Source organism: Campylobacter concisus, from assembly GCF_902460665.1.
Lineage (GTDB): Bacteria > Campylobacterota > Campylobacteria > Campylobacterales > Campylobacteraceae > Campylobacter_A > Campylobacter_A concisus_AL.
Genome location: NZ_CABPUR010000002.1, coordinates 569,923 through 627,593, shown reverse-complemented (window position 1 = coordinate 627,593; position 57,671 = coordinate 569,923). Strand labels below are relative to the sequence as shown.

Annotated in this window: 53 protein-coding genes (1 of these 53 running past the window's edge); 2 read left to right on the top strand and 51 right to left on the bottom strand. The window is 38.6% G+C overall.

The window, feature by feature from the left end:
- From F3G66_RS06440 to lpxB, 20 genes are all read right to left on the bottom strand, one after another.
- Positions 1 to 1,309, bottom strand: partial view of a CYTH and CHAD domain-containing protein gene (locus tag F3G66_RS06440; RefSeq protein WP_223154225.1) — the 5' portion only. The gene continues 98 nt to the left of window position 1, outside the view; only the first 1,309 of its 1,407 coding nucleotides appear in the window; it begins with the start codon at positions 1,307 to 1,309; its stop codon lies beyond the left edge, outside the window.
- Positions 1,310 to 1,448: 139 nt separating this feature from the next.
- A complete protein-coding gene (locus tag F3G66_RS06435) occupies positions 1,449 to 1,859 on the bottom strand; it encodes a Fur family transcriptional regulator (RefSeq protein WP_149707524.1) in 411 nt (136 codons plus the stop codon).
- Between the two features lie 72 nt (positions 1,860 to 1,931).
- On the bottom strand, positions 1,932 to 3,758 hold the full coding sequence (gene dxs / locus F3G66_RS06430) for a 1-deoxy-D-xylulose-5-phosphate synthase (RefSeq protein WP_149707523.1): 1,827 nt from the start codon (positions 3,756 to 3,758) through the stop codon (positions 1,932 to 1,934).
- Positions 3,751 to 4,614, bottom strand: coding sequence for a flagellar assembly protein FliH (gene fliH / locus F3G66_RS06425; RefSeq protein WP_149707522.1), 864 nt, complete (start codon positions 4,612 to 4,614; stop codon positions 3,751 to 3,753). The genes dxs and fliH overlap by 8 nt, the downstream gene beginning before the upstream one ends.
- The gene (gene fliG / locus F3G66_RS06420; RefSeq protein WP_149707521.1) at positions 4,611 to 5,642 is read right to left on the bottom strand and encodes a flagellar motor switch protein FliG; all 1,032 of its coding nucleotides are present in this window, start codon (positions 5,640 to 5,642) and stop codon (positions 4,611 to 4,613) included. Before fliG ends, fliH begins: the two co-directional genes overlap by 4 nt.
- Positions 5,642 to 7,339: a flagellar basal-body MS-ring/collar protein FliF gene (gene fliF / locus F3G66_RS06415; RefSeq protein ID WP_107776351.1), complete on the bottom strand. Its 1,698-nt coding sequence runs from the start codon at positions 7,337 to 7,339 to the stop codon at positions 5,642 to 5,644. Before fliF ends, fliG begins: the two co-directional genes overlap by 1 nt.
- A 4-nt stretch (positions 7,340 to 7,343) precedes the next feature.
- The gene (gene hisC, locus F3G66_RS06410; RefSeq protein ID WP_149707520.1) at positions 7,344 to 8,441 is read right to left on the bottom strand and encodes a histidinol-phosphate transaminase; all 1,098 of its coding nucleotides are present in this window, start codon (positions 8,439 to 8,441) and stop codon (positions 7,344 to 7,346) included.
- Positions 8,441 to 9,520: a prephenate dehydratase gene (gene pheA / locus F3G66_RS06405; RefSeq protein ID WP_149707519.1), complete on the bottom strand. Its 1,080-nt coding sequence runs from the start codon at positions 9,518 to 9,520 to the stop codon at positions 8,441 to 8,443. The genes hisC and pheA overlap by 1 nt, the downstream gene beginning before the upstream one ends.
- The gene (lysA, locus tag F3G66_RS06400; RefSeq protein WP_149707518.1) at positions 9,504 to 10,727 is read right to left on the bottom strand and encodes a diaminopimelate decarboxylase; all 1,224 of its coding nucleotides are present in this window, start codon (positions 10,725 to 10,727) and stop codon (positions 9,504 to 9,506) included. The genes pheA and lysA overlap by 17 nt, the downstream gene beginning before the upstream one ends.
- 55 nt (positions 10,728 to 10,782) lie before the next feature.
- The gene (locus F3G66_RS06395) at positions 10,783 to 11,847 is read right to left on the bottom strand and encodes an LptF/LptG family permease (protein ID WP_149707517.1); all 1,065 of its coding nucleotides are present in this window, start codon (positions 11,845 to 11,847) and stop codon (positions 10,783 to 10,785) included.
- Positions 11,844 to 12,392, bottom strand: a complete 549-nt coding sequence (gene pth / locus F3G66_RS06390) for an aminoacyl-tRNA hydrolase (protein ID WP_149707516.1) — start codon at positions 12,390 to 12,392, stop codon at positions 11,844 to 11,846. Before pth ends, F3G66_RS06395 begins: the two co-directional genes overlap by 4 nt.
- Positions 12,393 to 12,403: 11 nt before the next feature.
- The gene (locus tag F3G66_RS06385) at positions 12,404 to 12,940 is read right to left on the bottom strand and encodes a 50S ribosomal protein L25/general stress protein Ctc (protein ID WP_021091684.1); all 537 of its coding nucleotides are present in this window, start codon (positions 12,938 to 12,940) and stop codon (positions 12,404 to 12,406) included.
- A gap of 118 nt (positions 12,941 to 13,058) precedes the next feature.
- Positions 13,059 to 14,051, bottom strand: a complete 993-nt coding sequence (locus F3G66_RS06380; protein ID WP_149707515.1) for a transaldolase — start codon at positions 14,049 to 14,051, stop codon at positions 13,059 to 13,061.
- Between the two features lie 6 nt (positions 14,052 to 14,057).
- The gene (gene serB / locus F3G66_RS06375) at positions 14,058 to 14,684 is read right to left on the bottom strand and encodes a phosphoserine phosphatase SerB (RefSeq protein ID WP_084109470.1); all 627 of its coding nucleotides are present in this window, start codon (positions 14,682 to 14,684) and stop codon (positions 14,058 to 14,060) included.
- Between the two features lie 8 nt (positions 14,685 to 14,692).
- Positions 14,693 to 15,190 (bottom strand): chemotaxis protein CheW, encoded by a 498-nt coding sequence (locus F3G66_RS06370; RefSeq protein WP_085658145.1) that lies wholly within the window; start codon positions 15,188 to 15,190, stop codon positions 14,693 to 14,695.
- A 9-nt stretch (positions 15,191 to 15,199) separates the two neighbouring features.
- Positions 15,200 to 17,554 carry a chemotaxis protein CheW gene (locus F3G66_RS06365; RefSeq protein ID WP_149707514.1) on the bottom strand — a complete coding sequence of 785 codons (2,355 nt, stop codon included), beginning with the start codon at positions 17,552 to 17,554 and terminating at the stop codon, positions 15,200 to 15,202.
- 8 nt (positions 17,555 to 17,562) lie between these two features.
- Positions 17,563 to 18,516 carry a chemotaxis protein gene (locus F3G66_RS06360; RefSeq protein WP_149707513.1) on the bottom strand — a complete coding sequence of 318 codons (954 nt, stop codon included), beginning with the start codon at positions 18,514 to 18,516 and terminating at the stop codon, positions 17,563 to 17,565.
- Positions 18,516 to 19,307: a UDP-2,3-diacylglucosamine diphosphatase gene (locus F3G66_RS06355; protein ID WP_149707512.1), complete on the bottom strand. Its 792-nt coding sequence runs from the start codon at positions 19,305 to 19,307 to the stop codon at positions 18,516 to 18,518. Before F3G66_RS06355 ends, F3G66_RS06360 begins: the two co-directional genes overlap by 1 nt.
- A gap of 63 nt (positions 19,308 to 19,370) precedes the next feature.
- Positions 19,371 to 19,856, bottom strand: coding sequence for a transcription elongation factor GreA (gene greA / locus F3G66_RS06350; RefSeq protein WP_072594430.1), 486 nt, complete (start codon positions 19,854 to 19,856; stop codon positions 19,371 to 19,373).
- Positions 19,857 to 19,859: 3 nt separating this feature from the next.
- On the bottom strand, positions 19,860 to 20,894 hold the full coding sequence (gene lpxB / locus F3G66_RS06345; protein WP_149707511.1) for a lipid-A-disaccharide synthase: 1,035 nt from the start codon (positions 20,892 to 20,894) through the stop codon (positions 19,860 to 19,862).
- A gap of 102 nt (positions 20,895 to 20,996) precedes the next feature.
- Here lpxB and surE point away from each other — a divergent pair, with 102 nt between their 5' ends.
- Positions 20,997 to 21,773: a 5'/3'-nucleotidase SurE gene (gene surE, locus F3G66_RS06340; RefSeq protein WP_149707510.1), complete on the top strand. Its 777-nt coding sequence runs from the start codon at positions 20,997 to 20,999 to the stop codon at positions 21,771 to 21,773.
- On the top strand, positions 21,763 to 22,410 hold the full coding sequence (locus tag F3G66_RS06335) for a tRNA threonylcarbamoyladenosine dehydratase (RefSeq protein WP_149707509.1): 648 nt from the start codon (positions 21,763 to 21,765) through the stop codon (positions 22,408 to 22,410). The genes surE and F3G66_RS06335 overlap by 11 nt, the downstream gene beginning before the upstream one ends.
- Before the next feature lie 824 nt (positions 22,411 to 23,234).
- Here the strand turns inward: F3G66_RS06335 and F3G66_RS06330 are convergent.
- The 31 genes from F3G66_RS06330 to F3G66_RS06180 form a co-directional block, all read right to left on the bottom strand.
- Positions 23,235 to 24,749, bottom strand: coding sequence for a 2-isopropylmalate synthase (locus tag F3G66_RS06330; RefSeq protein ID WP_149707508.1), 1,515 nt, complete (start codon positions 24,747 to 24,749; stop codon positions 23,235 to 23,237).
- A gap of 146 nt (positions 24,750 to 24,895) precedes the next feature.
- Entirely contained in the window at positions 24,896 to 25,627 is a 732-nt protein-coding gene (pssA, locus tag F3G66_RS06325) for a CDP-diacylglycerol--serine O-phosphatidyltransferase (RefSeq protein ID WP_072594435.1), read from the bottom strand.
- Positions 25,620 to 26,246, bottom strand: a complete 627-nt coding sequence (locus tag F3G66_RS06320) for a phosphatidylserine decarboxylase (protein WP_103624653.1) — start codon at positions 26,244 to 26,246, stop codon at positions 25,620 to 25,622. Before F3G66_RS06320 ends, pssA begins: the two co-directional genes overlap by 8 nt.
- A 2-nt stretch (positions 26,247 to 26,248) precedes the next feature.
- Positions 26,249 to 28,174, bottom strand: coding sequence for an ATP-dependent zinc metalloprotease FtsH (gene ftsH / locus F3G66_RS06315; RefSeq protein WP_103618801.1), 1,926 nt, complete (start codon positions 28,172 to 28,174; stop codon positions 26,249 to 26,251).
- Positions 28,167 to 29,000, bottom strand: a complete 834-nt coding sequence (locus F3G66_RS06310) for a 50S ribosomal protein L11 methyltransferase (RefSeq protein WP_149707507.1) — start codon at positions 28,998 to 29,000, stop codon at positions 28,167 to 28,169. Before F3G66_RS06310 ends, ftsH begins: the two co-directional genes overlap by 8 nt.
- Positions 29,000 to 29,365 carry a chemotaxis response regulator CheY gene (locus F3G66_RS06305; protein ID WP_002939933.1) on the bottom strand — a complete coding sequence of 122 codons (366 nt, stop codon included), beginning with the start codon at positions 29,363 to 29,365 and terminating at the stop codon, positions 29,000 to 29,002. Before F3G66_RS06305 ends, F3G66_RS06310 begins: the two co-directional genes overlap by 1 nt.
- A 63-nt stretch (positions 29,366 to 29,428) precedes the next feature.
- Positions 29,429 to 30,139, bottom strand: coding sequence for a 1-(5-phosphoribosyl)-5-[(5-phosphoribosylamino)methylideneamino]imidazole-4-carboxamide isomerase (gene hisA / locus F3G66_RS06300; RefSeq protein ID WP_149707592.1), 711 nt, complete (start codon positions 30,137 to 30,139; stop codon positions 29,429 to 29,431).
- Positions 30,139 to 30,750: an imidazole glycerol phosphate synthase subunit HisH gene (gene hisH / locus F3G66_RS06295; RefSeq protein ID WP_149707506.1), complete on the bottom strand. Its 612-nt coding sequence runs from the start codon at positions 30,748 to 30,750 to the stop codon at positions 30,139 to 30,141. The genes hisA and hisH overlap by 1 nt, the downstream gene beginning before the upstream one ends.
- Before the next feature lie 18 nt (positions 30,751 to 30,768).
- Complete coding sequence (gene pglF, locus F3G66_RS06290) at positions 30,769 to 32,550, bottom strand: UDP-N-acetylglucosamine 4,6-dehydratase (configuration-retaining) (RefSeq protein ID WP_149707505.1); 1,782 nt, start codon at positions 32,548 to 32,550, stop codon at positions 30,769 to 30,771.
- Entirely contained in the window at positions 32,551 to 33,642 is a 1,092-nt protein-coding gene (gene pglE, locus F3G66_RS06285; RefSeq protein ID WP_149707504.1) for a UDP-N-acetylbacillosamine transaminase, read from the bottom strand.
- Between the two features lie 48 nt (positions 33,643 to 33,690).
- Positions 33,691 to 34,281: a UDP-N-acetylbacillosamine N-acetyltransferase gene (pglD, locus tag F3G66_RS06280; RefSeq protein WP_149707503.1), complete on the bottom strand. Its 591-nt coding sequence runs from the start codon at positions 34,279 to 34,281 to the stop codon at positions 33,691 to 33,693.
- Positions 34,268 to 34,873 carry an undecaprenyl phosphate N,N'-diacetylbacillosamine 1-phosphate transferase gene (pglC, locus tag F3G66_RS06275; protein ID WP_149707502.1) on the bottom strand — a complete coding sequence of 202 codons (606 nt, stop codon included), beginning with the start codon at positions 34,871 to 34,873 and terminating at the stop codon, positions 34,268 to 34,270. Before pglC ends, pglD begins: the two co-directional genes overlap by 14 nt.
- Entirely contained in the window at positions 34,866 to 35,981 is a 1,116-nt protein-coding gene (gene pglA, locus F3G66_RS06270; protein ID WP_149707501.1) for a N,N'-diacetylbacillosaminyl-diphospho-undecaprenol alpha-1,3-N-acetylgalactosaminyltransferase, read from the bottom strand. Before pglA ends, pglC begins: the two co-directional genes overlap by 8 nt.
- 2 nt (positions 35,982 to 35,983) lie before the next feature.
- Positions 35,984 to 38,083: an STT3 domain-containing protein gene (locus F3G66_RS06265; protein ID WP_149707500.1), complete on the bottom strand. Its 2,100-nt coding sequence runs from the start codon at positions 38,081 to 38,083 to the stop codon at positions 35,984 to 35,986.
- A complete protein-coding gene (gene pglJ / locus F3G66_RS06260; protein WP_149707499.1) occupies positions 38,076 to 39,200 on the bottom strand; it encodes an N-acetylgalactosamine-N,N'-diacetylbacillosaminyl-diphospho-undecaprenol 4-alpha-N-acetylgalactosaminyltransferase in 1,125 nt (374 codons plus the stop codon). The genes F3G66_RS06265 and pglJ overlap by 8 nt, the downstream gene beginning before the upstream one ends.
- Positions 39,197 to 40,240, bottom strand: coding sequence for a glycosyltransferase (locus F3G66_RS06255; protein WP_149707498.1), 1,044 nt, complete (start codon positions 40,238 to 40,240; stop codon positions 39,197 to 39,199). Before F3G66_RS06255 ends, pglJ begins: the two co-directional genes overlap by 4 nt.
- A complete protein-coding gene (locus tag F3G66_RS06250; protein ID WP_149707497.1) occupies positions 40,237 to 41,295 on the bottom strand; it encodes a glycosyltransferase in 1,059 nt (352 codons plus the stop codon). The genes F3G66_RS06255 and F3G66_RS06250 overlap by 4 nt, the downstream gene beginning before the upstream one ends.
- Positions 41,292 to 42,224, bottom strand: a complete 933-nt coding sequence (locus tag F3G66_RS06245) for a glycosyltransferase family 2 protein (protein ID WP_149707496.1) — start codon at positions 42,222 to 42,224, stop codon at positions 41,292 to 41,294. The genes F3G66_RS06250 and F3G66_RS06245 overlap by 4 nt, the downstream gene beginning before the upstream one ends.
- Positions 42,225 to 42,986, bottom strand: a complete 762-nt coding sequence (locus F3G66_RS06240) for a glycosyltransferase family 25 protein (protein ID WP_149707495.1) — start codon at positions 42,984 to 42,986, stop codon at positions 42,225 to 42,227. It lies immediately after the preceding gene.
- Positions 42,987 to 44,504: an MATE family efflux transporter gene (locus tag F3G66_RS06235; protein ID WP_149707494.1), complete on the bottom strand. Its 1,518-nt coding sequence runs from the start codon at positions 44,502 to 44,504 to the stop codon at positions 42,987 to 42,989.
- On the bottom strand, positions 44,504 to 46,630 hold the full coding sequence (locus F3G66_RS06230) for an STT3 domain-containing protein (RefSeq protein WP_149707493.1): 2,127 nt from the start codon (positions 46,628 to 46,630) through the stop codon (positions 44,504 to 44,506). The genes F3G66_RS06235 and F3G66_RS06230 overlap by 1 nt, the downstream gene beginning before the upstream one ends.
- A gap of 8 nt (positions 46,631 to 46,638) precedes the next feature.
- A complete protein-coding gene (locus F3G66_RS06225) occupies positions 46,639 to 47,871 on the bottom strand; it encodes a nucleotide sugar dehydrogenase (RefSeq protein ID WP_149707492.1) in 1,233 nt (410 codons plus the stop codon).
- Positions 47,868 to 48,308 carry an ecotin family protein gene (locus tag F3G66_RS06220; RefSeq protein WP_149707491.1) on the bottom strand — a complete coding sequence of 147 codons (441 nt, stop codon included), beginning with the start codon at positions 48,306 to 48,308 and terminating at the stop codon, positions 47,868 to 47,870. The genes F3G66_RS06225 and F3G66_RS06220 overlap by 4 nt, the downstream gene beginning before the upstream one ends.
- Positions 48,305 to 49,627 (bottom strand): UDP-glucose dehydrogenase family protein, encoded by a 1,323-nt coding sequence (locus F3G66_RS06215; RefSeq protein WP_149707490.1) that lies wholly within the window; start codon positions 49,625 to 49,627, stop codon positions 48,305 to 48,307. The genes F3G66_RS06220 and F3G66_RS06215 overlap by 4 nt, the downstream gene beginning before the upstream one ends.
- Before the next feature lie 8 nt (positions 49,628 to 49,635).
- Positions 49,636 to 50,619 (bottom strand): UDP-glucose 4-epimerase GalE, encoded by a 984-nt coding sequence (gene galE / locus F3G66_RS06210; RefSeq protein ID WP_149707489.1) that lies wholly within the window; start codon positions 50,617 to 50,619, stop codon positions 49,636 to 49,638.
- Between the two features lie 69 nt (positions 50,620 to 50,688).
- Positions 50,689 to 51,537, bottom strand: coding sequence for a DNA ligase (locus tag F3G66_RS06205; RefSeq protein ID WP_149707591.1), 849 nt, complete (start codon positions 51,535 to 51,537; stop codon positions 50,689 to 50,691).
- Positions 51,537 to 52,115, bottom strand: coding sequence for a DNA-3-methyladenine glycosylase I (locus tag F3G66_RS06200; RefSeq protein WP_149707488.1), 579 nt, complete (start codon positions 52,113 to 52,115; stop codon positions 51,537 to 51,539). Before F3G66_RS06200 ends, F3G66_RS06205 begins: the two co-directional genes overlap by 1 nt.
- Before the next feature lie 9 nt (positions 52,116 to 52,124).
- Positions 52,125 to 53,183, bottom strand: coding sequence for an NAD-dependent epimerase (locus F3G66_RS06195; RefSeq protein ID WP_149707487.1), 1,059 nt, complete (start codon positions 53,181 to 53,183; stop codon positions 52,125 to 52,127).
- A 45-nt stretch (positions 53,184 to 53,228) separates the two neighbouring features.
- Complete coding sequence (locus F3G66_RS06190) at positions 53,229 to 53,906, bottom strand: DUF4272 domain-containing protein (protein WP_223154224.1); 678 nt, start codon at positions 53,904 to 53,906, stop codon at positions 53,229 to 53,231.
- Between the two features lie 38 nt (positions 53,907 to 53,944).
- Entirely contained in the window at positions 53,945 to 55,291 is a 1,347-nt protein-coding gene (locus F3G66_RS06185) for an FAD-dependent oxidoreductase (RefSeq protein WP_149707485.1), read from the bottom strand.
- A gap of 127 nt (positions 55,292 to 55,418) precedes the next feature.
- Positions 55,419 to 57,431 (bottom strand): TonB-dependent receptor domain-containing protein, encoded by a 2,013-nt coding sequence (locus F3G66_RS06180; protein ID WP_149707484.1) that lies wholly within the window; start codon positions 57,429 to 57,431, stop codon positions 55,419 to 55,421.
- Between the last annotated feature and the right edge of the window lie 240 nt (positions 57,432 to 57,671).

Genomic DNA, 57,671 nt, shown 5'->3' with positions numbered 1-57,671 from the left:
GCTTGTAAATTTTACTCTTGAGCCTCTCTTTATCTGGCATTTCTGGAAGCCTTTTAAGGATACCGAGCCAGACGTCATAGTCTTGAAGATTGCCAAAAATTTCTTGCATCTGCTTTAGCTTATCTTCATACTTTTTAAGCCCTTCAAAATAGAAAATTTCACATAAAAACTCATATGTGTATCTCATCTTTTTAAGCTCTATCCTAAGATCATGAAAGCTCTCATTTGGGCAGTCTTGATTAAGGCTTTTTATTCTTTTTTGAGCTAAAACCAAAAGCGTTCTAAGCTTAAACGAACCAAGGCGCGAAAGGCTTACATCAAAGAGTTTTGATTTATAAAATTCACCCTCATTTAAAAATATCTCCCACTCTTTTAAAAATGCGTAGTTTTCTTCGTCACCAAGGTAGCTTTTTACATTTTCATACTCTAAATCTAGAGCCTTTTTCACAAAATATATAGGCTCATTTGCGTTCTTTTGCTCGTTTAAAAAGCTCAAAAATACATCCAAATCTCGCTTTTTGTTTGTCGAGTTTGCAAGCATTTTAAAATTCTCACCAAAAAAAAGTGTCACTTTCTCATCAAAAACGCCACTAAAAATTTTAAGGATCGATCTAACCTTTCTTAAATTTATGCGAAGTTCATGCAAAACTTCTTCATCTTTGTCTATCAAATACTGGCTTTTTAGCCTTTTTATTACTTTAAAAATACTAACAAAAAGGACTCTTAGCGCCTCTCCGCTTTTTAGATTTGCAGCAAAATTTGGCAGAATTTCTTTTTCTTTTATAATCTTATAGGCTCTTTTGTAGTCAATTTTTTCATTTTCATTAGCATGAATGGCAAGAAATTTGTTCTTATATCTTTTATCGCAAGTTACATCCCTTAGGCAAAAATTTTCTAAAAACGGTGGCAGCTTGAAAAATACGGCTTCATTTTCATCGCTAAATTCGATCTCAAATGTACAAAGTCCGTTTAGTTTATTTTTAAAAATATCGATGTTGCAAGGATTGTTATTTAGTTTAAAAATATATCTATCTTTTAAGATGACACTACCGATGCGGTTTTTAAGAGCCTTTTTAAACTCCGCTTTTTCGCAAAATTCTTCATTTTCTTCTCTGATTAGACCTTTGCCAATCTTTACAGTTTTTATAAATTTATCCTCTTCACTTCGAAAGCGGATCTCTTCATTTTGCGTTATCTTGGTATAAAATTGAGAAATTTCAAGATGTTTAAAGACTACTCCAGCTTCTTTTAAAAAATCTAGAATTTGAGAATTTTTGAGTAAAAATTTACGCTCTATCTCCAAACTCACATTTTTCTCCAAAATTTTTTGTTCATTTTAGCAAGTTAGTGCTTAAAACAATGAGAAAGATGCTAAATTTAGGCTTATTTTAAAAGTATTTTTATAAGAAAAAATATGGAATTTATGTTGCTAAATAGCAACATAAATTTTATTTACAGTGTTTACAGCTTTTTACGCTAGCTACGATATTTAGACGTTCTATTATATTTCCGATCTTCTTTTCTAGTGCCTCTTGATATTTGCCAAGCTCAGCATCATCGTAGTTCACGTCCTCAACGCTTCCACAGCTCTCGCAAACTACATGGATATGTGGATATTCATAGATGTCGTATCTAGCTTTTTGATTGACGATATTTACTTCGACTACGAGACCTTCGTCTTTTAAAGTATTTAAATTTTTATAAACTGTCGCAAGAGAAACTGATGGACTCTCTTTTAAAATTTCATCATAAAGCTCATCAATCGTTGGATGCGTGTGGCGATCAAGAATTCTTAAAACGCTAAGGCGTTGTGGCGTAACTTTTAGCCCAGATTGCTTTAATAATGATACGTATTGCATAATGCTTTTCCTTGTTTTTATTTTGGCTTATGCTAGCAAAAATAATATTAAACGTTACTTTATTAAATGATATTAATTATTTTCTAGTAAATTTTTGGTAATCTGCTCGGCACTTATACCAAGGTACTTTTCAACTTCAGCAGTTGAACCATGGGGAATAAATTTATCTTCATACTCGAAGCTAATGACGCTTATATTTGAAATTTTATTTTCTTGTAAAAATGCACTTACTATATCGCCAATACCACCTTTTTTAGCACTATCGCTAAAGATGTACCACTTTTTAGTGCGTTTTGCAAGATCTAATAAAAGCTCACTATCAAGCGGTTTTGCAAAGACAAGATCAACCAATATCACATCAAGCTTGCCAGTTAGTAAATTTCTAACCAAATTTGCTCTGCCAACGCCGTTGCCATAGCCTAAAAATACAATATCACTATTTGCATCAGCTAAAATTTCACCCTTGCCAAACTCAAGTGGCTGAGCTTCAAACTCATCTCTTAAGATAAACGCTCCACGCGGATATCTAAATGCGCTAACACCCTTGTAAGAGTAGGCAAATTCCATAACATTTTTCATGCTCTCTTCGCATCTTGGGGCAAAAAGAACCATGTTTGGCACAGCGTTTAAAAAACTGATATCAAAAGCGCCTTGATGCGTTTCGCCATCTTCGCCCACGATGCCAGCTCTATCCATCGCAAAGGTGATGTTTAAATTTAAAATAGAAGCATCGTGAATGACCTGATCATAGGCTCTTTGCATAAATGTCGAGTATATCGCAACAAATGGCTTAAAGCCCTCTTTTGCCATGGCTGACATAGACGTGACTGCGTGTTGCTCGGCTATCGCTACGTCCCAAAAACGATCTGGAAATTCTTGTATCAAAGCGTCCATGCCAGTGCCTGTTGGCATCGCGGCCGTCACACCAACGATATCGCTGTGCTCTCTTGCCATTTTTAATAGCTGCTCGCTAAAGATCGCCGTGGCTGACTTGTTTGACTGTCTTTTGATAAATTCACCACTTTTTAGATCAAATGGCCCAACTCCGTGCCAATTTTCATAGCACCCCTCAGCAAATTCATATCCTTTGCCCTTTAGTGTCTGTACGTGAACGATGACTGGTTTTTTCATGTTTTTGGCAGTTTCAAATGTACTAAGAAGCGCTGAAAGGTCATGTCCGTCGACTGGGCCTATATACTCAAGTCCAAGCTCTTCAAAAAACATGCCAGGGGTGATGAGTCTAATGCCCTCCTCCATGCGTCTAGCCATGTAGGCTGCGGAGTCTGGCATGTAGCTTAAAAAGCGCTCAACCCTGCCCTTAAATTTTTGATAAAACTGTCCTGCCATCATCTGGCTTAGGTACTTGCTAAGCGCGCCTATAGGCTTGCTTATACTCATCTCGTTGTCGTTTAGGATGATGACGCAAGGATATTTTCTATCCCCTAGCTCATTTAGCGCCTCGTACGCCATTCCGCCACTTAGTGAGCCATCCCCTATGACAGCCACTGGGATACGATCTTCGTTTTTAAGTTTTATCGCCTTAGCAGCACCGACTGCTAGAGATATAGATGTTGAGCTATGCCCTGCTACAAAGTAGTCAAATTTACTTTCGCTTGGCTTTGTATAGCCACTGATGCCGTTAAATTTTCTAAGCGTATCAAAGTTGTCCCAGCGTCCAGTTAGTAGCTTGTGTGCGTAGCTTTGGTGGCTCACATCAAAAATAAATGGATCTTTTGTGACGTCAAAAATTTTATGCATCGCCACAATGATCTCAACTGCGCCGATATTTGAGCTAAGGTGACCACCATTTTTGCTAACAGTGGCTAAAATTTTATCCCTGATGTCATGACAAAGTGCGTTTAGTTCATCAACATCTAAACTTTTAACGTCTTTATTCATTATTTACCAGCATTTTTAGTTTTTCTAGCCTTGTTTGCATAGTTGCATCGATATTGCCACCATCACTTATAATAACCACACCGCCTTTGCTTATAGCATCATCAGCGCTTATTTTGACGTGCTCATTCTTGCTAAATTGCTCTTTTATATATTCGCTATCCTCAGGATTTACGCGAATTTCTATATTTTTAACATTACTTAGCTCTTTTATAAGCGAGCTTGCTAGATGATGAGCGATCTGATTTGAAGAGGTTGAAATTTCTTTATCGATTACTTCTTTTGCGATTTTTATAGCAGTTTGTCCAAGCTCTTCTTCGATCTTCTTTAAAAACTCATCAAATTTAACGTACTGCTCTTCAAGTTTTGCAGCTGAAGCGCTAAATCTAGCCTCAAGCTCATTTATCTTCGCTTCATTTGCCGCATTTGCTTGGGCGATACCCTCATTTTTGCCATCTTCTTTAGCACGAGAAATTTCAGTATCAAGGCGCTTAGCAAATTCGCTCTCTTGATTTTCTATTTGCATTTGAAGTTTGATGATATTGCTACTTAGCTCATCTGTTTTTTTAAGCAGTTCTTCAACAAAGCTCGACTCGCCTGCTTGCTGTATTTGTGGACTTTGAGCCTGAGGAGCAAAGTGATTTTGTGAGTTTGCCTGCGCTTGGTGACTAGCTTGAGGAATGAAATTTTCACCCTTTTGCCCAAAATTCTGCTCACTTAGCTCTTCACTAAGATTATTTTCTTCTATCAATACAGGAGCACTATCTATGGCTCGCTCTCCAACCCCAAGCACCTTAAATCTGTAATTTTCTATAAAGTGAGCTGGAGAAGTCTCACTGGTTATTACGCTGCTTTTCATTCTATCATCTCATCTGCTTCGCCGACTTGGAATACACCTTGATCAGCTAGAGTTTGCACTGTCTCTACTATACGCCTTTGAGCCTCTTCAACGTCTTTTACACGCACTGCGCCAAGATATTGCATCTCCTCTTTAAAGGCTTCTGCTGCACGCTGAGACATATTTGATAAAAATTTATCCTTTATGCCATCGCTTGAGCCTTTAAATGCGACCATAAGGTCTTTTTTATCGACATTTTTAAGAATTTCTCTAATCGCAGTTGCATTAAGGTTAATGATATCTTCAAAGGTAAACATAAGCTCTTTAATCGTTGTTGCAAGCTTATCATCGCTTTGTTCAATGCGTTCGATCGTACTTTTGCTAGCTTTTTGCCCAAGTCTATTAAGTACTTCTGCCACAGCTCTTGGACCGCCAACTTCCACTTTGTATGACGTAAGACTTTCAAGCTTACCCTCAAGTACAGTTGAAACACGCTTAATTACCGATGGGCTAATATCACCAAGATTTGCCATTCTAATAACGACTTCGCTTCTTAACTCATCTGAGAAAAAACTAAGCGTTTCAGCGGCACTTGTTGAGTCCATGTGAGCTAGTATTAGCGCTATGGTTTGAGGGTGCTCTTTTATGATAAAGTCTGCAAGCTGTTGTGGTTTTATCTTATCAAGATAGCCAAAGCTTTTTGAGTTTTCCATGCTTTTTGCAAGCTTGTCTAAAATTTTCTGAGCTGCCTCTGGACCAAATGTGCGGTATAAAATTTCTTTTGCGTACTCTAAACCACCACTTCTCATATATTGATTTGACTGCATTAACGCGTAAAATTCTTCTAGTACAGCACTTGCGACTTGTTTGTCTATGTTTTTTGCGGTTGCGATATAGCCTGAAATTTCAGTGATGACATCAACATCCATGTGAGAAAATATAAGAGCAGTTGCCTCTTCGCCAAGCTGGATCAGCAAAATAGCAATCTTTTCAGGCATCGATAGATCATCATAAACCATTTTTTGCTTGTCATTTAGCTTTATTGACATCAAATTTCCTTACGCATATTAAAGTCGCTGTCATTTTTTACCATATCTTGAAGTAGCATTGCTATCTCTTCATTTCTCTCTGTGATGACCGCTCTCATTTTCTCAAGTAAAACATCGTATTTTAGTTCATCTTCATTAAACTCGCCACTAAGTCCTAGTTGTTCTTCAACCTTTTTGCGAGCAGCTTTAAATTTCTCAAGTGTATCTTCGGCATCTACCTCAATATCTTCAAGTCCATCTTGAACTTGTTCCTCTTCTTCTTTTGTCTCTTCAAGCATCTTTTGCATAAATGGCACAATGACTTTTTTGTAGAAAATATAAAGCAACAATGCTGCAAAAATATATTTTAATAGCGGCATAAATGGCACTACATAGTTATTCACAAAGCCATCCATCTTCTCGCTAGTGCTTATATCTTTGCCAGTCTTAAACTCAAAGTTATCTAAGCTTACTTCATCGCCCCTATTTTGGTTATAGCCGATTGATTGTTTGATTAAATTTGTGATTGACTCTCTTTGCTCTTTGGTAAGTGGGGCAAATTCAAGCTCGCCAGTTGGCTTGCCATCTTTGTCTTTTTTGCTCTGATAAAGTCCGTCTATAACGACAGCTGCACTTACTCTGTTTATGCTAGCAAACTGCCCTTTAATGCTTGTTACTTTCTTTGAAATTTCGTAGTTTGTCTGCTGCGAGCTTTTGTTGTACTGCTCTTTTAAAGTGCTGTCATCTAGCCCTTGAACAGGGCCTATGTTGCTAACCGCACCTGGGACACCACCTACTTCATTTGGTGCTGAGCCTTGGCGTTTTTCTTCGATATTGCTTTCACTTCTAACGACGTTATTTGGGTCATAAACCTCGCTTTTTGTATCTTTTTTGTCAAAGTCAAAGTCAATATTTACCTTTGCTACGACCTTATCTGCTCCGCCCACGATAGGAGCTAGTACATTTACGATCTTTTGCTCATAGTTATTTTCAAACTCACGTTTATAGCGTATCTGCTGAGCTATAGCGTCACTATCAAACTCGCCATCTTCATCGCCAAGTGCGACTCCGTCTTGATTGACGATCTTTACATTTTCTGTGCTCAAGTTTGTAACAGAGGCAGCGACAAGGTTTTTAATACCAAAAATTTGCTTTGCGTTTAGGCTAACGCCTGGCTTTAGCTCAACGACGATAGAAGCTGTTGGCAGTGCTTGTCTTTCAGTAAAGACGCTCTCTTTTGGTATGGCTATTCTTACAGTCGCTTTTTGGATAGAAGAAAGACTCTCGATCGTTCTAGCTAGTTCGCCCTCAAGCGCTCTTTGAAATTTTACTCTCTGCTCGGCATCAGTCGCACCAAATTCTTGCTTATCAAAAATTTCAAAGCCGATTTTGCTCTCTTTTGGTATTCCAAGCGTTGCAACAGCGATGCGCTCTTTATAAACATCACTCGTTGGTACAAGGATAGTGCCTTCGTTTGCTAATTTATATTTAATGCCATCTTTGTTTAACTGATCAAGTATTAAGGCAGAATCATTTGGGCTAATATTTTCAAAAAGGACGCTGTAGCCTGCAAAATTTTCATTTTTGCTTTTATAAAGTGTTAAAAATACCAAAAATGCCACGACCAAGACGATCGAGCTAGCTGCAACGATTTTTTGCTTTAATGAAAGCTTTTGATAAATTTGACTTATTTGATGAAGTAATGCCTTAAAATCCATATCCCTACTTTAAAATTTGCTTTAACTCTTCAAAAACCCTATCGTTTTGCCATGCCTGACCGATGGTGATTCTCACTGCATTTAAGGCGTAGCTTTTTAGATCTCGCAAAATTATACCCTTTTTTAGCATCTTTTCGCATATCTGGCTTGATTTTAGCTCGTTAAATTTAAAAGTTATGAAATTCGTATAGCTTGGGATAAACTCGATGCCATTTTGCTCTGCAAATTCCTCATATCTTTTCATCTGCTCGAAGTTATTTTGCATAGTTTGCTGCACAAATTCATCATCTCCAAGTGCTACTATCGCTGCTCTAAGACTTGGAGTTGTGATATTGAATGGAGCTCTTAGTTTTGAGAGAGCGCCTATTATCTCTTCATTTGCCACGCCGTATCCCACGCGCATGCCACCAAGCGCATAGGCCTTTGAGAAAGTGCCAAGATAGATAACGTTTTTAAATTTCACCACCTCGCTTGGCTTTATCTCTTTTTTGCTATCTTTAAATTTTGCAAATTCATTGTAGGCACAATCAAGCACAACAAGCGTATTTTCATCAACGCTTTTTATAAATTTAAAGACCTCATCTGCGTCCAAACACTCACCTAATGGGTTATTCGGCAAGCAAAGAAAGATTACTGAAATTTCATCTTTATGCGCATTATAAATTTCTAAAAACTCGCTCAAATTATGCTCTACACTCTTTGTGCGATAAATTTTTGCTCCAGTTTGCTTTGCATAAATTTCATACATCGCAAATGTCACGCCAGCCATCAAAACGCCACTTTGCTTATTTGCCTTTGCGTGGAGTGCATACTCTATGATCTGATCACTTCCAGAGCCGATGATTAAATTTTTGCTAGTTACGCCAAATTTTTTAGCCAGTCCTTCTTTTAGCTCAAAGTAGCTATCGTCTGGATAGAGATGTGCCTTTTTAGCAACCTCTTTTAACGTTTCCTCTACGCGTTTGCTCGTACCAAAAGGGTTTTCGTTACTAGCTAGCTTTATCACATCTTTTGCCTCGATGCCAAACTCTCTAACTACAAGTTCAATAGGCTTTCCAGCCTCGTAATTAACTAAATCATCTAAAAAGTCATTAAATTTCATTACTCATCTCCGTTTAAATAGCTTCCAAGCCATGTTATCTCAGCGCCGCTCTCTTTTGCGAGTTCAAAGGCGTTTTGCACCTTCTCATCGTCGATATGCCCTTCAAAATCAAGATAAAACATCGATTTAAACTCGCGTTGCTTGATAGGACGTGACTCAAGTTTTGTGATATTGATGTTTTCATTTTTAAAGATAGAAAGCAGATCAGCAAGGCGTCCTGGACTATGATCAGTCTTTGCAAGGATCGAAGTTTTCGAGTTTTCAACTCTTGCGTTTTTAAAATCGCTAAGAATGAGAAATCTCGTTCTATTTGCCATATTGTCTTCAATTGTCTCATAAACTATCGGCACATTATAAATTTTAGCTGCGATCTTTGAGCAAATGGCAGCTGAGCTTCTATCCATTGATGCCATATATGCAGCTGCTGCAGTTGATTTTGCTGGAACAAATTCAATTTCATTTAGCATATGATCTTCTAGAAATTTACGGCATTGATTATACCCTTGCGGATGTGAATAAATTCGCTTTATCTCTTTTAAATTTTCATTTATGCTAACAAAGCTGTGATGGATATCCACATAAAGCTCAGCAACTATTTTTATATCACTAAATTTACTCAAACAATCAAGCGTAGCGCCAACAGCGCCTTCAGTGTTGTTTTCAATAGGCACAACGCCGTATTTTGCCTCTTTTTGAGCTAGTTTTGTAAAAACCGCCTCGATGGTCGCAAGTGGCAAATATGAACTCATCGCACCAAATCTACTCTGAGCCGCCTGATGCGTATAAGTACCTTCAGGCCCTAGATATACGATCTTTTGAGGCATTTCTAAATTTCTACTCACAGCAAAAATTTCAAGATAAATGGCTTCAATAGCAGCCTTATTTAAAGCTTTATCTTTGCTAAGGCTAGTTAAGCGGTTTATGATAGCTCGCTCTCGCTCAGGACGATATATAGGCGCCCCGCTAGTTTGTTTTAGCTTGCCGATTTGCTCAACTAAAATCATCCTTTCATTTAGTTTATTTAATATGAGATCATCGATCGCATCGATCTCTTTTCTAAGCTCATTTAGCTCTTGCATCAGCGCTCTCCAAAAATTCTCTCTCAAGTGCCACGACATCTTCAAAGCTCTCACGTCTTCTTATGAGTCTATCTTTGCCATCAAGCACGCAAACTTCAGCGGCTCTGTTTCTTGTGTTGTAGTTTGAGCTCATGCTAAAACCGTAAGCTCCAGCACCTTTTACCACGATGATATCGCCACTATCGCACTCTGGTAGCTCTATATCTTTTGCTAAAAAGTCGCCACTTTCACAAACTGGACCGACCACATCACATAGGCCTAAATTTTTATCCTTGCCACAAACAAAAATTTCATGATGGGCACCATAAAGGCTTGGTCTTATAAGATCATTCATCGCACCATCAGTTATAACAAATCTCTTTTTGCCATTAAATTTTTCATATAAAACGCTTGCGACAAAGTAGCCAGCATTACCTACGATAAAGCGTCCTGGCTCGCAAACTATGGTCATATCTTGACCCTTTAGCGCACCTAAAATTCCTTGTGCATAGTCATATAAATTTATCTCTTTTTCATCGTTATAGATGATGCCAAGTCCGCCACCAACATCAAAAAATTTGATGTCTATCTCAAGCGCTCTTAGCTCTCTTAAAAGCTCGCTAACGATATTTGCAGCATCTATTATCGGGCTAAGTGATGTTAGCTGAGAGCCGATATGAAAATGTATACCAGTTGGCTCAAGAGAGTCTGAAGCTTTAGCGTGGATGTACATTCTTTTAGCTGTTTCGGCATCAACGCCAAATTTATTTTCATTTAGTCCTGTCGAGATATATGGGTGAGTTTTTGCATCGACGCCTGGATTTACCCTAATGCTAATTCTTGCCTTTAAGTTTAGCCATTTTGCGATCTTTTCAAGTCTTAAAAGTTCAGCAAAACTCTCCACATTTATTAGCAAAATTTCATTTTTTAAAGCCTCTTTTAGCTCATCATCGCTCTTGCCAACACCACTAAAAATGATCTGATATCTCTTTGCACCTGCTAAAAGCGCTCTTTTTACTTCGCCAATGCTAACACAGTCAAATCCAGCTCCAAGATCAGCTAGAAATTTCAAAACACTTAAATTTGAGTTTGCTTTCACCGCATAACAAATGAGAGATTTTCTAGCAAAAAATGCATTTTTTAGTGCTTCATAGCGGTTTTTTATGTGGTTAAAATCATAAATGTAAAGTGGAGTTTTGTATCTATTTGCAAGCTCTTTAAAATCCATAAAATAGCCTTTATTAAAATGGCTTGATTTTACAAAAAGCTTACCAAAATTTGGCTTAACGATGCGATTTTATGAGATAAATGGCGTATACAAAAAGTAAAATAACTGGCAAAACTATGCCGATTTCTGGCAAGATCACAGAAGTTTGTGCAAATTTTGCAAGAATAAAGAGCAGCCCCCAAACGACAAGAGTTATCACAACAAAGATAAAAGTCGAAAGTGCAAGATTAAAAAACCTACCAGTTACAGGCAAATGATAGTAAAAAATGAGCAACAAAAATGGTGCAAAAAATGGTGCGATAGCAAGGTTGTAAAAAGCTGTTTTTGCGCTATCAAGGCCGATGCCTTCATTTTTAAATGTCTTTATAAAATTTATCGCATCTGGGATATTAAATTTTGAGTTTTCAACACTAACAGCACTTTCAATACTCTTTGGCTTAAAGCCTTTTAATGCATCTAAGCTCTCGCTTTGTATTTTATTAAAACCAGCCTCGCCAAGCTCTAAAATTTGCGGCAAAAGAGTTTGATTAACATCTTTTAAGATCCATTCATTGTCTTTAAAATTAGCATGATTTGTAAATGTAGTTGAGAGTAAATTTGTGCCATTTATCTCAAAAATTCTAACATCATTTGCTATTTGATTAACAGAATTTAGCTCTTTTATATAGATAAATTTGCCTTCAAACTTTAAAAACGAATCATTTGTGCTTTTTGAAAAAGCCGTATTTTTAGCGATGCTTTTTTGATAGTCGTGCGCATAAGCAAATGGAGTAAAATTTAAGCCAACATAAAAAATAGTTACAAAAAGTGCAATAAAAAAAGGTGGAAAAATTAAGTTATTTTTACTAATGCCAAGTGCATAAAAGCTGATTAGCTCGTTTGAGCGAACCATATTTACATGTAAAATAATGAGTGCAAAAATGAGCGAAAGTGGCAAAACGTATCCAATAGCACTAAGCGATGTAAGCCCAACATAAAGGAGCTGAAGGTTTGCAGATGGTGGCAGATCTTTTAAATTTGTAAGTAGGTCGATACCAACATAAAATAGTTCAAGCGCTAAAAATACGATAAGAAAAGATTTTATATAGACCCAGCCAACGTATCTGGCGTATAGTTTCATTTGATAAGACCTTTTTTTATCGTAAATTTTTGCGAGATTTCATTGATGTCGCTCTTTAGTAGCTCGCAAACTGCATTTTTTGTGTAGGCCAAAATTTCATCTAAAGCCTTTTTCTCCTCATCACTAAACTCTCCAAGGACAAAATTTTTAGCATCACCAAGGTGCCCAATGCCAACACGCACCCTTTCGTAGTCGTTGCCTATTAGTCCATCGATCGATTTTATGCCGTTATGCCCGCCGCTACTACCGCCTTTTTTAAATTTAACTGCTCCAAAACTAAGATCAAGATCATCGTGTATTACGATTATTCTATCTGGTTTATAAAAGTCTTTTACCGCTTTTACACTTTGTCCTGAGAGGTTCATAAAGGTTGTTGGTTTTAGCAAGATAATGTCGTTAAATTTAAAAACTTCGCCTTGGAATTTGGCTGAGCTAACATCTTTGTAATTTGAGTCTTTTAGGAGATCTATAAGCATAAAGCCTATATTGTGTCTAGTGTTTTCATATTTGGGGCCGGGATTTCCCAGCCCCGTTATTAGTGTCACAAAAGCCCTTTTTATTTAGCTTTAATAACTCCAAGTACCGCAACACGGTCAGCGTCTACAATAGTAACGCCTTTAGGAGCTGTGATATCACGAACCAAAATAGTATCGTCGATGTCAAGTTTGCTTACATCAACGTCAAATGAATTTGGTAAATTTTCAGCTGTGCATTTTACGCAAAGACGTCTTTTTGATTGGATCAAAACGCCCTTGTTTTTAAGACCAATAGGTGTTCCAACTGGCTTAACTGGGATCATATATTTCGATAAAACACCAGGAAGTGCTACTTTTAGATCTACGTGTTTAAGATCACTTGTAACAACATCTCTTTGGTAATCAACAATAACGACATTATAAACTTTTCCGCCTACTTTTACATCAAAAGCAAGGCTCTCTTTTTTGCGTGCTTCTTTAATAAAGTCATTTACTTTAAAAGCAGCTGCAACATTCTCTAACCCCTTGCCATAAATGTTGGCGATTAGATAACCATCTCTTCTCAAAGCCTTTGCAGACTTCTTACCGATACTCTCTCTAACGATTCCTTCTAACATCGTTTTCCTTTCATAAAAAAATAGGTGCTGATTTTATCCAATGCTTTATAAATTTCACATAAAGCTTATTTAAGAATGATCACTTTTACTGTTTGTGTATTAGCTTGGACTTCTTTGTCTAAAGTGATTTCATAATATCATCAAATGCTGATACAAACTGCTTTAAACCATCGCTTAATAAATCTTTATAAACGACATTTATATCTATCTCGTTATTTTTTATAATCTGGAAAAAGCTTGAGATATTTTCTTTACTAGGTACATTTTTTACCTCTGCTTTTTCTTTTATAAATTCTTTTATCGTCTCTATTGGTGCTGTATTTATAGAATTTTTATACATTAGCTCTCTAACGTAATAATCCCCTCTTAAACTACCGCCTTTTACGCCTGTGCTTGCAAAAAGTGTTCTTACATTTTCTAGTCCAAAATCTTCAATCAGGTGGTATATATTTGCAGCATTCATTATGCCGATTTGTCCAGTTGGCAAGCTCTTTACAGCCATAACTTCATCAAGCTTTCTATCAAATCTACTTACAAAAACACTTATCACACCTTTTGGCATAGTAGTATCTATAAAGCGACTTGCATAAGCCTTACTGCCTTCTTTAAATGCTTCAAGGCAGTTTTTAGCCTGATCTGGTGAGAATATAAGCGTAGCATTTACGCTAATCCCCCTTGCCATAAGCGCGCTCATCGCCTCATAGCCATCTTTTGTAGCTGGAATTTTTATCATAACATTTGGCATTGATATTAGATTATAAAGCCTAATACCTTCTTCTATCGTTGCGGCTGTATCGTCACTTAAATTTGGATCAACCTCAATGCTTACAAAGCCATCATCACCGTTTGCATAATTTCTTAACATTTTACATGCTGCGATTTTTATATCTTGAGTAGCCAAAATTTCATAAAGATCTTTTGGGTGGCGTTTATTGCTAGTTTCTATGATCTTTTTATAAGCAGGTGAAGCAAACGCTGTTTTAAAAATAGCTGGGTTGCTTGTAGCACCGTTTATAACATTATTTTCCAATAAAGAGTTAAATTCGCTTTGTAAAAAATTTCTCTCTATAAAATCACACCAAAGAGAGAATTTAGCTTCGTTGTCATACATTAATTTCTACCTTATAAATTTTAAAATTTCACGCAAGTCTTTAACATCAACACAATGTGTCGCTTCTTTTTTTAAGATATCTTTTGCACAAAATGCAATGCTAAGGTCGCACTTTCTAAACATCGATATGTCATTGGCCCCGTCCCCAACACACATTATCTCGTCCTTGCCTAAATTTAATAGTCCACATAAGCGGTCAATCATATCTCCCTTTGAACTACTAAACATCATTTCTCCGCCAACTTCGCCTGTTAAAATTCCATCTTTGTGGTGCAAAATATTTGCAAAATTTGCATCAAAATTAAGTTTTTTTTGCATTACATCGGTTGCATTGTGAAATCCACCGCTAAAAACCACAACTTTGATACCTTTTTGCTTTAAAGCTTCTATTAGCTCGCCAGCTCCTGGCATTATGGGTAAATTTTTGCAAATTTCATTTACTTTTAAAAGCGGCAATCCTTTTAAAAATTTTACTCTTTTTGTAAGACTTTCAAAAAAATCAAGCTCACCGTTCATTGAACGCTTAGTTATATTAGCTACTTCTTCACTAGCATTATTAGCGGCGGCGAGAATATCTATCGTCTCGCCGTCCATTATTGTAGAGTCAAAGTCAAAAACACAAAGTTTTATCAAGCTATGCCCTAAAAATCACGTTTTAAAAGGCTTTCGACCTTCAAGATCGTAAGAATATTTTGGTCGCGCTTACCGATACCATAAATCATGCCTTTGTCTTTTACCAAAGTCTCTGGTGGCGGATCGATCCTGTTACGGTCTATTCTGATAGCCTCCGTCAAGCGGTCTATCACAAAGCCAGCGATATTATCCGCATCTTTCATAACGATATATCTTGTGCTTGGGCTTTGTTTTGTGACATTTAGTGAAAAACGCTTACGCAAATCAATAAGAGGAATAACATTTCCACGTAGGTTAAACACGCCAAGAACGTAATCAGGTACACTAGGAACACGTGTATATTCAATAGGTTTGATTATCTCTTGGATATTTAAAATAGGTATTGCGTACTCTTCCTCACCGACAACAAATCCTACTAGCTGAACTATATCCTCATTATTTTTTAACTCAGGACCATTTATTTGCTGTTTTTGTTTGCTTAAAACTTGATTTAGTTTATTGTTCATCCCTTACCCCTAAGCTAGTTTTATATTCTTTCTAACGACATTTTCTAAGTACTCGGCTGAATATGGTTTTGTAATATACTCAGTCATTCCAACTTCTACACCACGCAATCTATCTGTTTTTGACGTCCTTGATGTAACAGCAATAAGTGGCAAATTTCTGTACTTAGAGTATTTTCTAATTTCACCAGCTAGCGTATATCCATCCATTCTTGGCATCTCAATATCTATCAAGATCGCATCAAAAGAGTGCTCTCCGGATTTTACGATATTTAATGCCTCAACACCGTTTGTAGCTTCTATTATTGTTACCCCAGTTGGTTCAAGCGCTTTTTGCATGATAGTTCTATCCATTTTTGAGTCATCAACTATCAAGACTTTATAATCACTTGGTTTTTCCTTTGCTTTTGTGCTATCTTCTATTTCGGCTCTAATATCTACCTTGATATCTTTTGCCATCTCCATCATAGCACCAACGTCAATAATCAATGTCACACGGCCATCACCTCTAATAGTAGCACCAGCAATACCTGGGATATTTTGTAAATAATCGCCCATTGATTTAATAACAATCTCTTCTTGTCCAACCAAAGTATCGACGATAATACCTAGTTTTGCTTCAGCAACACCGATTATTACGACATAAGTTTGATCTCCACCATCAAATGCCTTTTCAACGCCAAATACGTCAGAAAGTCTAACAAGAGACAAGACTTCATCTCTTAGCCTTAGTACATTTTTGCCATCGATCGTGTAGATATCATCAATCGGCACGCGAACGGTTTCAAGAACGCTAGCAAGTGGGATAGCGTAAAATTCTTCTTGCGTTCCAACAAGTAGTGACTGAATAATCGCAAGTGTGAGTGGAATTTTAAGCTTCATAACTGTGCCTTTTCCAACTTCACTTTCAATATCAATGATGCCGTTTAGCTTTTCAATATTTGTCTTAACAACGTCCATACCTACACCACGACCAGATACGTTTGTGACCTTTGCCGCAGTTGAAAATCCTGGTCTAAAGATAAGTCCAAATGCCTCTTTTTCGCTCATCGCATCAGCTTCGCGCTCAGTGATGATGCCTTTTTCTATCGATTTAGACTTAAGCATGTCAGCATCTAGACCCTTGCCATCATCAACTATCTCAACAACGATGTGGTTGCCTTCATTGTAAGCTTTTAGCTGAACAAGACCTTTTTCAGGCTTACCTGCGGCCTTTCTTGTCTCAGGATCCTCGATGCCGTGATCGCATGAATTTCTGATGATGTGAACTAGTGGATCGCCGATCTCTTCTACGATTGACTTATCAAGTTCAGTCTCTTCACCTGAAATTTCAAGATCGATTTGCTTACCAAGGTCGCGGCTAAGATCACGTATCATACGTGGGAATTTATTAAAGACTTTTGCTATTGGAAGCATTCTTGTCTTCATAACGGCAAGCTGAATATCAGTCGTAACTAGACTTAGGCTTGAGACTACTTGATTTAACTCTTCAAGAAATTTCTCACCCTCATATCTCTCTTCCACGTCATCATAAATTTTTAATAAGCGGTTTTTACCAAGAACAAGCTCACCAATTAGATTCATCAAATGATCAAGCCTTTTTACTTCAACGCGTATAGTTTGTTCCTGCGCTACTGCACCACTACTTGCTGCTGGGACCTTTTTATCTCCCTCTTTTTCTTTACTCTCTGCTTTTGCAGCTGGAGCTGAAGTACTACTTGCAGCCGGGGCTATCTCACTAGGAGATTTTGGAGCTATACCTTTTGAAGCACGCCTTGCTTGATCCTCAGCCTTTCTAACTTTTAAGAGTCTTTCTATCTCAGCTTCAACTTCTGAATCACTTAATTTTGAAAGCTCGGCATCACTTATCTCTGGCGCTTCTTCGGCAGGCGTGGCCGGCTCTGGCTCTTTTGCCGGCTCTGGTGTTGGCTCAGATACTGGCGTGGCAGGAGCTTCAGGAGCTGCTGCTGGAGCCTCACCTTCAGAAATTTGAGTAAGTCTTGCGCAAATATTTTTAATATCAATGCCAGCAGCTGTATCATTTCCATGATCTCTAATGCTGCTTAACAAGCCTTTCATCATATCAACCGACTCAAGAACTACGTCCATAATGTCTGGAGTGATCTTTAGCTCGCCTTTTCTAGCTTTATTTAAAACATCCTCCATATGGTGAGTAAGCTCTGTTAAAACATCAAAATTTAAAAAACTTGAGCTACCTTTTACTGTGTGAGCAACGCGGAAAATTCTATTTAATAATTCCAAATCTTCAGGGTTTGACTCAAGCTCAACAAGGTCGTGATCTATCTGCTCAATAAGTTCGAAAGCTTCTATTAAAAAGTCTTCCATTATTTCTTTCATATCATCCATGTTTCACCTCATTTTGCAGATTTAGAATGTGCTTCAATAACTTTTAGCACTTCTTGATAAAATATGCTTGCGTCAAATTTCGTAAGATACGCCGCACCACCAGCTTCTTTGCTCTTGATTTCACTAAAATCATTACTCAATGAGGAGTTAAATACTATTGGAACTTCTTTAAATCTTTCATCATTTTTAAGAGTTGAAGCAAAGCGGTATCCATCCATCTGTGGCATTTCGATATCACTTAAGATAACTCTAAGCTCTCTTGATAGGTTATCTCCATATCTTTGATAAAGCTCTTCCATTCTCTCCAAGCCCTCAACGCCGTTTTTTGCCTCAACTACGCTAAGTCCCATCTTCTCAAGTGCATCTTTTACTAGTTTTCTAGCAGTTGAGCTATCATCTAAAACTAAAGCAGCACCTTTTAATTTTTGATCATCTGTTACATCAAATTCGATCTTTGGTGAGTAAATTCCAAGCTCTTCAACAATGCTTTCAAGATCAAGGATAAGTAAAACTTCATCATTTTCTATTCTTGTTACGCCTGTTATTTTGCCTTTGTCTAAAGCGCCAGAACCTGAAGCAAAATTTGCAGGCTCGATATCTTTCCAGCTTATACGCCTGATCCTTTTTGCCTCATGGACAATAAAACCGATCAAAATACCACTAAACTCAGCAATAATAACACGTGGCTTTATAACTACGCCTTCAGTTGGCTCGACAATATTCATCCATCTTGCCAAATTTATGACAGGGATCACTACACCCCTTAAATCAAAAATTCCCTCGATATACTCAGGAACGCCTGGAAGTTCTGTAAGATTTGGCATCTTAATGATCTCCCGCACCTTTGCGACATTGACTCCGTATATTCCTTCATATACTTTGTTTTCGGTCTTTTTAAAGATACGAAAATCAACAAGTTCCATCTCGTTTGAGTCCGTTTTTAGTACGTTATCTCCAAACATCAATGTCCTTTCAAACTCATTTTGAGCAAATTTAACTTTTGCTGGGCGTATTCTACAACAAAATAACTTTGCTCACATGCAAAACAAGGTAAATTTATATAAAACTTATCGTAAATGTTAAATTTCTCGCCTTGATGATAGTGTCCCTCTATCACAATACCAGCCTCATATCCTTGCAAATGCTTGCCCATTAACTCCTTAAAATTAGGAATTTTATAGTCTAAATTTTTTTTGGTAAGTTTGGCTAGTATTGCTTTTGATATTTTAAAATGTAAAAATTTATCCAAAGCATTCATAAATTTTAAAAACCATCTAAGACGCAAAAATCTAAGTGCATATTTATCTACAAAAGGTAAAAATATATCGCCATGCGCGATCTGAACGTGCTCTTCATTGATTGTCTTAAAATTTGCTGGCTGATCGTAAATATCGTAAACCCTAACTCTTTTATAACGCAGCATCTCACGCCCATCCCAAATTTCTCTTGTTTTATTAAATAAATTTGAAAGTCTAAAATCGTGATTGCCCTCGAAGTAAAAAATTTCTACTTTTTGTGAAATTTTATTTATAAGGCTTAAGTGCTCAGAGTAAAATTCTCTTGTATATTCGCCTTCACCAGTTAAAAAATCAAACATATCACCTAACAAAAAAATTTGTGGCGGCTCTTTGATCTCCCCGCTATCAATGGCTCTTAAAAATTTTAAAAAGCCATTTCGGTTTACGTTTTCATGCGCATCAGCTATAAAGATCGCGCCTTCTTTTATAACGGGGGCATATAGATATTCGCTCAAATTTTGCCTTAATTAAAAATTAGCAGAGCCAAAAAGCAGTTTTTAGCTCTTTGTCTCATCTTTTTAGTCAAATTTTATAGGCTTATAGCAAATTTTTACAATCTCAACGTCGCTTCTACCTTTTGGTAAATTTAGCACTACCTCATCACCCTCAGCCTTACCCAAAAGCTGCTTTGCAAGAGGTGAGTTTATCGAGATATAGCCTTTGTCGATGTCGCTTTCACTAATGCCAACTATCGTATATGTATGCTCTATTTCGGTTTCCTCGTCCATTATCGTAACACTTGAGCCAAATCTAACTCTATCGTGCTCATAGCTACTTGGATCGATCACTTCAGCATTTGCTAAAAGCGCGCTTAGCTCTGCGATCCTAGCGTCTATAAAGGCTTGCTTCTCTTTTGCTGCGTGATACTCAGCATTTTCTTTTAGGTCACCGTGACTTCTTGCGATATCTATCTCAGTTACGATTTGAGGGCGTTGCACCAGCCTTAGATCCTTTAGCTCAGCTTCTATCTTCTCGTATCCATGCATTGTCATTGGTTCACTCATTTTTTACTCCATATTTTTTAAAATTTTCACTACGTTTTTGCTGCTGCCATGCGACAAATACTCTCTCAATTCGTCACAGCCTTTTAAAAATTTCTGCCTATCGCAGCTCTCATAAGCTCTAAATAAATTTTCAGCCGTTGCAAACTCTTGGATAAACTCCTCATGAAGCGGCTCTTTGCCCATGAAATCAAACATTATATTTGCAAGTCCTGCGTGCTTGATCTTTACAAATTTTCTAGCTATAAAAACATCTATCGCTTTTGCCTTATATGCTAGTACAAATGGCGTGCCAATGAGCGCTGCTTCAAGTGTAGCCGTGCCAGAGCAAACAAAGGCAAAGTCGCTCTCATACAAGACTTCAGGCGTGTTTGAAACGATTTCAAAGTTACTTACATCGCCATAAATTTCACCAACTTTATCAAGGAAAAATGGTGGCACGACAAGCAGCCTTGTGGCCTCTATCTTTTTAGCAAGCTCTCTATAAACTGGCATCAGTCTTGAAATCTCTGACCTTCTTGATCCTGGCAAAAAAGCTACTTTACCACTGCTACTTAGGCTAGTTTTCTTAAGCTTTATCTCATCCATCAAAGGATGTCCCACGTAGGTCGAGCGACTATAAAATTTCGCATCAAATGGTAGGATCGAAGCTAGGTTGTCACAATACCTCTCAACCGCGCTCACTCTTTTTGGCTTCCACGCCCAAACTTGAGGCAAGATGTAGTATGTCACGGCTACTTTTGCGCCAGCCTCTTTTATCGCTTTTGCAAGCGGCAGATTAAAAGCTGGACTGTCTATTAAAAGCACGGCATCAGCCTCTTTTGCCATCTGGCTCATCACTTTTATCGCCTTTTTTGCTTTAAAAATGAGTGGCAAAACCTCGACAAAGCCCATCGCTGAAAACTCGCTACTTTTCATATATGGCGTGCCAAGCTCTTCGCTAAAAATTCCCATAAGCTCAAATTCGCCCTCGAAATTTTTCAAAATTTCTTTTAAATGCAAATTTGCCGATGGCTCAAGAGCGGAGACTAAAATTTTCATTTACACACTTTCATCAGGTCTTTTTTTGGGGGCATTATACGCAAAAATTCTTTAAAATTTTAAGAAAGCTGTGATAAAATCCAACCCTCTAAAGGATAAAATTTGAAAGAAATTTTGATAACAAATGACGATGGATTTGAGGCGACTGGTTTGCTCGCCTTAAAAGAAGCTTTAAGTGAGCTAGATGGCGTGAATGTCACGATCGTAGCTCCAAGCTCAGAAAAATCAGCCTGCGCTCACTCTTTGACGCTCACAAGGCCACTTAGATTTATAAAACTTGATGATAACTTTTTTAAACTCGATGACGCCACACCTAGTGACTGCGTCTATCTCGCACTTCACGCACTTTATAACAAAAAACCAGATCTAGTGATAAGCGGCATAAATCACGGAGCAAATTTGGGCGAAGATATAACCTATTCTGGTACGTGTGGAGCGGCGATGGAGGGCGTTTTGCAAGGCATTAGAAGTATCGCTTTTTCGCAGTTTTATGCAAATAACTCATTAAATGAACTTGGCTTTGAGCTAGCAAAAGAGGTGGTAAAATTTATCGTGCCAAAGGTGTTAGATGGTGAAATTTCGCTAAATCAAAGAGAATTTCTAAATATAAATATCCCAGCCGTAACAAGCAAAAATTTCAAAGGCTACTCCGTCGTGCCAGCTGGCAGACGCACCTACGCCACGCATGCCACGCTTAATCGCAACCCAAGAGGCATCGAGTACTACTGGCTTGGAAACGCTGCGCTTGAATACGAAAAAGGCGAGCCAAGCGACATCAGCAAGGTAAATGAGGGCTTTGCCACGATAACGCCCATAAAACTAAACATGACTTCATACGAGAGTTTGGAGAGCTTAAAAGGGAAATTTGATGCAAAATGATAGATTTACAAGGATAAGATGGCTCTTTGGCGAGGATGGTTTTAGCAGGCTTCAAAACGCAAAAGTGCTAGTTTGTGGAGCTGGTGGTGTGGGTGGAATGTGTGTGGATGCGCTTGCTAGAAGCGGGGTTGGACACATCACTTTAATCGATAAAGACATCTTTGACGTGACAAATCAAAACCGCCAAATTTACAGCGAAAACGTGGGTGGCGTAAAGGTGGAGGAATTTGCTAAAATTTATCCTTGTATCACGCCTATTCAGACGCTGATCACGCCAGAATTTATTGCTGGATTTGACTTTAGTAAATTTGACGTGGTGATCGATGCGATCGATGATATCACTGCTAAGATCGCCCTTGCAAATGCGGTAGATCCTAGCAAATTTATAGCCTCGATGGGTGGGGCAAAAAGGGTTGATCCAACTAAGATAAAGGTGGCCAGCGTGTGGAAAACCTCGGTCGATCCGCTAGCTAGAAAATATAGATATGAGCTCAAAAAATCAGGCTTTAGCGGTAAATTTGATGTGGTTTTTTCAACAGAAGAGCCACGTTGCAAGCCGCTTGGAAGCTTCATGGGCGTGACTGCTTGCTTTGGGCTAAATTTAGCCTCGTTAGCTGTTAAAAAGATAGTTGGGTAGTAAGTCAAAAATTTACTCTCCAAGCAAAATTTCAAATTAGAGCTGGTATTTTTTGGATATAAATTTAGTAGCCAGCTCTACAAAACACGAATTTAACAATCCAAGATGAGAATCTAGCAAATTTTAAAATTTATGAGCGAGTAATTTCAGCTCTAAAATTTGAGATAAGCGGTAAGCGAAGCCAAGACTTTTAATCAAAACATTAACCCATAAGCCCTAAATCTTGGCTACAGCGTGGAAATCGCTTATTTTAGTAACAGGGGCTTATGGAAATTTTATAAAATCAAAAGAGAAAAACGAAACAAGATAAGGTAAATTCTCTTTGATTTTATGGAAGTATCATACAAATTTTAGTAGTCAATTCTTGCGAGTGAATGAAAGTTTAAAATTTGCAAAGATGGCTTGATTAATTTTTCATTTTTTTTATTCGAAATGGAGGCAAGTGGACTTAAATTTTACTTCTCAGGCTCGCAACTGTGTGGCAGACACGAAGTCCATCCTCTTATCCCTCTCCTTTTTTTAAAAAATCCCCCAAACCCTTCGCACATTCAAAGGGCATACACTCATACTTCGTACTACATGTGGTCTAAACTCTATAAAATTTTAAAAATTTACGAGCGAGTATATCACGCTTCTAAATTTAGTGGCGAATGTTTATGAGCCCTAAAATTAGTAAGTTGCTAAGGTGAGTGAGTAAGATTTTAAAATTTGCAAAGATAGTAAAATCTATTTTTTTAAATAAAGACTTTGAATTTTAAAAATTTATATATTTTTTGGATTAAATTTAAAGTAGCCAGCTGTAAATTTAACAGCCAGCTAAAATTTTAGTTTTTATGTATGCGAAGGTAGCTATTTAGTGCGCCAACATAGGCTTTTGCACTTGCCATCATAGTATCTATGTCAAGTCCATGGCCTATTACAGCCGTTTTGCCCTCAAACTCGACCTTTACATCAACCTTTGCAAGTGCGTCTTTACCTTGAGAAACAGACGCCACTTTATAGTCTTTGAGCGTGCCACTAATGCCACTAATGCGATCAACTACCTTAAATATCGCATCAGCAGTACCATTTCCTAGGGCTGAGTCGCTGATAATCTCATCATTGTGTTTTATGCTAATTGAAGCACTTGCAAGGCTTCCACCGCTACTTTGAAGAAGAGCCGTGATCTCATAAGCTTGTGGAATTTTTGTAATCTCTTCAGCCACAAGAACCCTAATATCGTCATCAAATATCTCTTTTTTCTTATCAGCTAGCTCTTTAAATTTTTCAAATGCCTTATTAAGAGCATCGCTATCAAGGTCAAATCCAAGGCTAGCAAGCTTATCTTTAAACGCGTGGCGACCACTATGCTTACCTAAAACAAGAGAATTTTTCTCAAGGCCTATGCTCTCGGCGCTAATTATCTCATAGGTCTCTTTATGTTTTAACACGCCGTCTTGATGTATGCCACTCTCATGAGCAAATGCGTTTTTACCAACGATAGCTTTGTTTGGTTGAGGCTCAATGCCTATAATACTAGCAATCAGTCTTGAAGTTGGATAAATTTCTTTTGAGATAATGTCTGTATAAAGTGGAGCAAAGACGTCTTGGCGAGTTTTAATAGCCATCACGATCTCTTCAAGCGCAGCATTTCCGGCGCGCTCACCTATGCCATTTATCGTGCCTTCAACCTGCCTTGCGCCAGCTTTTATAGCCGCTAACGAGTTTGCTGTAGCCATACCTAAGTCATTGTGATTATGCACAGAGATTATCGCTCTATCGCCTACAAATTTTACTATTTCACTAATGCGAGCAGTTATCTCTTCAGGATATAAATAACCAACTGTATCAGGGATATTTAAAGTTTTTGCACCAGCATTTATGGCAGCATCACAAATTTCTTTTAAAAAGCTCATTTCACTTCTACAAGCGTCCTCGCAGCTAAACTCCACATCATCGCAAAAGGTTTTTGCGTATTTTATAGACTCGACTGCACGTTTTATTACTTCATCTGGGCTCATTTTTAGCTTGTACTCCATATGAATTGGGCTTGTCGCTATAAATGTATGAATTCTCTTATTTTTAGCTGGAGCTAGTGCCTCGCCAGCTGCCTTGATATCACGCTCAACTGCGCGTGCAAGAGAGCAAACCGTGATATTTGAGGCTTGCTTTGCTATTTGATTTACCGCATCAAAGTCCCCTGGGCTTGCTGCTGCAAATCCAGCCTCCATAACATCCACGCCAAGCCTTTCAAGCTGAAGTGCGATCTGTAGTTTTTCAGCTGTATTCATCGATGCACCAGGGCTTTGCTCACCATCTCTTAAAGTTGTATCAAAGATTATAATTTTATTCTTATCCATTTTTGTCCTTTTTTTATTTTTTATATTTAAATTTTAAATTTAATGAGTTAAGTAAAGAGAAATTTGCTACCTAAGTAGCAGCAGTAGAGAGTTTTTGATTTCGATTTTTGGTAAAAATTTACGTGATTTTATGACGCCATTTTCGCTCATTCGCTCTCCTTTTTTTTGGAATTTTTACTAAACATTATAGTGGCTCTTACTATGCCATAAAGCATATAGACGCTCATAACCAAAGTCGCACTTTCAAATGGATATAGATAAAGCATCGAAAACGCAACCACAAGAGCTACTAAAATTCTTATCACATGGGTTTGTTTTAAATTTATTTTTTTAAAGCTTGGATAGCGAATGTTACTAACCATTAAAGCTGCCAAAGTAGCTTCAAGTAGCATCAAGCACCACTCAAATCCTTCCAAAAAAGTATAGTCAATATAAATACCAACCCAAAGTACGCTCACAATAGCTGCTGATGGAATAGGAAGTCCGATAAAAACATTTGGCTCATATGTGCCAGTAGTGACATTGAAGCGAGCAAGCCTGATAGCTCCAAAAACCACAAACATAGCAGCTATAAGTGCCCCAAATCTGCCAAAATTTTTACCAATAGTCAAATAAAATAAAATCGCTGGCGCTACACCAAAAGCAACAAGATCTGCAAGACTATCAAACTCTACCCCAAATTTACTAGTTGTCTTTGTAAGTCTAGCCACACGTCCATCAAGTCCATCTAAAATAAGCGATAAGATTATATAAATAATGGCTTTAAAATAGTTGCCTTGAATAGATGAAATAATGCTAATAACACCCAAAAAAGCACTAGCTGCTGTAAATAAATTTGGCAAGATATACATTAGTTGCATCTTTTGTATGTTATTCATCTCTTTTTCCCTCTTCAAAATATCCCAAAAGTGAAGCAGCCTTTACGCTTTCTCCGACGCTTACACATATTTTAGTATCTCTTGGTAGGTATAAAATCACCTCACCACTTCCTAAAAAACCAAATTTTCTAGATGCTTTCAGGCTAGTAACATTTGAAATTTCTAAACTTCGGCTTAAAGCTCCAGCTATAATTTTCATAACAAATTTTATATTTTCTTTTTCAAAGCGAATAATCGCTCTTTCATTTAAAAATTCTGAAATTTTCATAGCCTGGCATAAGAATAAGCCATGCCTTTTGCGTATTTCAGCTACTTTCACATCACTTACAGCCCTTAATGTGCCAACATCAAAAAAAGATTTTTTTATGACGATCTTAGCTACTTCATTATTGTCAAAATTTGAAGCACTGATCTCTTTTATCTTGCCATCAATTGGCGATAGTAAGGCTAGTTTATCATCAGAAAATGGCTCTCTCTCAGGGTCTCTAAAAAAATAAAGCCCCAAAAAAAGTAAAATAGCAAAAAGTAGTGGCAAGATCCCAAACAGCAAAGATAAAACAAATAAAATTAGAAAAAATAATATAAATTTATATCCTGCTTTCGCGATATAGCCACTCATTTTTATTCCTCTTTTTTACTCTTTTCGTCTTCTTCTATCTCTACGAGTCTGCTCTCTAGATCATTTTCGATCTCATAGTTTTTAATGATCTCTCTAACTCTTTTTCCTTCGATTGTTTCTTCTTCATAAAGTGCTGATACCATATTTTCAATAGCACCTTTATAAATTTCAAGCAAACCAAGCACAGCAGTGTATCTTTCATGAAGAAGCGTTTTTACAAACTCATCAACCTTTTCAGCCATCTTATCACTATAGTCTTTGATACTTTGACCGCCATTTAAAAACGTAGCACGTTGTTTTTCAAGCACCATAAGACCAGCAACATCACTCATACCATACATACTAACCATAGCTTTTATGATATCAGTCGCACGCTCTAGGTCGTTGCTAGCTCCGGTTGAAATTTCTTTAATAAATACCTCTTCAGCAGCTCTACCAGCCAAAAGCACATCTACTTCTGCTATCAGTTCATGCTTTTGCATCATAAATTTATTCTCTTCAGGTGTGTTTAGAGTATAGCCAAGTGCCGCAAGACCACGTGGTACGACTGAGACTTTTGTTACCCTTTTTGCACCTTTTGTTAGCTCAGCTATCAAGGCATGACCACACTCATGATAAGTGACGATCCTTTTTTCTTTTGGATTTACGCGGCGAGACTTTTTCTCAAGACCAGCAATCGATCTCTCAACGGCCTCCACAAGATCGGCCTGCTCGACAAAAGTCTTTGACTTACGTCCTGCAAGAAGTGCTGCCTCATTTATGATATTTTCAAGATCAGCACCAGCTAAACCAGTCGTAAGCCTTGCAATATCTTCGATATTTACATCCTTACCGATCTTTACATCTTTCATGTGAACTTTTAAAATGTCGCAGCGTCCTTTAAAATCAGGCTTATCAACAAGTACTTGCCTATCAAATCTACCTGGCCTTAAAAGCGCAGCATCCAAAACTTCAGGTCTATTTGTAGCAGCTATAACAATGACTGGCGACTTGTCCGCATCAAAGCCGTCCATCTCAGAAAGAAGCTGATTTAGCGTCTGCTCTCTCTCGTCATTGCCGCCCATCGGACCAGAATTTCTACTTTTACCGATCGCATCGATCTCATCTATAAAAACGATCGCTGGAGCCTCTTTTTTAGCATTTTCAAAAAGATCTCTAACCCTACTTGCGCCAACACCGACAAACATCTCTATAAAGCTTGATGCTGACATAGAGAAAAATGGAACACTAGCCTCGCCTGCAACTGCTCTTGCAAGAAGCGTTTTACCAGTACCTGGAGGGCCAACTAGTAAAATACCTTTTGGAATTTTTGCCCCAAGTCTTAGATATTTATCAGGACTTTTTAGATAATCAACTATCTCTTGAACCTCTTCTTTTGCCTCTTCAACGCCTGCGACATCATCAAACTTAACTTTTGGTTTTTCAGAATTTATAAGTTTTTTTGCACTTCCTATGCCAAGTATGCCACCGCCAATATTCTTTTGCATACGACTAGCAATAAACATCCAAATAGCAAAAAATATAAATACCGGGATGATCCATGAAAATATAAGATCACCAAACCAGTTATTTTCGCTATAAACGCTATAAGTTATGCCATTTTGCTCAAGTATACCAATGAGCGTTGGATCATTTATACGTTTTGCAAGATAGATAGTTTTGTCACTACCTATGCCTTTTATGGTAGTTTCTGAGATAGCAACCTCATTTAGCTGCTTATTTTTTAACATATCTTTAAACTCAGAATAAGCTACCATTTTACTCTGAGCATTACTATTTAGCCCAAAAGAGCCACCAAGTCCGTCTCCACTAAAGCTTCTAAAAGCTAAAACTATAACTATTGCAAAAATGGCAAAAATGAAAATAGGATTTTTATTAAAAAAACCGTTATTGTTGCCATTGTTTTGGTTATTATTTTGGTTATTCATCTATTTCCTTATAAACAAAGCTACTCCAATCGTTACTTTGTTTTATCTCAATTAGCTCCAAGTCCTTAAACGTATCTTTAATCCTATCTTCGTATTTGTTTAAAATTCCTGACAATACCAAGTAGCCGCCTTTTTTAAGCGATTTTTTTAAGTCATTTGAGAGCATAAAAATGACATCAGCGATGATATTTGCTACAACAATGTCATATTTTTGCTCTAAATTTGCGATAGAGCCTGTCCAAATTTTATTAAATTTAACCTCATTCAATTCGGCGTTGCTAAGTGAGCTTTGTGTGGCTTGCTCGTCTGTATCGCAAGCATCGACCCTGCAGCCAAGTTTTGCTAAGGCAATACTTAAAATTCCGCTTCCACAACCTACATCTAAAGCAGTATTGCCACTTTTTGCATATTTTTGTAAAAGTTGTAAGCAAGAATTAGTACTTTCATGGTGCCCTGAGCCAAAGGCTAGAGCTGGGTCGATTATGATATTTGTTACGCCATTAAGTGGCTCTTCCCAGCTAGGTCTAACATAAATTTTATCAACCAAAATAGGCTTAACTGCCTTTTTATATTCACCTAGCCAGTCTTTATTTTCTTTTAAATTAAGAGAAATTTTTAAATCATTTGAAATTTTACGAACACTAGAGAGCCCTTTTGCATACTCTTCAATACCCCAAGCTATATCTTTTAGATCATACTCTTCCCTGATGATGATCTCGTGATCTAGCTCTTCAACACAGGTAACTCCAAAAGAGAAAACTAGCTCTAAAATTTCATCATAAAAATTTGATGTTTTTATGCTTAATTCGTAGAATTTATCTTTCATTAACCAAGAACGTCTTCAAGCTTCTCTTTTAAGACTTGTGGCGTAAAAGGTTTAACGATGTAGTTATTAACACCTGCTTTTAAAGCTGTTATAACTTCAGCTTTTCCGCCCTCTGTTGTTACCATTATGATAGGCATATCAACATACTTTTGCTCTGCTCTTACCTTTTTAACAAGTTCAAGACCATTCATCTCAGGCATATTCCAGTCAGTGATAAGAACTTCGATACCTTCGTTTTGAGTTAAGATATTCCAGGCCTCAAGACCGTGCTCAGCCTCAAGAATTTCTTGATGTCCTAACCTTTGTAAAGTATTTTTTATGATTCTTCTCATTGTTGAACTGTCATCTACAACCAAAATCTTCACATAATATCCTTTTAGTAAAAATTGCCCTATTCTAGCTAATTTAAATTTATAAAAGCTTTAACGCTATCTAAGTAGTTTAAAGGCCTCTTTTAGGTCAAGCAACCCCTCATAGTAGGCTTTCCCAACTATTACGCCACTAATCTCATTTGTGGCTTTTAGCATCAAAATATCATTTATATCACTCACGCCACCACTTGCTATCGTCTCAAGCTTGCTATTTCTAGCTATTTGCAAGCTAAACTCAACATTGACTCCGCCAAGCATTCCATCCTTATTAATATCGGTGCAAATCACAGCTTCCACGCCAACATCTGCAAATTTTCTTGCAAGATCAACTGCTTTTATATTTGAGATCTCACCCCAACCTTGCACGGCCACATAGCCATCTTTTGCGTCAATGCCAACTACAACTCTATAAATTTCAGCCATTTTTGCTGTAAATTCTGGATCTCTAAGAGCTACTGAGCCAAGGATCACTCTGCTAACTCCAAGGTCCAAATAGCGCTTTATACGATCTTCATCTCTTATGCCGCCACCCACTTGGACGCTTAAATTTGTAGCCTTTATAATTTTTTCAATTGTTTTAAAATTTATCGTCTCTCCAGCAAATGCACCATCTAAATCAACCACATGAAGCCATTTTGCGCCATAATCTTCAAATTTTTTAGCAAGTTCACTTGGCTCGTTGCTATAAATTTTTGCACTTTGCATAAGACCTTTGCTAAGTCTAACTGCTTGTCCTTCTTTCAAATCAATCGCTGGAAAAATTTCCATCATAACCTCGCAAAATTCTCTAAAATTTTAAGTCCAGCTTCATGACTTTTTTCTGGATGAGGCTGAAAGCCAAAGATATTTTCATGCCAAACCGCACTTGTAAATTCATATCCATAAGTTGTCTTTGCAAGAGCAAATTTATCATCACAAACCACATGATAGCTATGTACAAAATATAAATACTCAAGCTTTTTTAGTCCTAAATTTAATGGGCTATTTTGCTTAAATTCCAAAGCATTCCAACCAATGTGGGGTATCTTTAATGGTTTATCGAAATTAGCTTCATTAAATTTTACGACCTCACCAGGCAAAAGAGAAAGTCCCTTATGCTCACCAAACTCGAAGCTTCGCTCAAATAAAAGCTGCATACCAAGACAAATACCAATAAAAGCTTTGCCGCTTTTTACGGCTTCTCTTACGGCTTCGTCCATGCCGTTATTTTTTAGCTTTGTCATCGCCTCGCCAAAAGCTCCAACGCCTGGCAAAACGATGTGCGAATACTCCTTTAAATTTTCAGGCTTACTCACTAAGGCACATTTTTTGTCAAGAAAATCAAAAGCATTTATCACACTTTTGATGTTTCCAGCCCCATAGTCAATTATCGCTATCATTGTTTCTTTTGCCTTTAATTAGCCTTTTAAATTTAGCGCATGATTAAACTCGGGCACGATCACCTTAAGTGCAGGTGCGATCTCATTATCCTCAAGCTGTAAAAGCTCACTTATCTGCGAGTTTAAAAGCGCCAAATCGTAAGGCTCTGAATGCGTTACAAAGATCGACTCATATTTTGTTTGCACATCATCTTTATTGATAAGTAGCTCTTCATAAAGCTTCTCGCCTGGTCTAAGACCCACAAATTCTATGCCCAAATGCTCTTTATTTGAAAGAAGAAGCATCTTTTTAGCAAGATCAACTATCTTAACAGGCTCGCCCATATCAAGCACGAAAAGCTCGCCACCTTTTGCGATAGAGGCCGCTTGAAGGACTAGCTGACAAGCTTCTGATGTAAGCATAAAATATCTTGTAATCTCTGGGTGCGTGACGCTTAGTGGCTTATTTGCAGCGATCTGCGCTTTAAATTTAGGTATGACAGAGCCGCTTGAGCCAAGGACGTTACCAAAGCGAACGCAAACTATCTCGCATACACCTGCTTCATTTGAATTTAGTGCGTAAAGCTCGCAAACACGCTTAGTTGTACCCATTATGTTTGTTGGGCGCACAGCCTTGTCTGATGAGATCATGACAAATTTCTTAACGCCATATTTTTTAGAAATATCGACTGCATTTTTTGTGCCAAGGATGTTGTTTTCAACTGCTGAGCGAGGATTTAGCTCGCAAAGTGGCACGTGCTTATATGCAGCCGCGTGGATAACGATCTCGGGTTTAAAGTCAGCAAAAACTTCTTCAAAATCCTTTAAATTTGTGATATTTACAAGCTTGCTAATAGTTCTTTTATCTTTTGTATCTTCGCCTATTTTATAAAGGTTAAACTCGCTGTGCTCGACCATTACAAGCTCACTTACACCAAATTTTAAGCATTGCTTACAAATTTCACTTCCTATGCTACCGCCAGCTCCAGTGACAAGCACTCTTTTATCTTTTAAGAAATTTGAAATAGCCTCTGGATTTAGGTCTTTTGGCTTTCTAGCAAGTAAGTCTTCGATTGAGATATCCTTGATCGGCTCATTTTCGATAAGAGAGAAGAGCTTCATATCTCTTATGCCATATCCGCTTAGCTCATCAACTAAGGCTTGAAGCTCATCTTGATCTAGCGCAAGCGCAATGATAGCGGTCTTTGCATCATAATCTTTTATAAGGCTTGGTATCTCTTTTTTATCTTGCACTAAAAAACCATCACAATAAGTACCAACAAGATCACTCCTGCCATCTACCACTCCAACCGCGTAGTAGTCAAGATACCCTTGTTTTAAGCCACGCAAGACGTGAAGCGCTTTTGACGTTGCGCCTATAACGATACAAGGCTCACCTTTGTGAGGTTTGTTTGAAAAGTCAAGCACCATGCGTTTTGAAATTCTTAAAAGCCCAACAAGCAAGCATGAAATAAGAAGATCAATGAAAATAACACTTCTTGGATATGGATTTAAAAAATCTTGAATGATAAAAAATATGATCGTAAATAAAACCGCTGAGCAAACATGAGCAAGAAAAATTTTTCTTGCTTCATTTAATCCAAAAAACCTCCACGGTACCTTGTAAATTTTAAACATCCACATAAAAAAGAGCTTAAATACGATCAAAAATCCAGCCGTTACAAAAAGCCCTTGCACGTAGATATCTGGGATGTCAGCGTTAAATCTTAAAAGATAAGCCGCATATATCGAAAAGATAAATATAAAAACATCGCCAAGAAGGAAAAATACGAGCCTTTTTAACTTCGTTGCATGAAACATTTACGCATTTTCCTTGACTATTTTTATCACTCTTTCTTGTGTCTGCTCGCTCATATCACTGCCACTTGGCAAGCAAATTCCTCTTGAAAATAGATCTTCGCTATATCCATCGATAAAGCTTAACGCACCTTTAAATACAGGCTGTAAATGCATAGGCTTCCAAAGTGGGCGACTCTCAATATTTTCATCAGCTAGTGCTTTTATAACTTTTAAATGTGCATCTTTTTTAGCAAAAACGCCAGTTGTGAGCCATCTGTTGCCACGAGAATTTGCTAGCTCTGGCATAAATTCTAAAACACTACCAAGCTCTTTTTCATAAATTTCAAATACTCTTCTCTTTTGCTCGACTCTTTTTTCCAAAACTTCCATCTGAGCCACGCCAATAGCGCCTAGAACGTTGCTTAAGCGATAGTTGTAGCCATAGTCTTTGTGCTCATAGTGAAGCAGCGGCTCTCTTGCTTGAGTGCTGTAAAACCTAGCTTTTTCTACAAATTCCTTGTCACCAACTAGCATACCGCCACCTGAAGTGGTGATTATTTTATTGCCATTAAAACTATATGCGCCCATCACGCCAAATGTGCCAAGTGCCTTACCGCCGTAAAATCCACCAAGCGCTTCAGCTGCATCTTCAACTAAAGCGATGCCCTCGTTTTGGCAAATTTCACAAATTTCTTTCATCTTTGAAGCTTGCCCGTAAAGATGAGTAACGACTAATGCCTTTGGCTTTTTAGGTAAATTTGAGATTGCTTTTTTAAGTAGTTCTGGGCTTAAATTCCAACTCTCATCGCAGTCTATGAATACTGGAGTTGCTTTTTCATAAAGTATAGGTGAGACTGAAGCCATGAAAGTAAAGCTAGAAGCTAGTACAAAATCACCCTCTTTTACGCCAAGGACGCGAAGTGCTAGGTGAAGCGCCGCAGTTCCAGCGCTTAGTGCAAGAGCATCTTTTGCTCCGGTGTAGCTTTTTATACTTTCTTCAAATTTATTAACATACTCGCCAAGTGGCGCTATATAGTTGCTTTCAAAAACTTTTTTTATATATTCTTGCTCTTTTCCGCTCATATTTGGTGGAGATAAAAAAACCCTATCCATTTCATCCCTTTCGTGATTTTTTGGCGATTTTAGCACTTATTTTTAAATTTATATCTTAGCGCGCTCGCATGCTGGCACGCCATAAGCCTTTGTGTCATCTTTTATATCTCTAATAACCACGCTTCCAGCGCCAATGATGCAGTTTTTGCCGATGCTTATACCTTGAATGACGCTTGAACCAATACCAACATGCGTAAATTCGCCCACGCTAACGTTTCCAGCAAGGGCTGCATTTGGGCTGATATGAGCAAATTTACCTATCACACACTCGTGCTCTATCACCGCGCCAGAATTTATGATAGCGCCCTCTTTTATACGAGCTTTTGCGTTTATAACGGCATTTGGCATGACAACTACGCCTTTTTCTATTACAGCACTTTCGCTCACAACCGCACTTTTATGGATTAAATTTACTATCTCAAAGCCAGCAGCCTCTACTTTTTGACTGATCTTTTGCCTAGTTTTGTTTTCGCCAATAGCTATTATGATGTCGGCTTTTTCAAGCTCTGGGCTAAATTTACGCTCACTAGCGTCATCTAAAAAAACTATCTCATCATAGCCGTTGCTTCTAGCAATATCAGCTACTACAAGGCCATGCCCGCTTGCTCCGTAGATATAAATTTTCTTAGTTTTTGCCATTAAATTTCTCCGTCGTCGCCTGTCCCTCTTTGCTGACACCACTTCGTTTTAGCACCTTTTCAATGGTCATTAAAGCGATCTTTACATCAAGCAGAAAGCTTAAATTTTTAGCGTAATAGACGTCGTACTCAAATTTTTTCTCCCAGCTTATGGCGTTTCTGCCATTGACTTGCGCTAGCCCTGTGATACCTGGACGTACGTCGTGGCGGTGCTTTTGCGTTTCGTTATAGATGGGTAGGTACTCAACCAAAAGCGGCCTTGGTCCGATGAAACTCATATCGCTTTTTAGCACATTAAAGAGCTGTGGCAGCTCATCAAGGCTAAGCGAGCGGATCAGTTTGCCAAATTTACCAAGACGCTGCTCATCTGGCAAGAGCTCGCCATTCGCGTCACGCTCGTCGCTCATCGTCTTAAATTTATAAATTTTAAAAATTTTCTCATTAAGACCTGGTCTTGCCTGCGTAAAAATGACATCACGACTTACCTTAAAATAGATAAAAATCGCCGTAGCTATGATGATAGGTGACGTTAAAATGAGCAAAAACAAAGCCCCCAAAATATCAATCACCCTCTTTAAAAAATTTCTATACATCTATAAATTTCCTATAAATTTCTATATATCTTTTTGCAATTTGCTTCTCGTCAAACTCGCTAACCGCCCAATTTCTGCCGTTTTGCCCAAGCTTTACGCAAAGCTCCTCGTCATCAAGCAAAACTCTTATCTTATCAGCAAGGTCATTTGCGTCTTTTACCTTACATAAAAGTCCGTTGTAGCCATCCTTTACTGCCTCATTGCAGCCTGTAACGTCGCTTGCAACGACTGCTTTTGCCATACTCATCGCCTCTAAAACCGTTCTTGGAAAGCCCTCTTTGTAGCTAGGAAGTGCCAGCAAGTAAGAAGCTTTTAAAAGCTGCGGTATATCGTTTCTAGCACCAAGATAACGTACTTTGCCGCCTTTTAAAAAGGCCTCGTCTGCGGTTGATTTATTACCAGCAAAGCCCTCACCCACAAATACAAATTCGCAGTTTTTATAGCCATTTAAAATTTCTGCTGCCTCGTAAAACTCACGCACGCCCTTGTGCCACATCGCCCTTGCGATCATCAAAATGACCTTTTTTTCACCAAGGTCAGCCGCCTGCGTGATAGCTGGGTCAAATTTAGCAGTATCCACGCCGACACTTTTTATGCGGCAAACTTTGTTTTTATCTATCAAATTTCGCGAGATCATATAATCAGCGTCCGAGTCGTTTACAAATACGCAAGCATCGGCCTTTGCAAAGGAAAATTTATAAAGGCTCTCCATGATAAAACGCACGGCCTTTGTCTTAATGTCATCGTCTATATAAAAGCTGCCAAGGCCTTCAACCAAATTTATCACGTGCTTTATGCCAGCGTTTTTAGCGGCAAATGTGCCAAATACATTTGACTTGTGAGCGCCAGTTTGCAGCAAGTCTAAATTTAGCTCACGTAAAATTTGAGATAGTTTTTTTGAGTTATTTATGACGGTTAGTGGATTTAGGCTAGCCTTATTAAGCTCGTAAGTGACAGAGTGAAAGCTTTTAGCAAGCTCGTCAGTAAAGTCACCTTTTGGAGCGATAGCAAAAACCTCATGCCCCATATCTTTTAAAGCCTGCATAATAGGCCGTCTAAAAAAGTGTATACTCATGTCAGCGTGGCTTAAAAACCCTATCCTTGCCATTTTTACCTCTTTAGTTTATAAATTTTTGCTGCCCCATCAAGTATAACTGGCTCAAAAATTTTTGGATCGTACCTTTCAAGCACAAAAAGCTGTATATAAGTGCTATTTAAAATACTCTCATCAAGGATGATAAATCTACCATAATCCCTCATAAAAATGACAGAAATGTTTGAGCTTTCATTATTTTTATACTCTTTGACATTTAGCTTGCCAGCCTCGTTGTAGTCGGTCTCTATGAAAGATCTTAGTGGTAAGACATTGCCATCATAGATCAAATTTGTGACATCACTTGTGAGCGTAAATCCACCATTTAGTCTAATGCCATTTTCATTTTGAGAGATCGCTCTTGTCACGATAAAAAGGCCGTTGTTTAAATTTTTACCGCTTTTTAGATCGATCTTGCTAAACTGCAAAATGGTCGGAAAAATACTAAGCATCCTATCTGGAAGATAGTAGTAAATATCCCTTGTCTTTGCTGGTAAGCTAAAATTTGCCTCTTTTATATCACTAAAAAACTGATCAATGCTTGCATTTCTCTCTTTTAGAATTTGAGCCAAATTGCCATTAAATCGCTCTTTAAAATTTCTCTCTGTGTACTCAACATCAAGCCTTGCCATATTTGCCGAGCTCATCTCATCGCTTCCAAGCGCAAAACTCACGGCAAAATTTTCACGCCCAAGGTGCTTTCCGCCGTCAATGAGCGTCTTAACATCGCTGTAATATCTGATCGGATATCCATAGTCCCACCACGCAAGCACGTAGTCCTCGCGATCCGCGATACTTTTTAGTTTGTTTAAAATTTCAACCTCTTTGTGCACAAAAACTGGCTCAGCTTTGTAACCATAGATATGAATGAGCGCTGGAGTAAGAGCAAGCACGGTTACAAAGGCTCTCGCAAGATTTAGCACCGCTCCTTTTAGCTTTAAATTTGAAAGTATAAATTCCACTAAATAGCCAAAACCAAGCGCCATGATAGGCACAGCATAAATAGTAAATCTAAGGCCGCTTTTAAAGGCTAAAAAGCCAAGTGCGAGCATGCCAAGCGAGACGGCAAATGAGCGGTGTTTGTAGCAAAATAGCGCAACACCAACAAGCGAGATCAAAAATGTGATGACATTTGCGCTGATCCTCTCGCAAAATAGCGTAAAATCAACGACGCTTGACTCTTGGATGGTTTGATTGACATTAAAAAAGTGAAAGCTCATGCCACCAACTTCAGGCGCATCTCTAAAGACGTAAAATTTAAGTTGAAAGATTATAGGATTTAGTCCGCCACGAATGGCAAAAACAGCAAAGACAACAACCAAAACAGCAAGAGCAAATTTTAAATTTATCGCCTCTTTTTTAAAGAAGCAAAGTGCATAAAATGCAAATATCACGCCAAATTTAAGCGTTAGATCAAGATTTGAAATAGCAAGTAGAAGCAGCGAAATTTCAAGATAAAAAAGTGGGTTTTTCCTATCAAAAATGAGCGTGTAAAGTAAAAATAGCCCAATTAAAATACTAATAAGCGAAAAAGCGCTTGAATACCACCACATATAAATAAGTGCGCTAAGAGGCGCGATTATTAAGCTCTTTGCGTCCTTTTTCTCAAGTACTCTAACAAGTCCCCAAACGACAAAGACGCTAAGTGGGATGATGAGCATATCAGTATCGTAGTATCCTGCCATAGTGCGGTTGTAGTAGCTATTTGCGACCACCGCAAGAAGTGCAGCGATGAAGCCAGCAAATTTTAGCTTATACTCATTTGCGATTAAGATAACTGGCACAGCCACAAGCGATGAGAAAAATACGCTCATATAAATCATCGCCGTCTCAAGCTTGACGCCCAGAAATTTCACGATCCAGTAAGTAAGCGTCGAGAGCGGATAGCCGTAGTAGCTAAGATCATTTTCTTGGTGAAAGCCAGCCAGCATATCCCTTGCGCCCTCGGCAAATGCGTAGCCGTCGTTTGTACTGATCATTAGCTCGTTGTTCCAGAAAAATACTGGATATTCACTTGCCCAAAAGACCCAGTAGAGCCTACAAACCATGCCAAAAAGGACCGCGACAAATATCATCAAGTATAAAGAGTAATTTTTAAAAAATAAATTTCTATTCATTAGGATTTTCCAAAAAATTTATAAGCTTGCTCGCTATATTTTCACTATCAAAAAATTTAGCCCGATTATACGCAACCTTTTCAAAATTTTGCCTTATTTCAGGCACATTAAGCACCTTTATCATCGCCTCTTTCATCGCATTTTCGTCATCAACTGGTACCAAAATACCAAACTCACTCTCGCCCAAAAGCTCCTTCGCACCGCTTTTATGCTCGGTTGAGATGATAGTTTTTTCGCACGCTAGTGCCTCTAAAAGGACATTTGAAAAGCCCTCAAAACGCGAAGCACAAAGCAAGCAAGAAGCATTTTTTATATGTTTAAATGGATTTTTATCAGTGCCAAGAAGCTTTACTCGCTCACTTACATTAAGCTTGTCGATTAAATTTTGCAGATCATCCTTTAAAGGCCCTTTCCCTAAAATGCCAAGCGTTGCACGAGGGTCATTAATAGAGGCGATTATTTTTATTAGCATGGCTTGATTTTTACCGCTATCAAGGCGTCCGATGTTTATAAAAAATGGCTTAAAGTCACCCTCTAGCGGCTCATCTTTTAGCAAATTTATAGTTTTTAGATCAAGGGCGTTATAAAGCACCTTTGTTTTGTCCTCGCTCATGCCAAAATTTCGCACCAGATCCTCTTTGTTGCCAGCTGCATTTGCGAGGATTAGATCAGCTTTTTTATAAAGATGAGTGAGTAAAAATTTATTAACCCTGCCGCTTAGATCGTTTTTATATAGGACCGATGGACAGCTTCTCTCACTGATAACTAGCCTAGCCTTTAGCCCTAAAATTCTAGCAAGCCCAGCGATATAGCAAGGGCGGTTCATAAGCACAAACTGCGTGTCTATGCCTAAATTTTGACAAAGCTTTTTATACTTAAAGGCAAGCATTGGCATCGCTAAAAAAAGCCTTGCAAGCTTCTTTAGCCCACTCTCGTAAGGATCGCTATTTTCTATAAAGTGGATTTGCACCTCGCTTGGGATCTCATAGGCGATGACCTTGCTCATTAAGATGAGATGAACTTCATAATGTTTTACCAAAAATGGTAGTAAATTTGCCACATTTCTCTCAGCCCCACCAGGCCCCATTGAGTATAAAAAAACGGCTAATTTTTTCACTTGCCAACAACCTTTTTTATAAATTCTCGCCACTGCTTGATGATATTTTCTTTGCTAAATAAATTTGCACTTTCGCTGGCGTTTTTTGCTAGCTTTTGCCTTAAATTTTCATCTTTTAAAAGCATTTCAAGCTTATCTTTTAGATCATTTGCGTCGCCATTTTTAAAGATAAGCCCGTTCGTGCCGTCATCTATAAGCTCTCTTGCGCCCACGGTGTCGCTACTTAGCCTAGCGCAACCAAAGGCGCCTGATTCGATTAGTACGTTTGAAAGCCCCTCGCTTCTTGAGCAAAGAATGAAAATTTTTGCCTCGTTATAAAGCTTGCTAACATCGCTCATATGACCTAGAAATTTAATATCCAAACCTAGATTTGACGCCATTTGTTTTAGCTGGGATTCCTGCCTGCCACTGCCTGCGATCTTTATCCCCCAGCCATCAAGCAAGCTCTTATCCACCTTGCCAAGCGCCTCAAAATAGAGATCATAGCCCTTTACCGCCTCCAGCCTTGCCACGCTTAGGATAACGTTTTGCTTCTCACAAATTTCAGGCACGTCGATAAAAAGTGGGTTGTGGATGACCTCGCGGTTTTTGGCAAATTTATAGTAGGCGTAGTCGCTTTTGCTTAGCACGCTTAAACCATCTACAAATTTATACGAAAAGTCACGCATAGCGCTTGCGACTTTACTTTTTAAGTAGCTATGCTCGTGATGCTCAGTTGCTATTAGTTTGCTCTTTAGCCCAGCATTTGCCAGCACGCAAGCGACGTTTGTCCAGTCGATAAAGCTCATTATCAGATCAGCTTTTTGCTCTTTAAAAAACGCTCTAAGAGCGAGGATTTTTTTAAATTTTAAAGCGAGCCCCGAGCCAGTGACGTTAAGGTTTATGATATTTATCTTTTCATTAAATTTATAAAACCCAAGGTCCTCTTCAAGAAGAGCGATAGTGATCTCATTGTCTTTGCAAAGCTCGTTTGCAAGCACGTTTAGCACGCGCTCAGCTCCGCCATTTCTAAGTGCGGCGATGACAAAAAGAATTTTCACTTCACACCTCCAAGCCTTAAAAGCTCCAGCCATTTTTTATAAATTTGCTCCACACTAAACTCATCAAGTCTAGCCCTTGCGTTTTTGACAAATTCGCCCATTTTTGCCTCATCTTGCAGCAAATTTGCAAGCTTTTCGCTCATCTGATCAGCGTTATTTATCTCGCAAAGCAAGCCATCAAAGCCATCTTTTATAAGCTCTTTTGCCCCGCTAGTTCTTGTCGCGACCCGCACGCAGTCGTAGTTTATCGCCTCTATCAAGGTATTTCCAAGACCCTCGAAATTTGAGCAAGAGAGCAGCACCTTTGCCCTTTTATAAAGCGAAGCGATGTCGCTTACATTGCCTAAAAACTGGACATCAGCGCCCAAGCTTTTAGCTAAATTTTCTAAATTTATCCTCTCTCCACCATCTCCAGCGACGACAAATTTATATCCGCTTTGCTTTAAATTTGCAGCCACTCTTACAAACATTTCACAGTTTTTTATCTTATTTAGCCTGCCAACAAAGATGACTAAATTTTCTTTAGCAAAGCTCTCATTTTGCACCTCTTCAAAGAGTGGGTTGTAAATTTTCATCACATTTTTGCAAAATTTCGAGTAGTAGCCTAGATCCTCATCACTTAAGACGCTAAGTGCGTTTGCAAATGGATAGCTTATGCGTCTTAGCACCTTAAAAATGGCTCTTTTTGGCGCAAGATAGTTTGTGTGCTCGCTTATGATTATAGGCGTTTTTAGCCCAGCTGAGCTAAAGAGCACCAAGGTATTTACGGCATCTAAAAATGATATCACAGCGTCAAATTTGCCCTCTCTTATGAGCGCTCTTAAAGCAAGCACCTTTGAAACTCTCTTTTTTAAATTTCCAACCAAGCCAAGCTCATCAGCCCCAACGCCTAAATTTATGAGCTTCACGCCACTTGCTAACTCGTAAAATGGCTCATCCTTGTCAAATTTAACAAGACTTACATCGTGATCCACGCTAAATCTTGATGCGATCACCGCGCAAACTCGCTCCGCACCGCCACTTCTAAGCGTTGATGTGACAAATAATATCTTCATACGCCAAACCTTTGTTTTATCTTCACTCTAAGCTTTGAAAGTGCCGGTAAAATGCCACTTGGAAGCGGACTAAGCAGTAAGAAAATAAGCGCTTCTTTACTAAATTTAATGCTAAGGCTTTTAAAGATACACCTTAACATAAGGCCATATTCACCTGCTATTTTGGCGTAGTAAGCGGCGTTTTTATACTGCATAGCTAGAAATTTTGGCTCATTTTTGATAGCGATGTCGTAGTGCAAATTTGCTGTTTTGATGTAAGCGTTTGCCACATTTAGCGCGTGCTTGCCAGCATTTAGCGTCGCACTATCGCTTCTTGCGATGCGGTAGATATAAAGTGGCTTTTTAAGATAGAAGACATTTTTTTCAAAAAAGCGGATGTAAAGCTCATTTTCGCCGCCAAAACTGCTCTCATCAAATCTAAAGCCGTCTATAAATTCACGTGAAAAAAGCTTAAAATACTCGCCATTTATCCGCCCGCAGTGATAATCAACCTTGCTCATCGCCCCACTCTTGCTATATGGGCTTCTACCAGCCACGACCTCGGTCATCACGCCATCTTTCTCGCAGATCGCGTCTGCAAAAACGCACGAATACTCGCCACTTTTTAAAATTTCATAGCACTGGGCAATCGCCTCTGGTAAAAGCTCATCGTCATCATCAAGCAAGCAGACAAACTCGCCTGTTGCGTTGTCAAAGCCGTTATTTTTGTTACCATTTGGGCTCTTTTTGTGAGCGGTGTTTTTTACAAATTTGATCCTTGCATCGTTAAAACTCTTGCAAATTTCACTCGCACTCTCGTCATCGCCGTCATCGGTTACAACTATTTCTAAATTTTTATAGCTTTGAGCTAGAGCGCTTTTTATGGCCTTTTGTAAAAGCTCTGGACGCTTGTAGGTAGCTGTTACTATGCTGATTAATGGCTCGCTCATCTAGCCCCTTTTAAAAATTCTCTCATAGCCCTGAAGCTTTTCAAGCCGTGAGAAAAGTATAAATTTAATTGTTTTTATATAGGCCTTTAAATTTGCGCTATATCCCCTCTCAAGGCGCTCGCCCTCGATGTTTGAGCCGCTAAGATCAGTTGGGTGCGCAAAGAGGTCGCAAAAATACATCTGCATATCATTAACGCCTAGTAAATAGTCCCAAACATCGGTCGTGCAAAGCGCACGTTTATGAATTTCAAGCAAATTTTTAGCACTTTTTTTAGTTAGCACATAAGCCCCTGCTCTATAAATGCTTGAAAATGAGTGCTTTGAGACCTGCCAAAGTGGCCTACTTAGGCTAGTATCCACCTTTTTGCCAAAGGCGCTAAACCTGCCCTCTAGCCCATCTTGCATGCCACATATGAGCACGCTGTTTTCTGGCATCTTGCTAGCTGCCAAAAAGGCCTCTTTTATGTCCTGGTCATCTCCGATTACGTCGTCTTCAAAGATGAGAGCAAATTTAGCCTCACTTGCCAAAAACGCCTCGTAGGCTTTCACATGCGAGAGCGAACAGCCAACCTCTGCTGGGCTTAAAACCTTGCCGTAAGCTTTAAATGATGGCGAAATGATCTTATAGTACTCCCTTGCATTTAGCTCCCTGCCATCGACTGCGTCTATTAGCTTAAAGCTATCATAAGAGCTAAATTTCTGCTGCAAAAGCTCGCGCCTTTTGGTATCTTTAGCCAAAGAGATCAAATAAATTTCATTCATTTAAAACCTTTTAAATTTTTTTAAAATTTTACGCCAAACTATGCCTCGTTCAAAAGCATTAAAAAACAAAAAATATCCCAAAACATAAGCTGTGCCGGCGTAGATCGCAGCAAAGATAGCAAATTTTAGCCAGTTATCTAAGCACACAAAGTCCTTGCAGGCAAACATCGCAAGCACGCATAGCGCAAAAACAGCTAAATTTTTAAAATAAACCCCGTAAAACGTGGTGAGTTTCACCTCTAAATTTAAAGCGGCATTTATGAGGTCAAAGCCAAGAATTCTTATGCTATAAAAAACGGCTGCGACGACGACGATGCCATAAACTCCGTAGTCACTAAATTTAAGCAGTGCGATCTGTGCTATGATCGTGCTAACGCCAAGGATAGTGTTGGCAATGGCTGGGCGGCGAAGCTTGTTTGTAGCGCTATCAAGGTTAAAAAGTGAAAAAACAAAGCTTATAAATACGATAGGCACTAGCGTGATCATCGAGACATTGTAAATAAATTTGACCTCATCTGCGCTTTTAAAAGGTAGCCAAAGCGTGTAAAAATCAAGCCCAAAAACGACGAAAAACGCTGCTGGAGCGCTCATCACAAAAGCGATCACCTTCATTGAAAATTTAGCCTCTTTTATGAGGTCTGTGATCAAATTTTTAGAGTAAAGCTCGACAAATTTTGGCGCAAAGATACCGCTAAGCTGCGCCACAAAGCTCTCAAGTATGATAGGGGCGGCCTTGGCGACAGAAAGAAGACCAGTGGCGTTTGCATTTACGAAAATGTTGCAGATAAATAGGTCCATGCCCGTTAAAAGTATGCGGTTTAGCGCATTAAAGCTGTTCCAAATGCCAGAGCTTAAAAGCTCTTTGATCTTAGAAAAGTCAAATTTACTAAGGCTAAATTTTAGCTCTGGCGTGATGCGAGCTGACATAAAAATGGTGCTAAAAAAGACAAAAAGGCTAGCAATAAGCGCTGAAATGGCGATATATGAGATGAACGGTTTAAAAAAGAAAAAGAGCGCCACGATGAGGATTGCCAGGATCGCGCTTGAGATGGCGTTTCTGATGGAGAGTAGATAGAGCTTATTTGTCACAAAGGCGCAGACTGTCAAAACGCCGTTAAATAGGCCGACGCAGAAATTTATAAAGTAAAAAACAAGGGTCATTCTCACGTCAAAGAGTAAATTTTCAGGGACATTTAAAAAGCTTTGCAAATTTAGTATAAAAATGGAGCTAAGCACCACGACTACGGCGCAAAATAAGATATTTACAACAAGGACTGATGAGTAGTAGGTGTTCGCAAGGCTTAGATCCTTTTTGTGCCATGCATGAGCGACAAAGCGCCCGCTGACCGAGTTTATGGCTACACTTACAACCGCTGCGTAGCTTACGATGGCGTTGCTAAGGCCCACAAAGCCAAAAGCCTCGTTGCCAAGACTTTTTAAGATAAATGGCGTAAGAAAGAAATTTATGCCCATTGATACGACAAAAACGACGATTGAGCTTATTAGATTGATTAGCATTAGATTTTTAACCTGTAAATTTTTACACCACTTGAGATGATAAATGGCTCAAAGTATCTCTCATCGGCCTTTTCAAACATAAAAAGCTGCACAAAAGATGAGTTAAAAGCATTTTCATCAAGCAATAATATCCGCGCATAATCTTCCAAAAAAACCACATAAATTTTGGCGTTTTCATCTATGATTTTTTCATCTATTCGCAAATCTCTTCCAGCACCTTTTACCTTATAAAATGATTTTATAGCTATTTTCTCACCGTTATGTATGATAAATTTTTGCTCATTTGTAGGCAAAGTATAGCCGTCTCCAAGGTCGATACCAGCTTCGCTAACGCCATTTAATGCACTAACATGATAAAAATTCTCTTTTTGCCTTTTACCAGTTGTAATATCGATATAGCTATATCTAAAGATATTTGGTGCGATGTCAATCATATTTGGCACAAGATAGTAAAAAACCTCTTTTTTTGCAGCTGGCAGAGTGAAATTTTCGCTTTCAAGCTGACTTAAAAAAGTATTTATATCGCTTGTGTTGTAGTCTTTTAAAATTTTATCTATTGGCCTTATATTTTGCCCAAGTGAGATGTCATTATACGTAACTGTCACTCTTGCAAGTCTAGCCGAAAATGCCTCATCTTTTCTCAAAGCAAGGCTAACAAAATAATTATTTTCGCCACCTTGTCTGCCAGGATCGTTTAAAGTCATAACATCAGCAAAATACCTTATAGCATACCCGTAATCCCACCATGAAAATACATAATCATCGCGCTTAGTGAGCTTTTTAAGTTCATCAAGCGCCACTGCCTCATCATGACTAATTACAGTGTTTGGTTTATATGAATAAGCAAAATCTAAATTTATAGCAAGAGCGGCTACGGCAAAAACTAAAAATGATAAATTTTTAATGAAATTTCTAAGATCAAATAAATTTAAAAAAAAATACAAAAAATAACCAAAACCAAGCGCAACAAGTGGTGTTACGTACATAACAAATCTAACTCCACCAAAGAAAGAGAGGAGTCCAAGTCCAAGCATTGGTAATGTAAGTAAGAATGGACGAAATTTCAAGCAAAGTAATAAGTATCCAATAATAGCTGCCAGCAATATAAGAATATTTCCTGACATAAAATATATAAAATACAAAGGACTAGCACTTTTTACTTCGCTGATGAAATTATACTCATTTATAAAGTGAAATTTATCGCTAAGAATTTCATTGCCTTTAAAAACATAAATACCCATTTTTGAAGTAATGAAATCAAAACCACCAAAATAGATAAAAATAGCTAGCATTAAAGTAAGAAAAATGGCTAATTTTCTAGCTGAGAGTAAATTTTTATATTTGCAAAAAAGAGAGAAAAATAAGGCAATAACTGCTAAATTAAAAATTAAAATTTTATTTGCTATTAGTGGATCTTTAGTAAAAGCATTTGAGCTTACAATGCTTATAAACATAAAAAATATCGCTTGATAATTTTGCAATCTATCTCGCATAAAAACTAGCGTATATAGTAAAAACATAAAGAAAATACTTAAAATAAGTGCATATGAGCTTTGATACCACCAAAGATAAAGCGACACAAAGACTCCAGGCAAAACAATAAATTTTTGTTCATTTGTGTTTAAAAGCCTGATCAAAAAATAGATGATAAAAAGCGCAAATGTGACATTTAACATGTCGCTATCAAAATATCCAGGCGATGTCCTTGAAAGATAGCTTGGCAAGATAACGCTCATAAACGCTGCCACAGCCCCAGCTTTTAGCGCCTTAAACTCATTTGATATTAAAATGACTGGAAGTGCAATAAGAGGAGCTAAAAAGATACTCATGTAAAACATCACGCTTTCGATCTTAAAAGGAAAAATTTTGCAAATATAAAAAACTATGGTTGAGATTGAGTGATTAAATGGGCTAAAGTCATTTTGCTGATGAAAGCCAGCCAGCATATCTCTAGCGCCCTCTGCGTAATAATATGCGTCATTTGTCGTAAGCATAAATTCGCCATTAAAGTAAAACTCTGGCATATCCTTTGCCCAAAATACCCAGAGCATCCTAGCCGCAAATCCAAACAGATAAGCAGCTAGAAATATAAGTAAAATTTTACAATTTACGCTTACTTTGTGCACTAAATTCCTTACAGCCTAGCGTCAGCCTCTGGGTAGATATTTTTTATATCATAAACCAAGTGGCCTTTTAGGTTGAGCTTTTTAAACTCATTGTGAGCTACGGCGATCACGATGCAGTCGTAGTCATCTAGGTTGTACTCTTTTACTAGATCAAAGCCGTACTCGTGTTTTACCTCAGCGCTATCAGCCCAAGGATCGGTCACATCAACCTTGCAGCCAAAGTCTTTTAACTCATCAACTACGTCTATAACGCGAGAATTTCTTATATCTGGGCAGTTTTCTTTAAATGTCATGCCAAGGACAAGCACGCGAGCTTTGTTGATAAGCACGCCTTTTCTTATCATTAGTTTTATAACCTGATCAGCTGCGTATCTACCCATATCATCGTTGATACGGCGGCCTGCTAGGATCATTTCAGGATGATAGCCTACCTCTTGAGCTTTGTGAGTTAGATAATATGGATCTACGCCGATGCAGTGACCACCAACTAGTCCTGGGCGGAAATTTAAGAAATTCCACTTAGTACCAGCAGCCTCAAGCACATCAATGGTGTTGATATGAAGCTTTTCAAAGAGCATCGCAAGCTCGTTTATAAAGGCGATGTTTATATCACGCTGAGTGTTTTCGATGACCTTTGCAGCCTCGGCTACTTTGATACTTGAAGCTTTGTGAGTGCCAGCTGTGATGATCGAGCGATAAATTTCATCGACCTTCTCAGCGATCTCTGGGGTTGAACCGCTTGTGATCTTTTTGATCTTAGTTACAGTATGCTCTTTATCGCCTGGGTTTATACGCTCTGGTGAGTAGCCGCAGAAGAAGTCTTTGTTAAATTTAAGCCCACTTTTTTCAAGAAGTGGCACGCAAATTTCTTCTGTAACGCCTGGATAAACGGTGCTTTCATAGACAACGATGTCGCCTTTTTTAAGCACTTTTGCCACACTCTCAGTCGCTTTTACGACTGGAGTTAGATCAGGGCGTTTGTTCTTATCTATCGGAGTTGGAACGGTCACGATGAAGAGGTTGCAACTTCTAATGTCATCTAAATTTAGACTAAATTTCATGCCATTATCGATCGCTTTTTTCATCTGCTCGTTGCTAAGTTCAAGCGTTCTATCATAGCCACTTTTAAGCTCTTCTATACGTTTTGCATTTACATCAAAGCCCACTACTTCGTACTTTTCACTAAAAGCTGCTGCTAGTGGAAGTCCAACATATCCTAGTCCTACTACTGCTATTTTCATTTACTTTTTCCTTTCTTTTTTGCTTCTATCTTTTTTACGCGTTCATACATTCTTATTTCCGCACTTACACCTTTTGGAGTTATGATCCTAATAGGGCTAACGCCTGGTAAAATTTTAGTAAATTCATAATAAACCCGCCTCCTTTTCTTTCCGTCCTTGCAGAGCATCATCGTTTGCGCTAGCTCATCCCCGCCGCTAAATTCGTAATAAATCCCGCGCGCGTCCTCTTTTTCTTTAAGCTTTCCGCCGAGCAAAAAGGCGAAGTTGCAGTCGATTTCTATCTCTTTAAAAAACGCGACTTCGTATTTAAAATAATCAGGCGGCATCTTTGAGATAGGTAACTCAAAAATATTTTCCTCGGTTTTTGGCGCGTTTTCTCCTGCTAAAAGTGCAAAGGGAAGCACGCAAGCTGCGATAAAAAGTAAAAATTTTCTCATGCCTTTACTCCGATTTGAAAATACTTAAATCCATGCTCAGCTAAAATTTTAGCGTTGTATTGGTTGCGCCCATCAAATATGACAGCGTTTTTTAGCCTCTCTTTGATCTCCATAAAATCAGGCGATCTAAACTCGCTCCACTCGGTTACAAGCACCATTGCATCGGCGTTATCAAGAGCGTCATATTTATTTTTAGCATATTTTATATCTAAATTTGGCATATATTTTTTAGCTTCTTCGCTTGATTTTGGATCATACGCCACCACTTTCGCACCAGCTTCGTCTAAAAGTTTTATCAAAGTTAGCGAGCTAGCCTCGCGCATATCGTCCGTGTTTGGTTTAAACGCAAGTCCCCAAAGTGCGATCGTTTTGCCCTTTAGATCGCCGCCAAAGAAGTTATAAATTTTTTCAAAAAGCACTCTTTTTTGAGCCTTATTTCTTGACTCAACCGCATTTAAAAGCTCTGGCTCAAAGCCATTTTGCCTAGCTGTGTAGATGAGTGCCTCGACGTCTTTTGGAAAGCAGCTGCCGCCGTATCCGCAGCCTGGGTAGATGAAGCTATATCCGATCCTTGAGTCGCTGCCGATGCCCTTTCTTACTAAATTTACATCAGCTCCCACACGTTCACAGATATTTGCTATCTCGTTTATGAAGCTTATTTTAGTTGCCAGCATCGAATTTGCAGCGTATTTTGTCATCTCAGCTGACTTTACATCCATACAAATGAGCCTGTCGTGATTTTTCATAAATGGCTCGTAAAGCTCTCTCATCACGCTAAAGCCCCACTCGCTGCTAGCTCCGATAACTACGCGATCTGGCTTTAAAAAGTCCTCGACTGCCGCACCCTCTTTTAAAAACTCTGGGTTTGAAACGACTTCAAATTTAACCTCTACATTTCTCTTTTTAAGCTCAGCCTCGATCACCTCATGCACCTTGGCTCCAGTGCCTACTGGGACGGTTGATTTATCGACTACGATTAGTGATTTGCTTAAATTTTCTCCGATAGACTTGGCAACTGAAAGCACATATTTTAAATCCGCCTGCCCATCAGCGCCCATAGGCGTACCAACTGCAATAAATAGCACATGTGCATGCTCTAGCGCCTCGGTTATCTGCGTGCTAAATTTAAGCGAACCGTTTTTGTAGCACTCGCTCACGATATCAGCAAGCCCTGGCTCATATATAGGCACGATACCGTTTTTTAGCGCCTCGATCTTTTTTTCATCGACATCGACGCAGATCACGCTGTTGCCCATTTTAGCAAAGCATGCACCACTTACTAGTCCAACATATCCGGTTCCAATTACTGCTACCCTCATGTTTATCCTTAAATTTTCTTTTCCCACTCAAGGGCGGTTTTTATGATGAGCGCTAGATCGTCTCTTTTTGGCTTCCAGCTTGTTAACGAGCGCAGTTTGCTTGCGTTTGAGATAAGAATAGCTGGGTCGCCGTCTCTTCTTGGCGCATTTAGCACTTTAAAATTTACCCCACTCACCTCTTTTGCGGTCTCAATAACCTCTTTTACGCTAAATCCTCTGCCATATCCCACGTTAAAAGTTTCACTTCCATTTTGGCTGATGTACTCTAGTGCGCTAATATGAGCGTCTGCTAGGTCGCTAACATGGATGTAATCTCTTACGCATGTGCCATCTTTTGTCGCGTAGTCATCGCCAAAGATGCCCATACTCTCGCGCTTGCCAAGTATAGTTTGCACAGCTACTTTGATAAGGTGCGTGGCATTTGGATAGTTTTGACCGATTAACCCCTCTTCGTCCGCGCCTGCTACGTTGAAGTAGCGAAGTATTGCAAATTTAAAATTTTCATTTGAAGAGGCATAATCTTTGATGATCTGCTCGCTCATGAGCTTACTTCTGCCGTATGGATTTATCGGGTTTGTAGGCGTTGTTTCGCTCACCTCTGCCACGTCTGGCTCGCCATAAACTGCAGCAGTTGAGCTAAATATAAATTTATTTACATTGTAAGTTTTTGCGTATCTTAGCACCCTCGCAACGTTTGCGGTGTTATTTAGATAGTATTTTAGTGGCTCGCTCATGCTCTCAAAAACCTCGATAAACGCTGCAAAATGGATGATCGCATCAAATTTGCCATTAGCAAAAATTTCACTTAGATCATCTTCTAGATTTGCGTTTATAAATTTAAAATTTCCTATTTTTTGGAGTGCCTCAAGTGCTTTTTGTGAACCCTTGCAGAGATTGTCGATGATAGTTATCTCATCTTTACCTTGCTTTAAAAGTGCTTTTACTACGTGGCTGCCGATGTATCCAGCACCACCTGTTATTAAAATCTTCAAGTTTAAGCCTTTCGTAAAAAGTGGTTAATTTTATCAAAAATAGAGTAAAGCAAGGCTTTTGAATAAAATTTAATCCTCTCTAACCCTCAAAAATATGGGAAATCTTGGCTTGCCTTTGGCTGTTAAATTTTGAAATTTATATGTAATGATAGAGCCTATCTTTGGGGGATTTGTGCGTTGCTCGTCGCTTAGTCCAGAGCCTATTTTAAAGATAGTGCCAGATTTTGGCTCGCCAGCTTTTTCTTCACCCTGCTTGCCGCCAAGTGCTTTGCAAGTGAGCGAGCCAGCAAATTTTGCGTATTTGCCGCTGCCTTTATTTATAGCGATTACTTCACACTCGGCGTCTTTAAATTTCTTAAATTTTAGCGCATTCTTGCTTCTTTTTCGCTCGTACGGTGCATTTGGCTCACGCACTACTGCTCCCTCGCCGCCTTTTGCGATGATACTTTCAGTAAATTTCAAAAATTGAGCGTTATCTCGCATTTTTATCTGTTTTATGATGATCAAATTTTCATTTGGCTCATTTTTTAGAAATTTAGCCAAAACTTCAAGCCTATCAAGCAAGCTACCACTTGCCTCAGGCACGTCGAAAATGTGAAATTTAAGCCTGCCCCACGCTTTTTCATCGGGCAACTTATCCATCACGGTCGCTTGAATTTCTTCAAACTTAAGCTCTTTAGCATAAAGCTCGCCATCAAGTGCAAATTTTGGGAAATTTTTAGTAAAACTTAGCGGTGCATTTAGCTTTTTGCCCTGTCTTGATAGTAAATTCTCTCCGTCCCAGTAGGCACGCACGCCATCAAGCTTCTCGCTAGCTAGCCAGCCACTGACATTTTGATCTTTATACTCGCTAAGGCGCAGCAAATCAAGAGAAAATGCAAAATTTAAAAGGACTAAAACCGCAAAAATTATTCTAATCAAGCTTTTGCCTTGCAAAAACAATAATCCATATGATCATCTACAACGCCCACACTTTGCAAAAAGGCATAGGTGCTAACAGAGCCTAGAAATTTAAACCCTCGCTTTTTTAGCTCCTTTGCCACAAAATCAGACATCGGCGTAGTAGCTGGCACTTGTTTTATGTCTTGATAGTGATTTATGATCTGTTTGCCATCAAATTTTGGGTCAAATTTTCTTAACAAATATCCCCACAAATAGTCATAAAAGCTACCAAATTCTTTGGTTACGGATAAAAATGCAATGGCATTTGCAGAAAGTGATTTTAGTTTTAATTGGTTACGAATCAGCCTCTCATTTTGCATAAATTTAGCTATCTCAGCCTCGCCGTAATGCTTGATCTTCTCTGGATCAAAGCCATCAAACGCCTCTCTCATGGCCTCTCTTTTTTGAAGCACTCCATGCCACGAAAGTCCCGCCTGAAAGCCTTCCAGAACTATCATTTCAAAAAATTTTCTATCATCTTTTACGACTTTGCCCCACTCGTTATCGTGGTAAGCTATATCAAGCTCGCCTTTTGCCCATTCACATCGCCTCATCTGCGTTCCCTAAATCTCAACTCCGTAAAACTCGCAGTACCACTCGACAAATTTAGCCACGCCGTCGTTTACTTTTGTATTTGGCTTGTAGTCAAAGTCAGCTACCAAATCGCTCACATCAGCAAATGTCGCTGGCACGTCGCCTGCTTGAAGTGGGAGAAAATTTTTCTTGATCTCACGGCCGATCTTTATCTCAACTGCCTTGATGTAGTCCATGAGCTCGACTGGGCTGTTGTTGCCGATGTTATAGACCTTAAACGGTGCTTTTGAAGTGGCAGGGTCTGGGTGCTTTGCGTCCCAATTTGGATTTGGCTTAGCTGGGTTGTCTATGCACTTGATGATACCCTTTACGATGTCGTCCACGTATGTAAAGTCGCGCTTCATCTTGCCATAGTTAAAGACGTCGATGCTCTTATCTTTAAGTGCGGCATCAACAAACAAAAATAGCGCCATATCAGGGCGTCCCCATGGTCCATAAACCGTAAAAAAGCGAAGTCCGGTCGTTGGCACGTTAAATAGGTGGCTATAAGTGTGCGCCATCATCTCGTTGCTCTTTTTGGTCGCTGCGTAGAGGCTTATAGGGTGATTGACCCCTTCGTGCGTAGAAAATGGCATGTTTTCATTTAGGCCATAAACCGAGCTAGAGCTTGCATAGACTAAATTTTTGATCTCATTGTGGCGGCAGCACTCGAGGATGTTCATAAAGCCTGTGATGTTGCTGTCGATGTAGGCTTTTGGATTTATGAGCGAGTAGCGAACGCCAGCTTGTGCGGCTAAATTTACCACTACGTCAAATTTCTCTTTAGCAAAAAGCTCTTTCATCGTCTTTTCATCAGCGAGGTCTGCTTTTATAAATTTTAAATTTGGATGCGTTTTTGATGTGATGAGCTTGCCGTAATCTATCTCGCTCACGTCAAAGCCAGCCGTTTTTAGGCGTGCAAGCTTTAAATTTACGTCGTAATAGTCATTTATCACGTCATATCCAACGACCTCATCCCCACGAGCCACAAGGGCATTTGCAAGGTGAAATCCTATAAATCCAGCTGTTCCAGTTACTAAAATTTTCATATTTTTCCTTTCATTTTTGGCTTATTTTAGTGCAAAAATGTAAATTTACGTATTTAGATCAGGGTAGTCCCAAGCGTTAAATTCAGCTCTTAAGTCGTCATTTTCCAAACCTTTGCAACATAGCCACTCAAGCCCTGCACGTCTTTCCATAACGACCTCTTCGTTAAGTCCAGCAACCTTTTTGCCATTTATCCTTGCGTCCACACATGCCCAGTGATAACGATAAACTAGGTCAAGTTTGCTTAAAATTTCATCCAAACTGCGCGGTTTTGAGCGGTTTTTGAGCCCACCCTCTCTAAATACATCCATCACAAAATCACAGTCGCAAATTTTATCCATCTTACCGATATCTTCAGCTATGCCAAGCGCCCAAAGCAAGATCCAAAGCGACTCATATTTCCAGCCCATATTTACGGCCAAATTTATATCGGCTCTACCCTCTACGACCTCTTTTTCTTTTACACTTAGATCGCCATAAAAATCGCCCAAAAAGTCTTTAGCCCAAGCTATCTCATCTTCACTTAGGTGGCCATTGTCGCGGATAGTGCAAGCACACATGATCGCTGTAAATGAGCAAACCACACGAGCAATGATCTCGTCAATGCTTCTTGGCGTAACTTCACTATTGTCATACCTTAGTGGCAGACTCTCAAGCACAGCCACGCCCTCTTTTTTTAAAATTTTTATGCTCTCATCTTTTCTTTGTTGTGCTGTTTTTGGCATATCCGCACCTTTTTTAAAAATATCAAACACTTCCATTTTTATCCAAAAAACTCAGCGTTAAATTTCTCTTCGTCAAAATTTTTACCTAAAAATTTACAGGCTTCGATCATATCAGTTCTTGCTATTTCAAAGCAACTAGTAGCTCCAGGACTTGGAGTCATATTAAAACTTATGCCCTCGCCTGTGCTTATCTTACCCTCGCCAAGCTCAAGGCACTTTTTATTACGGTCGATAACTTGTGGCCTTACGCCACCAAAATTTACAGCATAGCTTAGGTCATTTTCACTTAGGCTTGGTACGATCTTTCTAGCGTCTTTTACAAATTCTTTTTTATTGATAAATGGCACTTCAAATAAGAAATTTCTTAAAATATAAGATCTGATGTCGCTATCTTTTAAGAGATTTGTAAAGACTTCAAAGACATTTTTATCAAATTTTAGGCATTTACAAAAGTCAAAAAAGCTTGAACAGCCGTGGTATCTCTCTAGTTTTGGTATGACAAGAGCCGTTGGTCCAAAGCGAGTGTTGCCGTTAGCTAGGATATCTGGATCGCCGTGAAGCGCGGCAAATGGTAGCTTATCGTTTTGCACCATATAGACTTTGCCGTTTAGTAAGCGTTTTTTTGCGAAATAAAAGCTTCCAGCAACGGGCAGCGTGCTAAGATGAAGCCCATAACCCATCTTGTGAGCCAAAAATAACGAGTGTCCTCCAGCATCGACTACGACGTAGTTTGCAGTGATCACTTCGCCATCATTTATCTTTATGTGAAATGTATCGCCCGCCTTTTTTATATCAGTTACTTCTGAGTTTAGACTGATCTCATAGCCATCTCCGCCTAAATTTAGCGCATTTTGCACAAGTGAGTTTGCTAAGCCACCAAAGTCCATCGTCGTAAACTGCCCATTTTGCGTGCCTATGGCGATGATGTTTTCTGGCCTCTCATTGCCATTTGCATCAAAAACGACGTTTGGCTCGATTTGTTTTAACTTCTCTTTGTCATAAATTTCAAGATAAGGAAAAAGCTCTCTAAAACTCTCATATCGCTCTTTCATGCGCTCTACTTCAGCATCTCCGATAGCTAGTGCCATCTTTTGATGAGCGAACATATATTTGCCATCAAGATTGTATTTTAGAGCATATTTTACTGGCATATTTGCCACACGAGAGACTTTTTTTGCCTTTTCTAGTGTGTAGTTTGTCTCGATATCGCCACAATGAATGGTTTGTGAGTTGCCTTTGCCGTTTGAATTTAGAGTAGCTACGCCGTCATATTTTTCTAAAAGTGCAACCTTTTTTATATCACTAAATGCAGCCAACTCGTAAAAGAGCGCCGTCCCACTAATGCCTGCTCCGACAATTACCACTTCAAAGTGCTTCTGCCTCATTTTTTCTCCCAAAAAGTTTAGTTGCCAAAATGATACTATATTAATTTTAAAACAAACAGCATGGTGAAAAAAGCTAGAATTTTTATATAAAAGAAAAATTTGGCAAGGCTTTCACCTTGCCACAAAGTTAAAATTTATAAGATACGTTTACTTTGAAATTTCTACCCGGCTCCCAGTCTACATAGTTTGGATTGCCTGTATAATCAGCCATTCTTTGAGACTGCGAAGCATAAGTTTTATTAAAGAGGTTGTAAATTCCAGCATTTATCTCTAGCCCTTTAAATTTGCCGCTACTTGGCGTATAGCTAGCATAGATGTCGCTAACTGCATAGCTTGGTATCTTGGCATTTTCACTATTGCCAGCTGATATGGTATTTTTTGAAGCGAAGTAGATTAGGTTGTAGCCTATTAGCGTATCGATGCTAGAAAATGCATACTCGGCGTTAAACGTATATTTATCGCCCTGATCGCGGTAACCGATAACGTTTGAGGTATAGTATCCGCCCCATTCTGTGTTTGCAACTCTATCTTTATATTTTACCTTTTGGTGAGTGTAGCTAGCAGCTAGGCTTAGTGCGTCTAAATTTAGCCTTGCAAGTAGCTCGACGCCACTTATATCAGCTCCACCAGCGTTTATACGTCTGTATATAGTTATTTCATTTGGCGGCGTTCCAACTTTATAAGAGCTGTTATCTACGATTAAGTTTTTATATTTTGTCATGAAGTATTTTGCAGATAAGCTATATGAGCTAGCTTCATTTATATCGCCATGATATTTAAGACCAGTTTCATAGCTATTACCAGTCGTTGCTTTTAGATCTTTATTTGCTTCAAAATTTTTTGCTCTACTAGCATACATAGACTCCATGACATCAGGCCCTCTAAAGACTCTTGCATAGCTTGCAAAAGCGTTAAGACCTTTAAGTATCTCATAATCAAGTGCAAGTGCTGGGGTAAATTCATTAAATTTATAGGTGTAGCTCTTTACATTTCCAGCTCTACCATCGTAGCTTTTTAGCTCGTGGCGAGTGTATCTGATACCTGGAGTAACAGTTAGCGAGCTAAAATTTAGCGCATCTTCTGCATAGATTGAGTAGTTATTTACTTTTTCAGGATAGTGATTATTTGGCTTGTTAAAATTTTTACTTTGGTAAAACTCAGCGCCGTATCTAAACGTCTGTGTCAAAGCACCGGTCTCTACTACACTTTTAGCCTTTGCGTTTATACCGTTTGTTTTTACGCCTAAAATTTTTAAGACTGGATCATCTTTTTTATGCTCAGTGTTGTATACCGTTACATCTAAATTTAGAAGATCACTTGGTTTATACTCGTATTTTAGCGTCGTCGTATCTCGCTCATATTTACGATTATCAACAGCATTTGAATCGCTATACCAGCTACCAAACTCAGCTCTCATTGGATACATGCCTTTAAATTCATTATGCTCTCTTGAGATAGAAATTCTATGCGCATCAAGGAAGCTGTAACCAAGCTTTAAAAGATAGCTAAGGTCGTTGCCGTCGCCGCCTATCTTTCTTTTGTTGCCGCTTTTGCCGTAGTCGTAGCCCTTGTGATTAATAGCAGCTATAAAATCAAGCCCTTCAACTGGTGCGGTAAAGAGCATAAGGCCTTGAGAAAATTCGCTGTTATTTGAGGCGTATCCTGTCTTTATCTTTGCGCCGATGATCTCGCCACTTTCTAGCAAGTCTTTTGCATCAACCGTTTTAAAGGCGACCGAACCGCCAAGTGCACCTGAGCCGTTTACCACTGATCTTGAGCCAACCTCGACATCAACAGCTTTTATAAGATCTGGATCGATCAGCAAGTCAGCGTTGTGGTGAAATGTATTTCCGTTTTGTTTTGCGCCATCTATCGTGATATTTAGACCGCGGTCACTAACGCCCCTCATGTAAATTTTTTGATTCATGCCGTTTGTTCCGCCTACATAAACCCCAGGAATATCTCTCATCACGTCTTTTACTAGGCTAGCATTTCTAGTTGAAATTTTGATGTCATCAACGCCGTATCCGCCACTGCTACTTGTTACCTCAACTCCGCTTAATACGCTCTCGTCTGCCCCATTTGCACAAACTGCTATGCTTGCTGCAAGAGAGAGTTTAAATAAGCTTTTAAATCTCATATTTTCTCCTAATTTGGTTATTAAAATTACTATTTTAATTTTATAGCATAATTTTGATATTGAATATTATAATTTTAAGTATAAATTTTGGATAAATTTTTGAGTTTTTTGGCAAAAATATAAACTATTTTTAAATTTTAATTATCTAATAAATTAATTAGATTCTGAGATAAGGAACGAAATTATATAATTTTATCAAGGTAGTAAATAAGGTTAATTTTTAATAGAAAATTCTTATAA

Bases quoted from the DNA above. Each gene is read 5' to 3' on its own strand.
- F3G66_RS06385 (WP_021091684.1), bottom strand. From the start codon at position 12,940: ATGTTAGAAGGAATCGTTAGAGAGAGTATCGGTAAGAAGTCTGCAAAG.
- F3G66_RS06220 (WP_149707491.1), bottom strand. From the start codon at position 48,308: ATGAGAAAATTTTTACTTTTTATCGCAGCTTGCGTGCTTCCCTTTGCA.
- F3G66_RS06365 (WP_149707514.1), bottom strand. From the start codon at position 17,554: ATGGATGATATGAAAGAAATAATGGAAGACTTTTTAATAGAAGCTTTC.
- pglD (WP_149707503.1), bottom strand. From the start codon at position 34,281: ATGGCAAAAACTAAGAAAATTTATATCTACGGAGCAAGCGGGCATGGC.
- ftsH (WP_103618801.1), bottom strand. From the start codon at position 28,174: ATGAATAACCAAAATAATAACCAAAACAATGGCAACAATAACGGTTTT.
- F3G66_RS06200 (WP_149707488.1), bottom strand. From the start codon at position 52,115: ATGAGGCGATGTGAATGGGCAAAAGGCGAGCTTGATATAGCTTACCAC.
- dxs (WP_149707523.1), bottom strand. From the start codon at position 3,758: ATGAATAAAGACGTTAAAAGTTTAGATGTTGATGAACTAAACGCACTT.
- F3G66_RS06240 (WP_149707495.1), bottom strand. From the start codon at position 42,986: ATGAATGAAATTTATTTGATCTCTTTGGCTAAAGATACCAAAAGGCGC.
- F3G66_RS06330 (WP_149707508.1), bottom strand. From the start codon at position 24,749: ATGGATAAGAATAAAATTATAATCTTTGATACAACTTTAAGAGATGGT.
- hisH (WP_149707506.1), bottom strand. From the start codon at position 30,750: ATGATAGCGATAATTGACTATGGGGCTGGAAACATCAAAAGTGTGATA.
- F3G66_RS06370 (WP_085658145.1), bottom strand. From the start codon at position 15,190: ATGAACAATAAACTAAATCAAGTTTTAAGCAAACAAAAACAGCAAATA.
- F3G66_RS06360 (WP_149707513.1), bottom strand. From the start codon at position 18,516: ATGTTTGGAGATAACGTACTAAAAACGGACTCAAACGAGATGGAACTT.
- pglF (WP_149707505.1), bottom strand. From the start codon at position 32,550: ATGTTTCATGCAACGAAGTTAAAAAGGCTCGTATTTTTCCTTCTTGGC.
- fliH (WP_149707522.1), bottom strand. From the start codon at position 4,614: ATGAAAAGCAGCGTAATAACCAGTGAGACTTCTCCAGCTCACTTTATA.
- F3G66_RS06245 (WP_149707496.1), bottom strand. From the start codon at position 42,224: ATGAGCGAGCCATTAATCAGCATAGTAACAGCTACCTACAAGCGTCCA.
- F3G66_RS06215 (WP_149707490.1), bottom strand. From the start codon at position 49,627: ATGAGGGTAGCAGTAATTGGAACCGGATATGTTGGACTAGTAAGTGGT.
- F3G66_RS06185 (WP_149707485.1), bottom strand. From the start codon at position 55,291: ATGAGGCAGAAGCACTTTGAAGTGGTAATTGTCGGAGCAGGCATTAGT.
- F3G66_RS06235 (WP_149707494.1), bottom strand. From the start codon at position 44,504: ATGCTAATCAATCTAATAAGCTCAATCGTCGTTTTTGTCGTATCAATG.
- fliF (WP_107776351.1), bottom strand. From the start codon at position 7,339: ATGGATTTTAAGGCATTACTTCATCAAATAAGTCAAATTTATCAAAAG.
- F3G66_RS06180 (WP_149707484.1), bottom strand. From the start codon at position 57,431: ATGAGATTTAAAAGCTTATTTAAACTCTCTCTTGCAGCAAGCATAGCA.
- F3G66_RS06195 (WP_149707487.1), bottom strand. From the start codon at position 53,183: ATGAAAATTTTAGTAACTGGAACAGCTGGATTTATAGGATTTCACCTT.
- lpxB (WP_149707511.1), bottom strand. From the start codon at position 20,894: ATGAAAATTTTAGTCTCCGCTCTTGAGCCATCGGCAAATTTGCATTTA.
- lysA (WP_149707518.1), bottom strand. From the start codon at position 10,727: ATGGATTTTAAAGAGCTTGCAAATAGATACAAAACTCCACTTTACATT.
- F3G66_RS06335 (WP_149707509.1), top strand. From the start codon at position 21,763: ATGCAAAATGATAGATTTACAAGGATAAGATGGCTCTTTGGCGAGGAT.
- F3G66_RS06190 (WP_223154224.1), bottom strand. From the start codon at position 53,906: ATGCCAAAAACAGCACAACAAAGAAAAGATGAGAGCATAAAAATTTTA.
- pglC (WP_149707502.1), bottom strand. From the start codon at position 34,873: ATGTATAGAAATTTTTTAAAGAGGGTGATTGATATTTTGGGGGCTTTG.
- pheA (WP_149707519.1), bottom strand. From the start codon at position 9,520: ATGCAAGAGCTAAATGAGCTTAGAAAAGAGATCGATGCGATCGATGAT.
- F3G66_RS06310 (WP_149707507.1), bottom strand. From the start codon at position 29,000: ATGAAAGATAAATTCTACGAATTAAGCATAAAAACATCAAATTTTTAT.
- F3G66_RS06320 (WP_103624653.1), bottom strand. From the start codon at position 26,246: ATGAGTGGCTATATCGCGAAAGCAGGATATAAATTTATATTATTTTTT.
- hisA (WP_149707592.1), bottom strand. From the start codon at position 30,139: ATGGAAATTTTTCCAGCGATTGATTTGAAAGAAGGACAAGCAGTTAGA.
- hisC (WP_149707520.1), bottom strand. From the start codon at position 8,441: ATGAAATTTAATGACTTTTTAGATGATTTAGTTAATTACGAGGCTGGA.
- F3G66_RS06380 (WP_149707515.1), bottom strand. From the start codon at position 14,051: ATGTATGACAACGAAGCTAAATTCTCTCTTTGGTGTGATTTTATAGAG.
- F3G66_RS06265 (WP_149707500.1), bottom strand. From the start codon at position 38,083: ATGAATAGAAATTTATTTTTTAAAAATTACTCTTTATACTTGATGATA.
- F3G66_RS06395 (WP_149707517.1), bottom strand. From the start codon at position 11,847: ATGAAACTATACGCCAGATACGTTGGCTGGGTCTATATAAAATCTTTT.
- greA (WP_072594430.1), bottom strand. From the start codon at position 19,856: ATGAGTGAACCAATGACAATGCATGGATACGAGAAGATAGAAGCTGAG.
- F3G66_RS06435 (WP_149707524.1), bottom strand. From the start codon at position 1,859: ATGCAATACGTATCATTATTAAAGCAATCTGGGCTAAAAGTTACGCCA.
- fliG (WP_149707521.1), bottom strand. From the start codon at position 5,642: ATGTCAATAAAGCTAAATGACAAGCAAAAAATGGTTTATGATGATCTA.
- F3G66_RS06250 (WP_149707497.1), bottom strand. From the start codon at position 41,295: ATGAAGATATTATTTGTCACATCAACGCTTAGAAGTGGCGGTGCGGAG.
- pglA (WP_149707501.1), bottom strand. From the start codon at position 35,981: ATGGCAAGGATAGGGTTTTTAAGCCACGCTGACATGAGTATACACTTT.
- pssA (WP_072594435.1), bottom strand. From the start codon at position 25,627: ATGAATAACATACAAAAGATGCAACTAATGTATATCTTGCCAAATTTA.
- pglE (WP_149707504.1), bottom strand. From the start codon at position 33,642: ATGGATAGGGTTTTTTTATCTCCACCAAATATGAGCGGAAAAGAGCAA.
- F3G66_RS06225 (WP_149707492.1), bottom strand. From the start codon at position 47,871: ATGAAAATAGCAGTAGTAGGACTAGGATATGTTGGACTTCCACTAGCA.